General features: G+C 70.8%; 57 protein-coding genes and 1 tRNA gene (2 of these 58 only partly in view). 33 read left to right on the forward strand and 25 right to left on the reverse strand.

Translation table 11 applies throughout. The features are described from left to right. From EDF42_RS04005 to EDF42_RS04025, 5 genes are all read right to left on the reverse strand, one after another. Positions 1-313 carry the beginning of a cell wall metabolism sensor histidine kinase WalK gene (locus tag EDF42_RS04005; RefSeq protein WP_123671511.1) on the reverse strand. Its footprint begins 1,412 nt before the window's first position, so only the first 313 of its 1,725 coding nucleotides appear in the window; the start codon lies at positions 311-313; its stop codon lies off the left edge, out of view. Between the two features lie 65 nt (positions 314-378). Continuing rightward, positions 379-1,074, reverse strand: a complete 696-nt coding sequence (locus EDF42_RS04010) for a response regulator transcription factor (RefSeq protein WP_017888045.1) — start codon at positions 1,072-1,074, stop codon at positions 379-381. Positions 1,075-1,125: 51 nt separating this feature from the next. After that, complete coding sequence (locus EDF42_RS04015) at positions 1,126-2,823, reverse strand: DNA repair helicase XPB (RefSeq protein WP_123671512.1); 1,698 nt, start codon at positions 2,821-2,823, stop codon at positions 1,126-1,128. Between the two features lie 48 nt (positions 2,824-2,871). Beyond that, positions 2,872-4,635, reverse strand: coding sequence for a helicase-associated domain-containing protein (locus EDF42_RS04020; RefSeq protein ID WP_123671513.1), 1,764 nt, complete (start codon positions 4,633-4,635; stop codon positions 2,872-2,874). Positions 4,636-4,663: 28 nt separating this feature from the next. Then, positions 4,664-4,909, reverse strand: a complete 246-nt coding sequence (locus EDF42_RS04025; RefSeq protein WP_148067611.1) for a hypothetical protein — start codon at positions 4,907-4,909, stop codon at positions 4,664-4,666. A 109-nt stretch (positions 4,910-5,018) separates the two neighbouring features. Here EDF42_RS04025 and EDF42_RS04030 point away from each other — a divergent pair, with 109 nt between their 5' ends. Both EDF42_RS04030 and EDF42_RS04035 read left to right on the forward strand, forming a co-directional pair. Continuing rightward, positions 5,019-5,396: a cold-shock protein gene (locus EDF42_RS04030; protein ID WP_123671515.1), complete on the forward strand. Its 378-nt coding sequence runs from the start codon at positions 5,019-5,021 to the stop codon at positions 5,394-5,396. 4 nt (positions 5,397-5,400) lie between these two features. Next, positions 5,401-6,123, forward strand: coding sequence for a DUF3027 domain-containing protein (locus EDF42_RS04035; RefSeq protein WP_123671516.1), 723 nt, complete (start codon positions 5,401-5,403; stop codon positions 6,121-6,123). 96 nt (positions 6,124-6,219) lie between these two features. On the opposite strand, the gene serC is transcribed toward EDF42_RS04035, so the two are convergent. Next, positions 6,220-7,335 (reverse strand): phosphoserine transaminase, encoded by a 1,116-nt coding sequence (serC, locus tag EDF42_RS04040; RefSeq protein WP_123340884.1) that lies wholly within the window; start codon positions 7,333-7,335, stop codon positions 6,220-6,222. Between the two features lie 174 nt (positions 7,336-7,509). Between serC and EDF42_RS04045 the strand changes: the two genes are divergently transcribed. The 3 genes from EDF42_RS04045 (at position 7,510) to EDF42_RS04055 (ending at position 10,286) form a co-directional block, all read left to right on the forward strand. Then, positions 7,510-8,205 (forward strand): metal-dependent transcriptional regulator, encoded by a 696-nt coding sequence (locus tag EDF42_RS04045; protein WP_111085212.1) that lies wholly within the window; start codon positions 7,510-7,512, stop codon positions 8,203-8,205. 177 nt (positions 8,206-8,382) lie between these two features. Next, positions 8,383-9,426, forward strand: coding sequence for a C40 family peptidase (locus tag EDF42_RS19335; protein ID WP_123671517.1), 1,044 nt, complete (start codon positions 8,383-8,385; stop codon positions 9,424-9,426). Positions 9,427-9,791: 365 nt separating this feature from the next. Then, complete coding sequence (locus EDF42_RS04055; protein WP_111085210.1) at positions 9,792-10,286, forward strand: HNH endonuclease; 495 nt, start codon at positions 9,792-9,794, stop codon at positions 10,284-10,286. 137 nt (positions 10,287-10,423) lie between these two features. Here EDF42_RS04055 and EDF42_RS04060 read toward each other — a convergent pair whose 3' ends face one another. After that, positions 10,424-11,257, reverse strand: a complete 834-nt coding sequence (locus EDF42_RS04060) for a CPBP family intramembrane glutamic endopeptidase (RefSeq protein WP_123671518.1) — start codon at positions 11,255-11,257, stop codon at positions 10,424-10,426. A 123-nt stretch (positions 11,258-11,380) separates the two neighbouring features. Between EDF42_RS04060 and EDF42_RS04065 the strand changes: the two genes are divergently transcribed. From EDF42_RS04065 to argG, 5 genes are all read left to right on the forward strand, one after another. Next, a complete protein-coding gene (locus EDF42_RS04065) occupies positions 11,381-11,734 on the forward strand; it encodes a helix-turn-helix transcriptional regulator (RefSeq protein WP_123340881.1) in 354 nt (117 codons plus the stop codon). Beyond that, positions 11,731-12,405: a cation diffusion facilitator family transporter gene (locus tag EDF42_RS04070; RefSeq protein ID WP_123671519.1), complete on the forward strand. Its 675-nt coding sequence runs from the start codon at positions 11,731-11,733 to the stop codon at positions 12,403-12,405. The genes EDF42_RS04065 and EDF42_RS04070 overlap by 4 nt, the downstream gene beginning before the upstream one ends. A 61-nt stretch (positions 12,406-12,466) precedes the next feature. Beyond that, positions 12,467-13,570: an epoxide hydrolase family protein gene (locus EDF42_RS04075; RefSeq protein ID WP_123671588.1), complete on the forward strand. Its 1,104-nt coding sequence runs from the start codon at positions 12,467-12,469 to the stop codon at positions 13,568-13,570. 13 nt (positions 13,571-13,583) lie between these two features. Beyond that, a tRNA-Arg gene (locus EDF42_RS04080) sits at positions 13,584-13,655 on the forward strand. Between the two features lie 73 nt (positions 13,656-13,728). Next, a complete protein-coding gene (gene argG / locus EDF42_RS04085; protein WP_123293324.1) occupies positions 13,729-15,171 on the forward strand; it encodes an argininosuccinate synthase in 1,443 nt (480 codons plus the stop codon). A 123-nt stretch (positions 15,172-15,294) separates the two neighbouring features. Here argG and EDF42_RS04090 read toward each other — a convergent pair whose 3' ends face one another. Continuing rightward, positions 15,295-16,026: an alpha/beta hydrolase gene (locus EDF42_RS04090; RefSeq protein WP_123340840.1), complete on the reverse strand. Its 732-nt coding sequence runs from the start codon at positions 16,024-16,026 to the stop codon at positions 15,295-15,297. A gap of 213 nt (positions 16,027-16,239) precedes the next feature. Here EDF42_RS04090 and EDF42_RS18815 point away from each other — a divergent pair, with 213 nt between their 5' ends. Together EDF42_RS18815 and EDF42_RS04095 are read left to right on the forward strand one after the other, a co-directional pair. Continuing rightward, positions 16,240-16,407: a hypothetical protein gene (locus EDF42_RS18815; protein WP_159570266.1), complete on the forward strand. Its 168-nt coding sequence runs from the start codon at positions 16,240-16,242 to the stop codon at positions 16,405-16,407. Between the two features lie 41 nt (positions 16,408-16,448). Next, complete coding sequence (locus EDF42_RS04095; protein ID WP_123671520.1) at positions 16,449-17,063, forward strand: copper resistance CopC family protein; 615 nt, start codon at positions 16,449-16,451, stop codon at positions 17,061-17,063. Positions 17,064-17,300: 237 nt separating this feature from the next. Here EDF42_RS04095 and EDF42_RS04100 read toward each other — a convergent pair whose 3' ends face one another. Both EDF42_RS04100 and EDF42_RS04105 read right to left on the reverse strand, forming a co-directional pair. Further along, entirely contained in the window at positions 17,301-18,740 is a 1,440-nt protein-coding gene (locus EDF42_RS04100) for an MATE family efflux transporter (protein WP_123671521.1), read from the reverse strand. 149 nt (positions 18,741-18,889) lie between these two features. Further along, entirely contained in the window at positions 18,890-19,327 is a 438-nt protein-coding gene (locus EDF42_RS04105) for a MarR family winged helix-turn-helix transcriptional regulator (protein ID WP_123340836.1), read from the reverse strand. Positions 19,328-19,745: 418 nt separating this feature from the next. On the opposite strand from EDF42_RS04105, the gene EDF42_RS18820 reads away from it, so the two are divergent. Both EDF42_RS18820 and nadE read left to right on the forward strand, forming a co-directional pair. Next, positions 19,746-19,913 carry a hypothetical protein gene (locus EDF42_RS18820; RefSeq protein WP_159570252.1) on the forward strand — a complete coding sequence of 56 codons (168 nt, stop codon included), beginning with the start codon at positions 19,746-19,748 and terminating at the stop codon, positions 19,911-19,913. Positions 19,914-19,953: 40 nt separating this feature from the next. After that, complete coding sequence (nadE, locus tag EDF42_RS04110; RefSeq protein WP_123340999.1) at positions 19,954-20,781, forward strand: ammonia-dependent NAD(+) synthetase; 828 nt, start codon at positions 19,954-19,956, stop codon at positions 20,779-20,781. A gap of 70 nt (positions 20,782-20,851) precedes the next feature. On the opposite strand, the gene EDF42_RS04115 is transcribed toward nadE, so the two are convergent. Then, on the reverse strand, positions 20,852-22,057 hold the full coding sequence (locus tag EDF42_RS04115; protein WP_185040752.1) for a type II toxin-antitoxin system HipA family toxin: 1,206 nt from the start codon (positions 22,055-22,057) through the stop codon (positions 20,852-20,854). A 50-nt stretch (positions 22,058-22,107) separates the two neighbouring features. Continuing rightward, positions 22,108-22,404 carry a helix-turn-helix domain-containing protein gene (locus EDF42_RS04120; RefSeq protein WP_123340833.1) on the reverse strand — a complete coding sequence of 99 codons (297 nt, stop codon included), beginning with the start codon at positions 22,402-22,404 and terminating at the stop codon, positions 22,108-22,110. A gap of 164 nt (positions 22,405-22,568) precedes the next feature. Between EDF42_RS04120 and EDF42_RS04125 the strand changes: the two genes are divergently transcribed. Next, the gene (locus tag EDF42_RS04125; RefSeq protein WP_123340832.1) at positions 22,569-24,026 is read left to right on the forward strand and encodes an SPFH domain-containing protein; all 1,458 of its coding nucleotides are present in this window, start codon (positions 22,569-22,571) and stop codon (positions 24,024-24,026) included. Positions 24,027-24,060: 34 nt separating this feature from the next. Here EDF42_RS04125 and EDF42_RS04130 read toward each other — a convergent pair whose 3' ends face one another. Next, positions 24,061-24,450: a hypothetical protein gene (locus EDF42_RS04130; protein ID WP_123340831.1), complete on the reverse strand. Its 390-nt coding sequence runs from the start codon at positions 24,448-24,450 to the stop codon at positions 24,061-24,063. A 71-nt stretch (positions 24,451-24,521) separates the two neighbouring features. Beyond that, positions 24,522-25,481, reverse strand: a complete 960-nt coding sequence (locus EDF42_RS04135; RefSeq protein WP_123671523.1) for a phosphotransferase — start codon at positions 25,479-25,481, stop codon at positions 24,522-24,524. Positions 25,482-25,669: 188 nt separating this feature from the next. Here EDF42_RS04135 and EDF42_RS04140 point away from each other — a divergent pair, with 188 nt between their 5' ends. The 9 genes from EDF42_RS04140 (at position 25,670) to EDF42_RS04180 (ending at position 35,948) form a co-directional block, all read left to right on the forward strand. Continuing rightward, complete coding sequence (locus tag EDF42_RS04140; protein ID WP_123671524.1) at positions 25,670-27,724, forward strand: MDR family MFS transporter; 2,055 nt, start codon at positions 25,670-25,672, stop codon at positions 27,722-27,724. Between the two features lie 61 nt (positions 27,725-27,785). Then, positions 27,786-28,370 carry a TetR/AcrR family transcriptional regulator gene (locus tag EDF42_RS04145; protein ID WP_123671525.1) on the forward strand — a complete coding sequence of 195 codons (585 nt, stop codon included), beginning with the start codon at positions 27,786-27,788 and terminating at the stop codon, positions 28,368-28,370. Positions 28,371-28,690: 320 nt separating this feature from the next. Continuing rightward, complete coding sequence (locus EDF42_RS04150) at positions 28,691-30,028, forward strand: enolase C-terminal domain-like protein (RefSeq protein WP_123671526.1); 1,338 nt, start codon at positions 28,691-28,693, stop codon at positions 30,026-30,028. Between the two features lie 59 nt (positions 30,029-30,087). Further along, complete coding sequence (locus tag EDF42_RS04155; protein WP_260213517.1) at positions 30,088-31,326, forward strand: sugar ABC transporter substrate-binding protein; 1,239 nt, start codon at positions 30,088-30,090, stop codon at positions 31,324-31,326. 107 nt (positions 31,327-31,433) lie between these two features. Continuing rightward, positions 31,434-32,411: a carbohydrate ABC transporter permease gene (locus tag EDF42_RS04160; RefSeq protein ID WP_123671527.1), complete on the forward strand. Its 978-nt coding sequence runs from the start codon at positions 31,434-31,436 to the stop codon at positions 32,409-32,411. Beyond that, positions 32,404-33,321 (forward strand): carbohydrate ABC transporter permease, encoded by a 918-nt coding sequence (locus tag EDF42_RS04165; protein ID WP_111086328.1) that lies wholly within the window; start codon positions 32,404-32,406, stop codon positions 33,319-33,321. Before EDF42_RS04160 ends, EDF42_RS04165 begins: the two co-directional genes overlap by 8 nt. A gap of 34 nt (positions 33,322-33,355) precedes the next feature. Further along, the gene (locus EDF42_RS04170; protein WP_111086327.1) at positions 33,356-34,681 is read left to right on the forward strand and encodes an alpha-L-fucosidase; all 1,326 of its coding nucleotides are present in this window, start codon (positions 33,356-33,358) and stop codon (positions 34,679-34,681) included. Further along, a complete protein-coding gene (locus tag EDF42_RS04175) occupies positions 34,681-35,001 on the forward strand; it encodes an L-rhamnose mutarotase (protein WP_123671528.1) in 321 nt (106 codons plus the stop codon). The genes EDF42_RS04170 and EDF42_RS04175 overlap by 1 nt, the downstream gene beginning before the upstream one ends. After that, positions 34,998-35,948: an aldo/keto reductase gene (locus EDF42_RS04180; protein WP_123671529.1), complete on the forward strand. Its 951-nt coding sequence runs from the start codon at positions 34,998-35,000 to the stop codon at positions 35,946-35,948. Before EDF42_RS04175 ends, EDF42_RS04180 begins: the two co-directional genes overlap by 4 nt. Positions 35,949-36,039: 91 nt before the next feature. Here EDF42_RS04180 and EDF42_RS04185 read toward each other — a convergent pair whose 3' ends face one another. The 6 genes from EDF42_RS04185 to EDF42_RS04210 form a co-directional block, all read right to left on the reverse strand. Further along, on the reverse strand, positions 36,040-36,318 hold the full coding sequence (locus EDF42_RS04185) for a GlsB/YeaQ/YmgE family stress response membrane protein (protein WP_123312075.1): 279 nt from the start codon (positions 36,316-36,318) through the stop codon (positions 36,040-36,042). A 96-nt stretch (positions 36,319-36,414) separates the two neighbouring features. Then, a complete protein-coding gene (locus tag EDF42_RS04190) occupies positions 36,415-37,092 on the reverse strand; it encodes a FadR/GntR family transcriptional regulator (protein WP_111086323.1) in 678 nt (225 codons plus the stop codon). Between the two features lie 87 nt (positions 37,093-37,179). Further along, positions 37,180-38,004, reverse strand: a complete 825-nt coding sequence (locus tag EDF42_RS04195) for an SDR family NAD(P)-dependent oxidoreductase (protein ID WP_123671530.1) — start codon at positions 38,002-38,004, stop codon at positions 37,180-37,182. Continuing rightward, entirely contained in the window at positions 38,004-38,873 is an 870-nt protein-coding gene (locus EDF42_RS04200; protein ID WP_123671531.1) for a fumarylacetoacetate hydrolase family protein, read from the reverse strand. Before EDF42_RS04200 ends, EDF42_RS04195 begins: the two co-directional genes overlap by 1 nt. 42 nt (positions 38,874-38,915) lie before the next feature. Then, positions 38,916-39,755 carry an amidohydrolase gene (locus EDF42_RS04205; RefSeq protein ID WP_221180495.1) on the reverse strand — a complete coding sequence of 280 codons (840 nt, stop codon included), beginning with the start codon at positions 39,753-39,755 and terminating at the stop codon, positions 38,916-38,918. Positions 39,756-40,180: 425 nt separating this feature from the next. Beyond that, on the reverse strand, positions 40,181-40,456 hold the full coding sequence (locus EDF42_RS04210) for a glutaredoxin domain-containing protein (RefSeq protein WP_123340820.1): 276 nt from the start codon (positions 40,454-40,456) through the stop codon (positions 40,181-40,183). Positions 40,457-40,505: 49 nt separating this feature from the next. On the opposite strand from EDF42_RS04210, the gene EDF42_RS04215 reads away from it, so the two are divergent. The 6 genes from EDF42_RS04215 to EDF42_RS04240 all read left to right on the forward strand — a co-directional run bounded on the left by EDF42_RS04215 (position 40,506) and on the right by EDF42_RS04240 (position 46,690). Beyond that, positions 40,506-42,194: an adenosylhomocysteinase gene (locus tag EDF42_RS04215; RefSeq protein ID WP_185040753.1), complete on the forward strand. Its 1,689-nt coding sequence runs from the start codon at positions 40,506-40,508 to the stop codon at positions 42,192-42,194. Beyond that, on the forward strand, positions 42,191-43,627 hold the full coding sequence (locus tag EDF42_RS04220; RefSeq protein WP_395865080.1) for an amidohydrolase family protein: 1,437 nt from the start codon (positions 42,191-42,193) through the stop codon (positions 43,625-43,627). Before EDF42_RS04215 ends, EDF42_RS04220 begins: the two co-directional genes overlap by 4 nt. After that, the gene (locus tag EDF42_RS04225) at positions 43,624-44,130 is read left to right on the forward strand and encodes a cupin domain-containing protein (protein WP_260213516.1); all 507 of its coding nucleotides are present in this window, start codon (positions 43,624-43,626) and stop codon (positions 44,128-44,130) included. The genes EDF42_RS04220 and EDF42_RS04225 overlap by 4 nt, the downstream gene beginning before the upstream one ends. A gap of 82 nt (positions 44,131-44,212) precedes the next feature. Then, positions 44,213-45,034, forward strand: a complete 822-nt coding sequence (locus tag EDF42_RS04230; RefSeq protein ID WP_123340818.1) for an ABC transporter substrate-binding protein — start codon at positions 44,213-44,215, stop codon at positions 45,032-45,034. A 4-nt stretch (positions 45,035-45,038) separates the two neighbouring features. Beyond that, positions 45,039-45,917 (forward strand): amino acid ABC transporter permease, encoded by an 879-nt coding sequence (locus tag EDF42_RS04235; RefSeq protein ID WP_123340817.1) that lies wholly within the window; start codon positions 45,039-45,041, stop codon positions 45,915-45,917. Then, positions 45,914-46,690, forward strand: a complete 777-nt coding sequence (locus EDF42_RS04240) for an amino acid ABC transporter ATP-binding protein (RefSeq protein WP_123340816.1) — start codon at positions 45,914-45,916, stop codon at positions 46,688-46,690. Before EDF42_RS04235 ends, EDF42_RS04240 begins: the two co-directional genes overlap by 4 nt. Before the next feature lie 156 nt (positions 46,691-46,846). On the opposite strand, the gene EDF42_RS04245 is transcribed toward EDF42_RS04240, so the two are convergent. Next, complete coding sequence (locus EDF42_RS04245) at positions 46,847-47,812, reverse strand: NAD(P)H-quinone oxidoreductase (RefSeq protein ID WP_123671533.1); 966 nt, start codon at positions 47,810-47,812, stop codon at positions 46,847-46,849. 113 nt (positions 47,813-47,925) lie between these two features. Here EDF42_RS04245 and EDF42_RS04250 point away from each other — a divergent pair, with 113 nt between their 5' ends. Continuing rightward, the gene (locus EDF42_RS04250; RefSeq protein WP_123293354.1) at positions 47,926-48,336 is read left to right on the forward strand and encodes a hypothetical protein; all 411 of its coding nucleotides are present in this window, start codon (positions 47,926-47,928) and stop codon (positions 48,334-48,336) included. After that, entirely contained in the window at positions 48,336-48,836 is a 501-nt protein-coding gene (locus EDF42_RS04255) for a hypothetical protein (RefSeq protein WP_123671534.1), read from the forward strand. The genes EDF42_RS04250 and EDF42_RS04255 overlap by 1 nt, the downstream gene beginning before the upstream one ends. Before the next feature lie 73 nt (positions 48,837-48,909). Here the strand turns inward: EDF42_RS04255 and EDF42_RS04260 are convergent, their stop codons facing one another. From EDF42_RS04260 to EDF42_RS04275, 4 genes are all read right to left on the reverse strand, one after another. Next, entirely contained in the window at positions 48,910-49,788 is an 879-nt protein-coding gene (locus EDF42_RS04260; RefSeq protein ID WP_123340813.1) for an aldo/keto reductase, read from the reverse strand. A 145-nt stretch (positions 49,789-49,933) separates the two neighbouring features. Further along, positions 49,934-51,181: an FAD-dependent oxidoreductase gene (locus tag EDF42_RS04265; RefSeq protein WP_123671535.1), complete on the reverse strand. Its 1,248-nt coding sequence runs from the start codon at positions 51,179-51,181 to the stop codon at positions 49,934-49,936. Positions 51,182-51,428: 247 nt separating this feature from the next. Next, entirely contained in the window at positions 51,429-51,896 is a 468-nt protein-coding gene (locus tag EDF42_RS04270) for a DUF6264 family protein (protein WP_111086304.1), read from the reverse strand. Between the two features lie 10 nt (positions 51,897-51,906). Further along, positions 51,907-52,779, reverse strand: a complete 873-nt coding sequence (locus EDF42_RS04275; RefSeq protein ID WP_111086303.1) for a CoA ester lyase — start codon at positions 52,777-52,779, stop codon at positions 51,907-51,909. A 161-nt stretch (positions 52,780-52,940) separates the two neighbouring features. Here EDF42_RS04275 and EDF42_RS04280 point away from each other — a divergent pair, with 161 nt between their 5' ends. Then, on the forward strand, positions 52,941-55,943 hold the 5' portion of the coding sequence (locus tag EDF42_RS04280) for an AAA family ATPase (RefSeq protein ID WP_395865085.1). Its footprint extends 849 nt past the window's final position; only the first 3,003 of its 3,852 coding nucleotides appear in the window; it begins with the start codon at positions 52,941-52,943; the stop codon falls past the right edge of the window.

Below are 55,943 nucleotides of genomic sequence, written 5' to 3' on the forward strand. Positions count from 1 at the left end.
TGTCCGGGCGGCTCGATGCCTTCGTCTGGCAGATCTGGTCGCCGTCGGCGTCGTACGCGGCCACGTAGGCGCTCTGCGACAGCACGACCGACAGCTTGCAGTACTGCTCGCCGTCGCTGATGTTCTGGCCCTCGAGCTGCTCCGTGGTGCCCTTGACGTTGTTGTCGAGCTGCGCCATCAGGTACGTCGACAGGACGGTCATCGTGCCGAGCCCGGCGACGAGCAGGCCGAGCGCCACCAGGAGCACCGTGATCCCGGTGATCTTGGTGCGCAGGGAGATCCCGTCCCACCAGCGGCTCATTCGCGTGTGCATGCTGCCCCAACGATAGACAGCGGCCGCCCGGTGAAACCGGACGACCGCCGTGAAGAACGGAGGTGCTACGAGGCCTTGGACGCCTTGAGCATGTACCCGAAGCCGCGCTTGGTCTGGATGATCGGCTCGGCCGAGTACTGGTCGAGCTTGCGACGCAGGTACGAGATGTAGCTCTCGACGATGCCGGCGTCGCCGTTGAAGTCGTACTCCCAGACGTGGTCGAGGATCTGCGCCTTCGACAGCACGCGGTTCGGGTTGAGCATCAGGTAGCGGAGCAGCTTGAACTCGGTGGGGGAGAGCTCGATCTGCGCGTCGCCGATCGTGACCTCGTGCGTGTCCTGGTCCATGGTGAGCTCGCCGGCGCGGATGATCGCGTCTTCCTCGTCGTTCATGGTGCGACGGAGGATGGCCTTGATGCGGGCGACGATCTCGTCGAGTGAGAACGGCTTGGTGACGTAGTCGTCGCCGCCGACGGTGAGGCCGGTGATCTTGTCCTCGGTGTCGTCCTTCGCGGTGAGGAACAGGATCGGCGAGGTGTACCCGGACGACCGCAGGCGCTTGGTGACGCCGAAGCCGTTCATGTCGGGGAGCATCACGTCGAGGATGATCAGGTCGGGTTCTTCCTCGAGCACGGCCGAGATCGCCTGTGCGCCGTTGCCGACGGCACGGACGGCGAACCCGGCGAAGCGCAACGAGGTCGTCAGGAGGTCGCGGATGTTCGGCTCGTCGTCGACGATCAGGATCTTGGGGCCATCGCTCATGGTCCTATCTTCTGACCGTTCCCTAATGGTTTCCTGAGAGCGGTGCGTACGTCAGCCCACGGGCGCCTGGACCTGGTCGGCATCCAGGATCGTGTAGGAGTACCCCTGCTCCGCGAGGAACCGCTGCCGGTTCTGCGCGAAGTCCTGGTCGACGGTGTCCCGCGCGACGAGCGTGTAGAACGACGCCGGCAGGCCGTCCTTGTTCGGACGGAGCAGTCGACCGAGGCGCTGCGCCTCTTCTTGTCGTGACCCGAACGACCCGGAGACCTGGATCGCGACGGTGGCGTCCGGCAGGTCGATGGAGAAGTTCGCGACCTTCGACACGACGAGCACGTCCACCTCGCCGGCTCGGAACGCGTCGTACAGCCGCTCACGTTCGTCGACCGGGGTCGCACCCGTGATCTCGGCCGCGTCGAGCGACGCCGCCAGTTCGTCGAGCTGGTCGATGTACTGCCCGATCACCAGGATCTGCTCGCCGCGGTGCTTCTCGATGAGCTCGCGGACGACCGGGGTCTTCGCGGGTGACGTGGCGGCGAGCCGGTAGCGCTCGTCGTCGCTCGAGGCCGCGTACTCCAGGCGCTCCTGGTGCGGCAGGTCGATGCGCACCTCGTAGCACTCGGCCGGGGAGATGTAGCCCTGCGCCTCGATCTCCTTCCACGGAGCGTCGTAGCGCTTCGGACCGATGAGCGAGAACACGTCGCCCTCGCGGCCGTCCTCGCGCACGAGCGTCGCGGTCAGGCCCAGGCGCCGGCGGGCTTGCAGGTCGGCGGTCAGCTTGAAGACCGGGGCCGGCAGCAGGTGGACCTCGTCGTAGACGATGAGGCCCCAGTCGAGGGCGTCGAGCAACGAAAGGTGCGTGTACTCGCCCTTCCGACGGGCCGTGAGGATCTGGTAGGTCGCGATCGTGACCGGCCGGATCTCCTTGACGCTGCCCGAGTACTCGCCGATGTCCTCGGCCTTCAGGGTCGTGCGCTTGAGGAGCTCGCTGCGCCACTGCCGTGCGGACACGGTGTTCGTCACGAGGATGAGCGTGGTCGCCTTGACGGTCGCCATCGCCCCGGCACCGACCAGGGTCTTGCCGGCGCCACAGGGCAGCACGACGACACCGGACCCCTGCGCGAAGAAGGTGTCGACGGCCTGCTCCTGGTACGGGCGCATGTGCCACTCGGCCGTGTCGAGGTCGATCGGGTGCGGCTGCCCGGGGGTGTAGCCCGCCAGGTCCTCGGCCGGCCAGCCGAGCTTCACGAGTTCCTGCTTGATCTGCCCGCGTGCCCACGGCTGCAGCTCGACCTCGGAAGGCGTCCGCATGTCGCCGAGCAGTGGCTTGATCCGCTTCGACCGGATGACCTCGGCCAGCACGGACGGGTCCTCGGCGGTCAGGAGCAGGACGGGCACGCGCTCGAGTTCCTCGGCGGGGGAGTTCGCGATGACCGGGGCGTCCTCGCGTTCCTCACGCCGGATGACGAGTCGGCCGTAGCGGGACACCGTGTCGCGGATGTCCACGGTGACGCTCTGCGGGACCGGGAACTTGGCGAAGCGCTCGAGGGTGGCGATCATCGCCTCGGCGTCGTGTCCGGCGGCCCGTGCGTTCCACAGGCCGAGGCGGGTGATGCGGTAGGTGTGCACGTGCTCGGGGGCGCGTTCGAGTTCGGCGAAGGCCGCGAGCTCGTGGCGTGCGTCCTCGGCGTCGGGGTGTGCGACCTCGAGGAGCACGGTGCGGTCGCTCTGCACGATCAGCGGTCCGTTCATGACCTGCCAGCCTAGCCGTCGTCACCTGCGTTCGGGTGACCGTGCACCTCAGGCGTCGCTCTCGACCGCGACGACGAGCGACAGCGGCAGCGTGCGCTCGACGTCGACGCTGGTGTCGCGCCCTCGGACGCGTCCGGCGGCGACGGAGGTCGGGATGATCGAGAACGGCCGTTCGGAGCCGTCCGGCATCCGCACCGTCAGCCGGATCGGTGTGCGACCGCGCACGGCCAGGTCGATCTGCCGCCCGAGCCACTCCTGCTCGGGTTCCGCATCGCCACGCTGGGTGGTCAGGCGGAGCCGTTCCACGAGTGCGTGCGCCGCCTGCTCCGGCGAGCGTCCGGTGGGGCTGCGCCGACCGGGAGGCCCGTGGTGCGTCTCGGGGCGGGCGCCGGTCGCGAGCACGGCCGGGTAGCGCTGGTCCTCGAGCGCGGTGTGCACGACGTGCGCCGGGTAGCGGGTGGTGAGCGTCGTCAGGTCGCTGCGCTCCCACGCCATCTGCCGGAGTTCGGCGTCCACACCGATCAGGTCGAGCTGGTCCGCGGTGCCGCGCACCACGGTGCCGACCCCGCCCTCGCCGCGGTCGACGACGATGCTGCCGTCGCGTCCGGCGACCTGGTCGACCAGGTAGGCGAGGGGCTGCGGGACGCCGGTCGACGACAGACGGGTGAGCAGCGCCAGGACGTCGTCACGGGAGTGCCCGGCACGGAATGCCGTGCGCAGGGTGTCCTCGGAGATGCGGTAGCGCGCGGCCAGACCGGGTGCCTCGAGCACGGCGACCGTGCGCAGGGCGGCGTCGTCGACCGGCGCGAGGGGGCCGGGGGCGATCACCGTCAGGTCGTGCTGCAGGTACACCTGGCCGACGGTGCCGGGCAGGTCGTCCGCTGCGGGCCTGGCGTCACCGTCCAGCAGTGCTCGGCCGGTGCTCGTGACGATGCCGTCGACCGCGAGTCCGAGCGACGCGGCGGTGCCGGCGGCGTCGAGCAGCACGGCGTCGAGCCAGCGGGAGCCCGCCGGGTACGCCCAACGGCCGAGGGCCACGAGGTCGCGCAGGTCGTCGTCGGCGAGTGCGAGGACCTCGTGCACCGCGGGGCCGAGCGTGTCCGCCCAGGCCGACACGAGCGTCGCCCAGCGGTCCGGCCAGTCGGCGACGAGCCAGTCCTGTCCGGCGTCGGTGACCGTCCAGCGGCCGGAGCCCGGGTTGGCGAACCCGACCCGGTCGAGCAGTGCGAGGCGGCCGGGCACGACGTCGGCGTCGGTGCCGATGCGCTCGGCCAGGGTCTTCGCGAGCGGCGTGCCGATGCCGCCCTTGACGAGTTCGCGGACGGTGCCGGCGTCCACCGCACGCAGCAGCTCGGCGAGCACGGTCATGCTCGAGAACGCCTGCTCCGCGCCGGTGGTGCGCGCGCGGTCCTGGCCGGCCACGTCGTCGGCGTGGGCAGCGCGGTCGGGGCGATCCGGGGCTCCCGTCGATCGCAGTGCCACGAGGTCGGGGTGGGCGGCCACGCGTGCGGCGACCGCGTCGTCGACGGCGCCGTCCTCGTCGGCCAGGCCGAGCGTGATCGCCGGACCGAGGCGGTCGGCGTCCCCGCCGTCGCGGAGCGCCAGGATCGTGGCGCGGGGCAGGTGCTCGACGGCGGCGTCGACCGCGTCGTCGGTGCGGAGCGCCTCGGCCAGGTCGAAGAAGTCGGTGATCCGTTGCGGACCGGTCTCGCCGAGGGCGGCCGGGGGCAGGCTCCGCGCAGCGACGAGTCGTTCGAGGGAGTCGTCCGGCAACGCCCGGAGTCGGGCGGCCAGGTCGGCGGTGGTCGTCATCGTCCGGTGCCAGCGTCCGGGGCGGACGTCAGCGAACCGTCCGGTTGGCTCGTGCGCGGCGCGTCCAGGTGATGGCGAGGAGCGTGAAGACCAGGACCATGCCGATCGGGAACCCGACGAGCGGGATCGCCATGATCACCGGCCACGGCATGGAGCCCTGCGCGCTCGGGACCGTCAACCACATGACGATCATCGCCGCCATGCAGAGGAACGCAGCGATGAAGATGCCACCGACCATGAACGCCAGAGCGCGTTCGGTACGATTGAACGTCACCGGGGGTTCTGCGGAATCCTGCGGGTTCCCGGTTGATCGGGTCGGATTGGCCATCGACCCAGGATATCCGACGCACCACGGCCGTACCACGACCTCGAGGAGTCCACGCATGCCGACCGGCAAGGTCAAGTTCTACGACGACGACAAGGGCTTCGGCTTCATCACCGGAGAGGACGGCGACCAGGTGTTCCTGCACGCGTCCTCGCTGCCCGACGGCGTCGTGACCGTGAAGGCGGGATCCCGGCTCGAGTACGGCGTCGTGCAGGGGAAGAAGGGGTCGCAGGCACTGTCCGTGCGGCTCCTCGACCCGCAGCCGTCGTTGTCCCGGATGACCCGTCGCTCCGCAGACGACATGGCCGTGATCGTCGAGGACCTGGTGAAGGAACTCGACCGGATCAGCGGAGACCTCCGCCACGGCCGCTACCCGAAGAACGGCGATCGACTCGCCGCCATCCTGCGGCACGTCGCAGACCAGTTGGAGGCGTGACGCCATGACAGACAGCGACGCAGTACCCGTTGACGCAGTACCCGTTGACTACACAGACCTGGCGCGGACCGCGCTGCTCGAGGTGACCCCCGAGTCGAGCATCGGCGCGCCCGTCGGCACCGTGGACGAGGGCGACGGCGTCGTCTCCGTCCTGTTCGCGAACCGCATGCCGGGCTACCCCGGCTGGCGCTGGACCGTCAGCGTCGCGAAGGTCGGCGACGAGGACCCCACCGTGCTCGAGGTCGAGCTGATGCCCGGCGACGGCTCGCTCGTCGCACCGGAGTGGGTGCCGTGGTCCGAGCGACTGGCCGAGTACCGGGCGGCGCAGGACCACGAATCGGACGAGGAGTCCGACGACGACGAGCACGACGACGACTTCGATGACGAGTCGGATGAGGACGACGACGACGAGGACGCCGACTACGACGACTCGGACGACGACGAAGCCGACGACGAGTCGGATGACGACGAGGACGACGACGACGCCGAGTTCGAAGCGGACGAGGACGACCTCGACGAACCGGACGACGACGACATCGACGGTGTGGACGTCGACGCGCTCGCCGACACCGCCGATGCGGACGACGAGGACGAGGACGTCGACGACGCCCCGCAGCCCCCTCGCCGTCGTCGCGCGCAGCGCGTGCAGCCCGTCGACCCGGACGCCGACCTCGACGGCGCCCAGCTTGATGCCGGTGAGGTCGACCCGGACTTCCACCGCTCCTGACACGCACCCGAAGAACGACGAAGCACCACGGGATCCCGTGGTGCTTCGTCGTTTCCGTGGTGTTCGTCGCCGGCGCTGGCCCGCACGACGGACGGGTCAGCGCAGGGCGTCGACCGTGAAGTCGATCGCCTGCACGAGCTTCGCGACGTCGTCCGGGTCGATCGCGGTGAACGTCGCCACGCGCAGCTGGTTGCGCCCGAGCTTCCGGTACGGCTCGGTGTCGACGATGCCGTTCGCGCGCAGGGTCGCGGCGACGGCCTTGGCGTCGATCGAGTCGTCGAGGTCGATCGTGGCGACGACCTGCGAGCGGGCTGCGGGGTCGGTCACGAACGGCGTCGCGTAGTCGACCGACTCGGCCCAGTCGTACAGCGTCGACGACGAGGTCTTGGTGCGGGTGTCCGCCCAGGCCAGGCCGCCCGACTCGTTGATCCACCGGACCTGGTCGTCGAGCAGCAGCAGCGTCGAGATCGCCGGGGTGTTCAGCGTCTGGTTCAGGCGCGAGTTGTCGACGGCGTTCTTGAGCGACAGGAACTCGGGGATGTACCGACCGCTCGCTGCGATGCGCTCGACGCGCTCGATCGCGGCGGGGGAGAACAGCGCGAGCCACAGGCCGCCGTCGGAGGCGAAGTTCTTCTGCGGGGCGAAGTAGTAGACGTCGGTGGCGTCCACGTCGAACGCGGCACCACCGGCGGCGCTCGTGGCGTCGACGACCGTCAGTGCTCCGGCGTCACCGGCGGCGCGGACGACCGGGGCCATGACGCCGGTCGAGGTCTCGTTGTGCGGGTAGGCGTAGACGTCGACGCCGTCGACGGGCTCGAGCGCGGCGAGCGATCCGCCGGGGGCCTCGACGACGTGCGGTGCCTCGAGCCACGGGGCGCCGGCGGCCTTGGCGAACTTCGACCCGAACTCGCCGAAGGACAGGTTCTCTGCGCGGCGCTCGATGAGGCCGAACGCGGCGGCGTCCCAGAACGCGGTCGAGCCGCCGTTGCCGAGGACGACCTCGTAGCCCTCGGGGACCTGGAACAGATCGGCGAGCCCGGAGCGGACGCTGCCGACCAGGTCCTTCACGGGCTTCTGGCGGTGGGACGTGCCGAGGATCGTGGCCCCGCGCGTCACGAGGGACTCGAGCTGCGCGCCGCGGATCTTGGACGGTCCGCAGCCGAAGCGGCCGTCGGTGGGGAGGAGTTCGGCGGGGATGACGATGTCTGCCATGCACCGATCCTACCGAGCGCGATCCCAGTGCTGGTGCGCCTGTACCGGCCGGACGGGGATGCCTGGAGTGCTGTGGCCACGGCCCTCTTCTTGCCCGGTGCAAGTGTCGGTCGGAGTTCGTCGGTCCGAACAAGTAGGGTGGTGGCCGCTGGGCCCAGACATGAGAGGCGGACCGTGACCGATCTCGTCGACACCACGGAGATGTACCTTCGCACCATCCTCGACTTGGAGGAGGAGGCGATCGTTCCGCTGCGCGCTCGCATCTCGGAGCGCCTCGGCCACTCGGGCCCGACGGTCTCGCAGACCATCGCCCGCATGGAGCGCGACGGCCTGGTCGTCGTCTCCGGCGACCGCCACCTCGAGCTCACCGACGAAGGGCGCTCCCGAGCCACCCACGTCATGCGCAAGCACCGTCTGGCGGAGCGCCTGCTGGCCGACGTCATCGGACTCGACTGGGCGTTCGTCCACGACGAGGCCTGCCGGTGGGAACACGTCATGAGCGAGCAGGTCGAGGTCCGCCTGCTCGAGATGCTCGGCAACCCGACCGAGTCGCCCTACGGCAACCCGATCCCCGGCCTGGCCGAGATCGGCGGCCCCGCGGCCGCCGGGTTCCTCGACGGTGTGCAGAACATCGTCGCCGCGACCGAGGGCACCGACGCCGTCGCGACCGGTGTGATCCGTCGTCTGGGCGAGCCCGTGCAGTTCGAGCCCGAGCTCCTGCACCAGCTCCGCACGGCCGGCGTCATGCCCGGTCGTCTGGCGAGCGTGCAGCGCGCCGGGGCCTACGTCGCCGTCCGCGTCGAGGGCGAGGACTCGGGCATCGAGCTCCCCGTCGAGGTCGCGCAGCACGTCTACATCGAACGGGACTGATTTTGCGGCCCTGATCAGGGCTTCTTTACCGTTTCGTTACAAACGGCCCGTTTCATCTCGACAAGGTAACGACGGCCCCGTACACTCGTCGAGTCCCCGCGCTGCGCCTGAGCCGGAGACCCGTGGCAGGACGTCTCGAACCCGTCTCCTGCCTCGATCGGAAACGATGACGAACGGATGGGGTTGCACGTCGCCGGACACACACGGCAGCGTGATGACGAGACGCCGGAGACCACACCCTTGACGCAGACCGGTTCCGCCGCGGACGACCAGACGCCCGCCAACCCGACGAACACCGAGAACGCCACCGACGCACCGCTCACCCGACGGTCCGTCCGCCAGGCCGACGCGCGCCCGACCCGCAAGGTCGTCCCGGTCCGCTCCGCGCCGCTCCCCGGTGGCCGTCGTGCCGCACAGGCCGCAGCCACCGCGACCGCTGCCAAGGCGAGCTCGTCGTCGCGCAAGCGCAAGTTCCTCGCCCCCATCGTCCTGACGGTCGCCGCCGGCATGTTCGGCACCGTGGCAGTCGCGCCGGCCTTCGCCGCGCAGCCCTCCACCGGCACCGAGGCGGCGAACGCGCAGCGCCAGGTCCGTGCGACGGAGAGCCAGGAGTTCTCGGTGTCCGACGCCGTCGCGCTGGCCGGCACGAGCCGCGACGGCTACGGCGCCACGTCGACCGCGACGCTCGACGCACGCGCAGCGGCCAAGCAGGCTGCAGCCGACCAGGCCGAAGCGACCGAGGCAGCCGCTGAGCAGGCCGAGCAGGCAGCATCGGCCACGCAGGCAGCGCGTGCCCAGACCGCCGAGCAGTACGCCTCGTACACCGGCCCGTCCGCCGCCGACTACGTGGCGAGCTCCAGCGCCGCGGACACCCCGTTCTCGCTGCCGGCCGTGGTCGCCACCGCCAAGCAGTACATCGGCACCCCGTACGTCTTCGGTGGCGCCGACCCGTCCGGCTTCGACTGCTCGGGCTACGTCATGTTCGTCTACGCCCAGTACGGCATCAACCTCGCGCACTCGGTGCCGCTGCAGGACCAGGCCGGCACCACGATCCCCGAGTCCGAGGCGCAGCCCGGCGACGTCGTCATCTTCAACAACGAGGCGCACGACGGCTTCTACATGGGCAACGGCATGATCATGGACGCCCCGAAGCCCGGTGGCTCGGTGTCGATCCGTCCGATCTGGACCAGCGACTACCACATCGTCCGCTTCGGCATCTGAGGCATGAGACCCGACCGCGGGGCATCGAACCCGTGAACATCGCCGAAACCGGCCCGTGCACCCTCGTGCCGGGCCGGTTTCTGACGTAGCCTGGCGCTGCACCGGTCCGCAAGGCCCCGAGCAGGGAGACCCCATGTCGTTGTTCCGCACGACCCGCACCATGGGTCGGCGCGCGCGCATCGACATACGGTCGACCACCGCCTGCGTGCACGAGCACGCCCCTGCATGACCAGAGCACTGCCCTTCCGGGTGGTGCTCTTCGTGGTTCAGGGGACGTGTGCGCGAGCGACGGTCACCTGCGAAGGACCCCGGTCCGACGCACCCGCAGCGCCTGGAAGCCGTCCAGGCACGTCGGAAGGGAACCAATGCGCACTCTCGTCCTCAACGCCGGTTACGAGCCCCTCGCGGTGATCTCGTTCCGACGAGCCCTCGTGCTGGTCATGAACCAGAAGGCCTCCGTCGTCGCCGCCGACCTCGAACACCCGGTGACCGGGTCGACCTCGAGCTTCGATCGGCCGTCCGTCATCATCCTCACCCGGTACGTGCGCATCCCGCACTCGAGACTCGTGCCGGTGTCGCGCCGCGGAGTCCTGCGCCGTGACGCCAACCGGTGCGCGTACTGCGACCGGCACGCGACGACGATCGACCACGTGCAGCCGAAGTCGCGCGGTGGGCAGGACTCGTGGGAGAACCTCGTGGCCTGCTGCCTGGCGTGCAACAACGAGAAGGGTGACCGCACCCCGCAGGAGATGGGGTGGCGGCTGCGTTTCCGTCCGAAGATCCCGCACGGTTCGTCGTGGGTCGTGCGCGGTATCGAGCGTCCGCAGGCGGAGTGGGACGAGTACCTCGTGGCCGCGTAGCGGCTGCGCTGCAGGCGCCGAGTGAGCAGAAGGCGACGGGTCGCGGGTGGCGACCCGTCGCCCTGTGCTCACTCGATGACGGACGGGAGGCACGTGGCGGGCCCGCCACGTGCCTCCAGGCCGTCAGGTGGGTGCGTTCAGAGCGCGCGCTTGCGGCCCGGCAGGAGGAAGACCGCAACGATGCCGAAGGCGATGTAGACGAAGTTGAACAGCGACGCGAAGGTGACCAGCGCGTGCGATCCGCCGGTCACGACGGCGTGCGCATCGTTGAGCCCGCCTGCAGCCATCAGGGTGGTGGGGTCGGTGAGGGCGTGCAGGAGCATCGGGACGATCAGCCACCGGCTCACCCGGAGCGCGAGGAACATCATCGCGCCGAAGCCCATCGCGTAACCGACCGTCGCGAACACGAGCAGCGGGTTGCCGCCGCCGAGCAGGTTCTGCAGGTGGATCAACCCGAAGACGACCGACGACAGCACGTAGACCGCACGCTCGCTGTACCCGTGGTGTTCGAGCATCTCGACCGTGAGACCACGGGTGAGGAGTTCTTCGGCGAACCCGACGCAGAGGCCGAAGAACAGGATCGCGAGGACGAGCGTGGGGGTGAAGCGGGACCAGTCGGTGCCGGCGAGCTTCATCACCGGCGGGACGACGGTGATGACGACCGCGATCCACATCCACCGCGGGGCGTGTGCGGTACGGCGGCGGAACAGGTGCGGCAGCCACCCGAGTGAGCGCGCGAACAGCAGCAGGAGCAGGCCCATCAGGCCGATCGGCAGGATCGAGGCCAAGAGCACGCTCGTGGGGTCGCCGTACAGGTCGTCGAGGTCGATGAACGGCCGCACGAACAGGCCGATCAGCTGACTGATGCCGAGGTACACGAGCAGGTAGACGGCGGCGAGCAGGACCGAACGCCACCACCCGCCGCGTGCCCAGAAGCGTTGCCACGCGTTCGCGGTCGTCTGATCCGTCATGTGGTTCCCCTGTGGTGGTGTGTGGTGCCTGGCAGGTGGCAGACGGTCCCAGCCTGCCGTATTCCGGGTCCGCCTGCCGGGGTGGGGCACTCGATACGTCAGCGTCTGCTGTATGGTCAGCGCATGCTGACCATGGCCCCGCGGCTCGACGTCATGCACCGGCTCGGCCGGGCGATGGCGGATCGGACGCGCTCCCGGATCCTGCTCGAGATGCTCGAAGCGCCGGTCTACCCGGGCCGGCTCGCGGCCGAACTGGGGCTCACCCGCTCGAACGTCTCGAACCACCTCGCCTGCCTGCGCGGATGCGGGATCGTCGTCGCGGTGCCCGAGGGGCGCTCCACCCGCTACGAGATCGCCGACCCGCACCTCGGGGCTGCGATCCGCTCGCTCCTCGAGGTCGTGCTCGCCGTCGACGACGGCGACGCGTGCACCGACGAGGACTGCGACGTCCCGCTCTGCTGCGGACCCGGCGCATGACCGACGCGACCGTCCGGGCGGTTCCTGATCGCCGACGGGTGCTGCGGCGACGGATCCGTTGGATCGTCGCCGCGACGATCACGTACAACGTCATCGAGGCGGTCATCGCGATCGCAGCCGGTTCGGTGGCGTCGTCGACCGCCCTGGTCGGCTTCGGACTCGACTCCGTCGTCGAGGTCCTGTCCGCCGCAGCGGTCGCGTGGCAGTTCGCCGGGCCGGACCCCGAAGCGCGGGAGCGCGTCGCGCTCAAGGTCATCGCGCTGTCGTTCTTCGCACTGGCGCTGTACGTCAGCGTCGACGCGGTGCTGACCCTGACCGGGCTGCGCGAGCCGGAGCACAGCACCGTCGGGATCGTGCTGGCGGCGGTCAGCCTGGCCGTGATGCCGTTCCTCAGCCTGCTCGAACGGCGCACCGGCAAGGAACTCGGTTCGGCGTCGGCGATCGCGGACTCCAAGCAGACCCTGGTGTGCAGCTACCTGTCCGCCGCGGTGCTGGTCGGGTTGCTCCTCAACACGCTGTTCGGCTGGTCGTGGGCTGATCCGGTGGCCGGCCTGGTGGTCGTCGTGTTCGCGGTGCGCGAGGGGCTCGAGGCCTGGCGGGGCGATGCCTGCAAGCAGCCGGTCGCCGCCCTGACCGGCGAGCGCGCGGCCGACGCCTGCGACTGCTGCTGACGCGGGCTCGGTTGCAGTGGCCGCCGTCCACGTGTCGGTCCCGCTGAGTAGCGTCGCGGGCATGGGTGAGACACCGCAGATCGACGACGCGACCATCGAGGACCTCCGCGCGCGACTACGGGCCACGCGCTGGCCGGACGCACCCGCCGGCACCGGATGGTCGCTCGGGGCGGACGTCGACGAGCTCCGGTCACTCATCGAGTACTGGGCCGACGGCTTCGACTTCGACGCGCACCGAGCGGCGCTCGCCGCACTGCCCAGCCGACGGCTGACGATCGACGGCACCCGGATCCACGTGCTGCACGCCCGAGCGGGCACGCCCGACGCGCTGCCGCTCCTGCTCGCGCACGGCTGGCCGGACTCCGGATGGCGGTACCGCAAGGTCCTGCCGATGCTCGTCGAGGCCGGGTTCGACGTGATCGTGCCGGACATGCCCGGCTACGGGTTCTCCGACGCCCCGCCGCAGCCGATCGACGCCCGCGCGGTCGCCGGCATGTGGGCCGAGCTGATGACCGAGCTCGGCTACGAACGGTTCGCGGTCGCCGGCGGGGACATCGGCACCCACGTCGCCCGCTACCTCGCGCTCGACCACGCCGACCGGGTCGCCGCCGTGCACCGCATCGACGGCGGGCTCGCCTGGCCCGGCATCGACCTCGACACGTTGTCGCCGGAGGAACGCGGGTTCGTCGCAGCGACCGCCCGGTGGCGCGACACCGAGGGCGCCTACGCGATGATGCACCGCACCAAGCCGCAGACCGTCGCGGTCGGCCTGAACGACTCACCCGCCGGGCTCGCCGCGTGGATCGTCGAGAAGCTGCGGTCGTGGAGCGACTGCGACGGCGACCTGTGGTCCGTCTACACGCAGGACGAGGTACTCACGCTGCTGACCGAGTACTGGGCGACCGGCACGATCGGCTCGGCGATGCGGATGTACCACGCGAACGCCGCGATCCCGCCGGAGCAGTCGGCCCGGCGGGTCGAAGTGCCGTCCGGCTTCTCGCTGTTCCCCGGCGACCTGGTGGAGCCGCCACGGGCGTGGCTCGAGCGGACGACGAACCTGGTGTCGTACCGGATGATGCCGCGCGGAGGACACTTCGCGCCGTTCGAGCAACCGGCGCTGTACGTCGACGAGCTCACGACCTTCCTGGAGCCGTTCCGCCGCTAGAGTGGACGGGCCAGCCTCTGTAGCTCAACGGAAGAGCAGTTCCGTCCTAAGGAAACGGTTGGGGGTTCGAGTCCCTCCAGGGGCACTTTGTAGGGCAGTTCTCCACAACCGTCGCGCTGGACGGTAGCGACCCCCGGTCTCCCCGTACGATTGACCCCGTGTCCAAGGTCCTGAGCAGTCTCCCCGTCGGCGAACGAGTCGGCATCGCGTTCTCAGGGGGTCTCGACACCTCCTGCGCCGTTGCCTGGATGCGCGAGAAGGGGGCGATCCCCTGCACGTACACGGCCGACATCGGTCAGTACGACGAGCCGGACATCGACGCCGTCCCGAGCCGCGCCCACGAGTACGGTGCCGAGATCGCCCGCCTGGTCGACGCGAAGAGCGCCCTGGTGGAAGAGGGCCTCGTCGCCCTGCAGACCGGCGCGTTCCACATCCGTTCCGGCGGCAAGACGTACTTCAACACGACGCCCCTCGGTCGTGCGGTCACGGGCACGATGCTCGTCCGCGCGATGAAGGAGGACGGCGTCGACATCTGGGGCGACGGCTCCACCTACAAGGGCAACGACATCGAGCGGTTCTACCGCTACGGCCTGATGGCCAACCCGCGTCTGCGCGTCTACAAGCCGTGGCTGGACTCCGAGTTCGTCGAGGAGCTCGGCGGTCGCAAGGAGATGAGCGAGTGGCTCGTCGCCCGCGGCTTCCCGTACCGCGACTCCACCGAGAAGGCGTACTCGACCGACGCCAACATCTGGGGTGCCACGCACGAGGCGAAGAGCCTCGAAGAGCTCTCGAGCGGCCTGGACATCGTCGAACCGATCATGGGCGTCGCCGCCTGGCGTGACGACGTCGAGGTCGCCACCGAGGTCGTCAGCATCCGCTTCGAGGCCGGACGCCCCGTCGCGATCAACGGCGAGGAGTACACGGACGCCGTCGCACTCGTCTACGAGGCGAACGCGATCGGCGGCCGCCACGGCCTCGGCGCGTCCGACCAGATCGAGAACCGCATCATCGAGGCGAAGAGCCGCGGCATCTACGAGGCACCGGGCATGGCCCTGCTGCACATCGCCTACGAGCGTCTGCTCAACGCGATCCACAACGAGGACACCGTCGCGTCGTACCACAACGAGGGCCGCCGACTCGGGCGCCTGATGTACGAGGGCCGCTGGCTCGACCCGCAGTCGCTCATGCTCCGCGAGTCCCTGCAGCGCTGGGTCGCCTCGGCCGTCACCGGCGAGGTCACGCTGCGCCTGCGTCGCGGCGACGACTACACGATCCTCGACACCACGGGTCCGGCGCTGTCGTACCACCCCGACAAGCTGTCGATGGAGCGGGTCGGCGACGCCGCGTTCGGTCCGGACGACCGCATCGGTCAGCTGACGATGCGCAACCTCGACATCGCGGACTCCCGCTCACGGCTCGAGCAGTACGCGGCCGCCGGTCTCATCGGCGGTGCGACGGCCGAGCTCGTCGGTGAGCTCGAGGCGGGCGAGTCCGAGGAGATCCTCGGTGGCGCCGTCATCGCCTCGGACGCCGAGGATGCGCTCGGACGCCGGACAGACCTCGCCTCCGAGGGCGCGGCCTTCGACTCCGGCACCGACTGACGAGCGCAGCGCCACGGGGCCAGTACCACGCGGCCGGTCACGCGCGATGGACGCGCGAAAGGCCTGACGGGAGGCGCGGTGCCAGCTGGCACCGCGCCTCCCGTCCGTCGTCCTGCCGCCGACTCAGGCCGCGGCGCCTCCGAGCAGCAACTCCAGCTGCTCGACGACCAGGTCTGGTCGCGTGATGAACGGGTGGTGCCCGGTCGGCACGTCGACGCTCCGCGTCGCCCGCACCGCGTGCGCACGCTGCAGCCCCACTGTGGTGCTGCGGTCCTCGGTGCAGACGAGGGAGGTCGAGTCGACGCCCTGCCACCCGGCTGCCGTCGTCGGTGTCACGAACGCCCCCGCCGACTGGGCGGTCACCCGGTCCCAGGCGGCCTGCTGGGTGCTCGTGTCGGCGTCCTGCAGGAAGCGGGCACCGAAGGACGCCGCGTCGTACCCGGCGACGGCGAGGACACCTTCACCGGCCGGGCCGATCGACACGGGATCGGGCTCGTCGGCCATGATGCCGGCCTGCGCGGAGCCGACGTCGGGCAGGTACGAGGACACGTACAGCAGGTGAGCGACGGCGTCGTGCCGTCCGGCCTCGGCGATCACGGTGCCGCCGTAGGAGTGTCCGACGACGATCGCCCCGTCGCTGTCGTCGAGGGCGGCGCGCAGGGCGGCTGCGTCCTCGGCGAGCCCACCGTCAGGGTGGCCCGACGGCCCCTCGCCGCAGGACGGCAGCGCGACCGCCCGACTGCGGATGCCGGTGCGGCCGCGGGTTCCGGTGCGACTGTGCAGCAGGTCGGCGGTGGGCTGCCACCACCAGGCACCGTCGCGGACCAGGGCGCCGTGGACGAACAGGATCTCCATGCCCCGACGCTACGGCGATCCGCGCGGCGGCGTGCGATCGGCCGAGAAGCGCACCGCGCTCGACGGCGTCCGGCGCAACCCCTACCGTGGAGGAACTGGATCGGTCATCAGGGACCCGTCGTCACGATGCTCCTCACAGATGTGGGGTCTGGCACAGCGGGTCGATCCGGACGAATCCGAGATGCGCATCATCTCGACGAAGGGCTGGTCGTCATGACCGCCAGGATGCAGCACGATTGGCACCGCCACGGCCTCCGGTCGCCGGAGGACCTCGAAGCCCTCGTGGCCGAGCGCCTCGAAGGAACGGGCCACGCTTCCACCAGTACGGGCGACGCACGGCGCGAGCCGTCCTACGCCGACTTCCTCGGCGAGCAGATCTGACCCGTTCCGGTCCGCTGCTCTACGGCTTGTAGAGTCTGTGCATGCGGACAGGACGAACGACGGCAGCTTCCCTCGCGATCGTCGTCGGAGGGCTCCTGGCGCTCGTCGGGGTCCAGCCGGCTTCGGCGCACTCGGCCCTCACCGGCAGCTCGCCCGCTGACGGCGCGGTCATCACCGAACCGCTCGACCGGGTCGACCTGACCTTCAGCGAGGCGCCGCTCGCCGGTCTCGACGCCGGACTGCGGATCCAGGTCACCGACGCCGACGGCACCGACGTGTCGACGGGCGAGGTGACCGTCTCCGGCATGACGATGGCCAAGGCCGTCGACCTCGAGAACGGCGCGTACACGGTGCTCTGGCGGTACGTGTCGCCGGACGGGCACCCGATCGACGGCACGTACCGGTTCGAGTACCGGGCCGCGGTCGCGGCACCATCCGCGACGACTCCGGCGACGGCGGTGCCGACGGTGCCGACATCGGGCCCCGTGACGCCCACTCCGACGTCGACCGCGACGGCCACCGGGGCCTCCGACGGTGCGCCCGACTCGGCGCCCGGCATCGCCCCGGGGGTCTGGGTCGCGCTCGGCGCCGGCACGGTGCTCGCCGCCGGGGCCGTCGTGGTGCTCCTCCTGCGCCGCACCCGACGCACTTCGTGAGCAGAAATGGTCGGGTGGCCGAGATCCACGCGACCATTGCTGCTCACCATGCGCCGCGCCCGCGACCCGGACACGTGCCGGACGGGAGGCCCGCCACCCGGCCGCCACGGGCCTCCCGTCCGACGCCGGCCGCGTTCACCCCCGCTTCGTGAGCAGAAGAGGTCGGGTCCTGGAACGGGACCCGACCTCTTCTGCTCACCATGCGAGCGCGCCGCGCACCGCGCACCGCGCACCGCGCTACGCGGCGGCGGGTGTCTCCTCGAGCGCGGCGTCCGCCCGCTCCTCGCTGCCGGCGGCCAGGCCGCGCGCGATCTTCCCGCGCGACGCCAGCCACAGCACCACCGCAGCGGCGAACACGATGACCTCGGTGACGGTCAGTGCCCAGATGATCCCGGCGAGTCCGAACCACAGGTTGCCGACGATGACGATCGGGATGAACAGCACGCCCTGCGCCAGCGACAGCACCATCGCGGGGAGCACCATGCCGGTCGCCTGGAACAGCGAGGTGAGCAACCCCGTGAACCCGTTCACGATGGCGGCGACGAGCTGCGCCGTCAGGATCGTCAGGCCGATCGCGAGGACCGAGTGGTCGCCGGAGAAGATCGTGAACACCTGCTCGCGGAAGGTGAAGACCGCGCCGGAGAACACGAGGACGATCGCGCCGACCGTGAAGGCGGCTCCGCGCAGGGCGGCCCGGAGGCGCGCGGCGTCGCCCTTGCCGAACGCGTAGGCGAGCAGGGGCAGTACGCCGATCGTCACGCCCATCACGAGGAACTCCGGCACCTGCGCGATGCGGACCGCGACGCCCATCGCGGCGAGCGGGTCGTCGCCGTAGGCGGCGGCGAGGTTGTTGAGCACGAGCGTCGTGACGATCAGGAAGGCGGACTGCAGCAGTTCGCCGACGCCGATGCCGAAGACGGGCTTCAGGATGTCGGCGCGGAGCGTGAACCACTTCGGCGCGAAGCTGACGTTCTCGCTGTTCCGCTGCAGCCAGGTCACCCAGTAGGCGATCGACACGACGTTCGCGAGTCCGACCGCCAGCGCTGCACCGCCGACCCCCCAGTGCAGCACGAGGATGAACAGCACGTCGAACACCAGGTTCCCGATCGTCGACAGGACCAGGCCGATCATCGCCTGGCGTGCGGCACCCTCGGAGCGGACGATCTGCTCGAGGGCGAACGACGAGGCGAGCACCGGGACGAACGCGAGCATCACGGCGACGTACTCGCTCGTGGCGGGGACGGCTGCTGCGTCGGCACCGAGCACGGCGACCAGGGGGCGGAGGAACACGAGCCCGACGACGGCCAGGACCGCACCGGTGACGACGGCTCCCCACAGCGCGAACGAGGCGACGTGCTTGATGTCCTGCGCCTTGGCAGGGTCGTGCTCCGAGGCGCCGAGCAAGCGGGACATCAGGGCACTGCCGCCGACGCCGAACACACCGCCGACGGCCATCACGATGCCGAGCAGCGGGGTACCGAAGGTGATCGCGGCGAGCAGTGACGTGTCGTGCTGCGAGCCGATGAAGCCGGCGTTGATGACGTTGTACAGGGCGCTGACGACCATCGCAGCGGCCATCGGCACACACAGGTGCACGAGGGCCCGGGCGATCGGTGCGGCGGAGAGGTACCAGCGGTTGGTGGCCGCGGCGGTGTTCTCGGGGGTGGTGGTGGTCATGACTGCCTCCTCGTGGGCAGGGCTGAGGGCGCGACGGGGTGCCGTCGCGTGCGGGGGTGGGGCCGGGAGGCCCGTGGCGCGTCGAGCGCGCCGGTGACGTCGGTGCCGGGGGGCGCTACCGCGTCGGCGGCGTCACCGGGTCCGCGGCGCTACCGCGTCGGCGGTGCGAGCTCCGCGGTCACCTTCTGCAGCAGGTGCCGCAGGGTGGCGCGTTCGTCCGTGTCGAGTGGTGCGAGCAGGGTGTCGTCGAGGGCGACCATCGCGTCGGTGAAGCCGGCGATGAGGTCGATGCCCGCCGGGGTGGCGTGCACCGTCTTCGTCCGACCGTTCGTGGCGTCGGGTCGTCGTTCGACGAGGCCGCGCCGCTCGAGGCCCTGCAGGAGGCTCGAGACGCTGGCCGCGCTGGTCCGGGTGATCTCAGCGATGTCGCGTTGGATCGCTCCGGGATTCTGCTGCAGGTACCCGAGCACGAAGCTCTGCTCGCGGGTGAGGTCCCGATCACGGACCCACTCGTCAGCCGCCTTGCGTTGTGCCCATCCGATCCACCGCATGAGTTCGAGCGGGGTGGTGAGATCCGGTGCCTGCATGATCAGAACTCTAACTGTTTGATCTCTAACTGTCAACGAGGGTCTGGCCCGTGGTCACCCGTGGTTCGGCCCCGGAACGGGGGTATGGCCTCGGGGTGTGCCGCTGGTACCTTGCACAGGAAGACGGCCTCACCAGCCGTCGTCCTCGGTCCGGTGCCGGACCGTTCGGGTCTCCCGTCGCACGGCGGGGGATGGATCAGCAGTGGCGGACCTCCGCCCGGGAAGGGACCCATGACTCGCACTGCGCTCCGAGCGCGACGCCGCCGGCGTCCATGAACTCCGACGCGCGCCGGCGGGTACCGGCGTGCGTCTCCACGGGGCCGCGGCGTTCGGGTCGCCTCGGGCCCTCCGGTGCGGTGGCGGTTCGGACCGCCACCGCACCGGACATCCGCACCACCACGAGTCAGTGAGGACCACCGTGCACGATCACGACACCCACCCGCTCGACCGTCGAGTCGGCCCGCCGCACGTCGAGCGGTTCCGGCTGACGCAGAGCGCCGAGACGCTCGGCGTCGTCTGCACCTGCGCGATCGGCGTCGACCACGACAACACGATCCGGCCGGTGCACGCAGAACCCGTCCGCTGAACGCTGTGCACGCCGGCGGGTGCAGCGGGATACTGGGGTGGTGCGTGAACTCCAAGCCGCCATCGCCGCGGACCTCAACGTCCAGCCGACCATCGAGCCGGAGCAGGAGATCGCCCGCCGTGTCGGGTTCCTCCGTGACTACCTGCTCACGACCGGCGCGAAGGGGTTCCTGCTCGCGATCAGCGGCGGCCAGGACTCCACGCTCGCCGGGCGCCTGACCCAGCTCGCCGTCGAGTCCCTCCGTGCCGAGGGGCACCCCGCCGAGTTCACGACCGTCCGCATGCCGTACCGCGTGCAGGCCGACGAGGACGACGCCCAGCTCGCCCTGCAGTTCATCGCAGCCGACCCGGGCATCACCGTCAACATCGAGCACGGCGTCGACGGCGTCATGCAAGACACCGCTGCCTCGGGCGTCGAGCTGAGCGACTTCGTCAAGGGCAACGTCAAGGCCCGGATGCGCATGGTCGCCCAGTACGCCGTCGCCGGCCAGCGCGGGCTGCTCGTCGTCGGGACCGACCACGCGGCCGAGGCGGTCACCGGGTTCTTCACGAAGTACGGCGACGGCGGCGTCGACCTGACGCCGCTCACCGGCCTGTCGAAGAGCCAGGGACGGCAGCTGCTCGAGCACCTCGGAGCGCCCGCCCGCCTGTACGAGAAGGCCCCCACCGCGGACCTGCTCGACGAGACGCCCGGCCAGACCGACGAAGCGAACCTCGGGCTGTCCTACGCCGAGATCGACGCCTACCTGCAGGGGCACGACGTGCCGCTCGAGGTCGCCGAAGCGATCGAGTCGCGGTACCGCGCGACCGAGCACAAGCGCCAGGTGCCGGCGACGCCGTTCGACGACTGGTGGCGTGCGGGCGCGTAGGCGCTGGCGCGACCACGGACAGGAGGCGCGGTGCAGGTGATCCTGCACCGCGCCTCCTGTCCGTCCTGGTCTAGAGCCCCAGCGCCCAGTCCAGGAGGGGCGAGTCGAAGGCCACGCGCATCGCTTCCCGCTCGTCCCCACCGATCCCGACGCCGGCCGCGACCCGGTCCCACCCCGCCACCGCGCCCGCGACACGCTGGAGCACCTGCTCCGCGTCCGGGCGCCGGAGCCGGAAGGCGTCCGCGATGTCGAGCAGGTTCCGCAGGTCGCGGGACCTGGGGTCGTCCGACGGGGAGATCGCCCGGGAGTCGATCACCCCGCGCTGTCGGCTCGGGTTGACGTCGAAGACGGGCGAGAGCCGCCACCCGGTGGGCGTGTGGAGGAAGGCGTGGTTCCGCCAGTGGTCGTCGACGTTGTTCACGAGGACGGACAACGCGATCCGGCCGAACATCTCGCGGAGGTCCGCTGCGGGAGCCGAACTCCAGTGGTCGATGACGTCGGTGAGGTCCTCGTAGGTCAGTCGTGACCCGTCGTCGTGGGCGCCGAGCTCGAGCGCCGTCCGTGCCGACATGTACCCGAGTCGGTCCCCGGAGCCGTCTCGGTCGAAGCGCTCGGAGAGCAGGACGGCACGTCCGGACTCCGGTCCAACGAGTGACCACGCCGGCGCCCTGAGCCCGGCATCCGTCGCGAGGGTGAGCGCGACTCCTTCCCAGCGCTCGACGTCGAAGCGGCCGTCCTTCGAGTGCGGCAGCTTCGCGATCGCGAGCGTCCCGCGCGGGGTGAGGACGTTCGCCTTCGGCCGAGCGCCGCCGGGAGAGGTCGCGACGTCACCGAGGTACGCGATGTCCTCGTCGGTCGCCTCGTCGTCCTCGTACCGAGCGGCAGCGGCGAGGATCCGGGCGAGGTCGTGGAGGTTCGCGACCCCGGTCTCCGCAGACGACCAGGAGCCACCCACCCGGAACCGGAGCGCTCCGATCCTGGTGTGGTCCGCGACGCCGAGGAGGTAGTCGAACTCGCCGAGCCGAGCGGCCAGTGACGGGTCGCGCTGTCGTCGCGCGGCGTGGTCCGCGCGGATCAGCTTCTGTCCCCACTCGTCCGGAGCCGCGTCGCTGAACGCACCGGGCAGGGTCTGGCTGTCAGCCGTGTACGTCCGACCGGGGCGGAGTGGGAGGTCGGGGGAGACCTGCCAACCGTGTCGGAGGAAGTCGTCGTCGTACTCGAACGACGACGAGGCCAGCGTCCGCAAGCCCTGGAAGGACGGGCGCAAGGTACCCACGCGACGTGGTTCCGCGGACTCGCCGGTCCAGACCTCGACCGATTCGTCCATCACAGGGCGCCGCCGCTGCGGAGGATGTCATCGATCCGAGCACGCGCTGTCTCGCTCCGGAACGGGTCGATCGCCTCGATCGTGGTGTCTGCGATCCCGAGTGCGCCGAGGACGGCGAAGAGGGAATCGATGCGCCCACCGGTGCCGGTCTCGATCGCTCGCAACGTGTCGCGCGTCACCGCAGCCCGTTCGGCCAACTCCGCAGCGGACATGCCGTTGACGGACCGCCATCGGCGGATGTTCTCACCGAATGACACGAGCTGCTGCCGCCGGCGGGGCGACGATCGCTGGACCATGGGACCTCCTGGCAGGAAAGTCTGTCACAACAAGGTCAAACTGACCGGAAAAGCTGCCAAACACGCACCTCCGGCTGCGACGCGTCACCGACCGCTCGTAGGATGGGACCCAACGGAACAACAGATGCGGAATCCAGGCTGCTGCCTGGTCCGGAGGGGGAGTCATGGAAGTCCTGTTCGCGCTCGGAGCCATCCCGCTGATCATCGTGGGGATCATCGTCCTCGCCGTGATCGCGCTGATCTACGCGAAGGTCGTGTACCGCAACGCCGGCGCCGACGAAGCGCTCATCATCACCGGCAAGCGCTCACGCAAGGTCAAGAACGACGACGGCACCGAGACCGTCGAGTCCGGCATCAAGGTCGTGCTCGGCGCCGGCGTCCTCGTCCGACCCTTCTTCGAGAAGGTCGCGAAGCTCTCGCTCAGCTCCCGGGCGATCGACATCAACGTCAACGCGCAGGACTCCCGCGGCGTGACGATCGACGTCGAAGCGGTCGCGCTCGTCAAGGTCGGTGAGACCGACGCCTCGATCCGGGCGGCCGCGCAGCGGTTCCTCGGGCAGGAGAAGAAGATCGACGACTTCGCGCGCGAGGTCCTGTCGGGATCGCTCCGTGCGTCGATCGGTGCGACCGACGTGTCCACGATCATCCGCAACCGCGACCAGCTCACCGTCGCGGTGCTCGACGTCGCGAAAGAAGCCCTGCACAGCCAGGGCCTCGACGTCGACTCCTTCGAGATCAAGGGCATCTCGGACCGCAACGAGTACATCAGCGACCTCGGTCGTGCCGAGCGCGCCCGCGTCCGGCTCGAGGCGGAGAACGCCGAGGCGCAGGCCGACCGCGAAGCGCGAGAAGCCCGTGCCACCGCCGACCAGGCCATCGCCGAAGCCGAGAACACCCTGGCGATCCGCCGCGCCGCACTGCAGCTCGACGCCGACCGGGCATCGGCCGAGGCCGCAGCCGCCGGTCCGCTCGCCCAGGCCCGTGCGGCGCAGGGCGTCGTCGAGCAGGAGCAGATCACCGCGCAGAAGCGTGCCGAGCTGCGCCGTGCCGAGCTGGAGTCCGAGGTCTCCGCCGTCGCCGAGGCGCAGGCGCGCAAGACCCGCGTCGAGGCCGAAGCGGCCGCCGGTGCCCAGGTCGAGACGGCCCGGGCCCAGGCCGAGGCCCGTCGGATCTCCGCCGAGGCGATCGCCGCAGAAGCGAAGGCCGAGTCCGAGGCGCGCAAGCTCGCTGCCGACGCCTCCCGTGCCGAAGGTGAGGCAGCGGCCGACGCGATCCGCGCCAAGGGTCAGGCCGAGGCAGACGCCACGAAGGCCCAGGCGGACGCACTCGCGCAGCACTCCGAGGCCGTCCTGCGGGTCAAGGCCATCGAGACCCTGCCGAGCATCGCCCGCGAGCTCGCGGCGCCGATGGGCAACATCGACAAGCTGACGGTGGTGTCCTCCGACGGCGCCGGCGCCCTGTCGAAGAGCATCGTGAGCCAGTTCAGCGAGGTCGACGCCCTGCTCGGGACGACCGCCGGGTTCACCCTGAGTGACATCGTCAAGAGTTCCACGACGGGGCAGGCTGCCGCTCGGGCCGTCGTGCGCGAGCAGTCCACCGCTGTCGCGGAGCCGATCGAGTAGTTCTCAGCGGCACCCGGGGCGGGCGTAGCGAGGATCAGTCCTCGTCGCGCCCGTTCTCGTCCCGGCGCTCGCGCTGCTGGCCACCGGCGTCCTCGCGCTGGTCGGCGAGCCGCTGCTGCCACACGACGCTGCGGGCCGCGCCCTCGAGGATGTCGTCGACGCTCCGTCCGGTCTGCGCCGCGAGCGCGCCGCTGAGACCGGCGGTGAGGGTCCCGCCGGCGGATGCCAGACGTTCGATCACCTGCTCCTGGCGTGGGGTCAGGGGCTCGTCGACCATCTCGTCGATGGTGTCGCGGATGTTCTGCTCGCTCGCGTCCAGTGCCGCCTCGTCACCGGAGTGCAGCGCTGCTGCCTCTCCGACGACGACGAGACCGAGGCGCGCGGCGTCGTCTTCGGGACGCGGAGTGCGGTGCTCATCAGTCATGCGGGGGACCGTACGCTCCGTGGTGCCGCGCTTGCTGGACAGACGGGGTACCCGACGCCTGTCGTTCGTCGTCAGTGCGGTGTCGTGTCCCACCGGCGGAGCAGCCAGTCCGCCGCGGCCAGGCCTTCGCGCCGTTGGAAGTCACGGATGGTCGGCATGTTCGGCGGTGCCGGCGGCAGCGCGTGCTCGAAGAACAGGCCAGCGAGACCGGCGAGCACGGCGTCGACCGTGGTGGCGGGCACGCCGGCGAACACCGGGTGGGTGGCGAGGTGGTGCTCGACGTCGGTGTCCTCGCCGCGGACGAGTGTGTCGATCAGGTAGGTCAGCGGGTCGAGCCAGTGCGCGCCGATGCTCGCCCACGGCCAGTCCACGACCCAGACGGCCCCGGAGCGGTCGACGAGCAGGTTGTCGGCACGGCAGTCGGCGTGCACGAGGTGCTCGCCGTCGACGAGGGTCGCTGCCCGGGCGGCGGTGCGGGCGAACTCGGGTCCGGCGGCGAGCACGTCCGCCGGAACGACCTCGGCGGCCCGGTCGGACAGGGTGGGGTCGCCGAGCATCCGGTCCCACGCGCCGAACTCGTGGCGCAGGTCGTCGGCGATCTGGGGGAGCGTGCCGAGGTCGCCGGTCGCCGACGGCAGGGTGTCCAGCGCATCGAGCACCGCCGCGGTGTCCCTGCCGTCGAGTGCCGCCCCGGGGTGCTTGCCCTCGATGTCGTCGAGGACCAGGACGACCCACTCGTCGCCGTCCACGGTGGCGTCGAAGGCGTCCAGCAGGGGCGGCGCCTGCACGGTCGACGGCAGCTGCGCCACCACGCGGGCTTCCCGGCGGTGCAGGGCGAAGGCATCGGCGTTCCGCGATCGCGAGACCGTCTTGACGAACGCCCGTCGCCCCGTCGCCGTGACCACACGGTCGGCACTCCCCGGCGACCACCCGGCGGTCTGGGACTCAGCGTTCGTCACCGTTCCGCCGAGGGGCTGTTCCACCCGGTCGCGCAGGACCGCCGGCACGTCCGTCCACGCAGTTCGCCCCATGCCCGACGACGCTACCTGAGAAGCCGTTCACGAACGTGCATAGACGGCAAGTTTGCGTTGGCGGCAAACGTGCTGGTGATGTAAAGTTGCAGCGTCTGCAAGGTTGACCCGCCGTTCGACGGCCCGCCACACACGCTCCGGCGTCCCTTGCCCGCACGACGACCACCACGCACCCCTGAAGGACCCCCATGTCTACTGCCACCGCACCCGCCGAGGTGTCGCGCGGACGACACGACTCCCCGGCCAGCACGCCGGGCAAGCCGATCATGTCGCACCGTCAGATCCTGCTCGTCATCTACGGCCTCATGGCCGGCATGTTCCTGTCGTCGCTCGACCAGACGATCGTCGGCACCGCGATCCGCACCATCGGCGACGACCTGCACGGCCTCGACCAGCAGGCGTGGGTCACGACCGCGTACCTGATCGCGTCGACCATCACGACGCCGATCTACGGCAAGCTCTCCGACGTCTTCGGCCGCCGCCCGCTCTACATCTTCGGCATCGCGGTCTTCATCCTCGGCTCGCTGCTCTCGACGATGTCGACCTCGATGATCATGCTCGCCGCGTTCCGTGCCTTCCAGGGCATCGGTGCCGGTGCGCTGATGTCGCTGCCGCTCGCGATCATGGGCGACATCCTCGCCCCGCGTGAGCGTGCCAAGTACCAGGGCTACTTCCTCGCGGTCTTCGGCATCTCGTCCGTCATCGGCCCGCTCATCGGTGGCCTGTTCGCCGGCGCGAGCACGATCCTCGGTGTCACCGGCTGGCGCTGGGTCTTCCTGATCAACGTGCCGATCGGCGTCGCGGCGCTCCTGATGGTCATCGCCTTCCTGCACCTGCCGAAGTTCGGTGACGCCAAGGCGAAGCCGCGCATCGACTGGTGGGGTGCCACCTCGGTCATCGCGACACTCGTCCCGCTCCTGCTCGTGGCCGAACAGGGCCGCACCTGGGGTTGGGGTTCGGCCGGTGCCATCGCCTGCTACGTGATCGGTGCGCTCGGGCTCGTCGCCTTCCTGGTGATCGAGACCCTGATGAAGGACGACGCGATCATCCCGCTCAAGCTCTTCCGCTCGGGCACGTTCTCGATGGCCACGATCCTCGGGTTCCTGGTCGGCTTCGCGATGTTCGGCGCCATGCTGACCATCCCGCTGTACCTGCAGATCGTCACGGGGCTGACCCCGACCGAGTCCGGCTTCGCGACCCTGCCGATGATCGGTGGTCTGATGATCGCCTCGATCGCCTCGGGGCAGATCGTCGCCCGCACCGGTCGATACCGGATCTTCCCGGTGATCGGCACGGCCCTGGTCTCGGTCGGCTACGTCGTCCTGACGTTCATGACGATCGACAAGCCGCTCTGGTTCCTGATGATCGGCATGTTCCTGATCGGCCTCGGCCTCGGCCAGCTCATGCAGAGCATCACCCTCGCCTCGCAGAACTCCGTCCAGCCGCGGGACATGGGTGTGGCGACGTCCTCCGCCACGTTCTTCCGCCAGATCGGTGGAACGCTCGGGACGGCGGTGCTGCTCAGCATCCTGTTCTCGATCATGCCGGCGAACATCCTGCACGCCACCGCGGACCAGAAGAACCTGTCCGGTGCGCTCGACGCCGCCCTGAACCCGACCGTCGCCACGGCGAAGGCGAACGCGGGCGTCATGGAGCAGATCTGGAACCCGATCGTCACCCCGGTGAAGTCGCAGGTGCAGTCCGGCCTCGACCAGGCCACCGCGCAGGTCGCCGCTGCGACGACCGGCGCCCCGGAGGCCGTGCAGCAGCAGGCCCTCACCGCCGCAGCCGACAAGGCGCACGCCAGCGTGCAGGACGGCAAGCTCGTGGTCGACTGGTCCGACGCCTCGCAGCGCTCGTACTGGGTCGGTGAGCTCGCCCCCGAACTGTCGAAGCAGATCGACAAGGGAGCCGGCGACGGCAGCAGCTCGAGCAGCGAGACGAGCGACACGTCCTACCTCAACGGTGCGACCCCGGCGCTGACCAAGCCGTTCATGACCGGCTTCAACGCGTCGGCCGTGACCGTCTACTGGGTCGGCTTCGCCGTGATCCTGCTGGCGTTCATCCTCAGCTGGTTCTTCAAGGCGCCGCCGCTCCGCAAGAGCTCGGCCCTGCAGGAGCAGGCCGACCAGGCCGGCACCGCCGACGACCTCGAGGTGCAGGCCGTCAAGGCGGCCGACACGATGGGGTCGCCCACGGCGCCCGTCACCGGATCGATCCCCGTGCAGCGGGACCGCGCGTAGGACCGGCCACCGGGGTCTCTCGTCACCAGACGGGAGGCCCCGACCCGCACCAGGAGCAGCAGTGAGCACGATCGAATCGCACCCGGCAGGCGACAGTGGCCTGCGGGAACGCAAGAAGCAGCAGACCCGGCACGCGATCCACCAGGCCGCGCTGGCCCTGGTCTCCGACCGGGGTCTGGCCGGCGTCACGGTCGAGGAGATCTGCGCCGACGCCGGCGTCTCACCCCGCACCTTCTTCAACTACTTCCCGTCGAAGGGTGACGCGGCACTCGGGCTCCCCGAGAGCTCGGTGCCCGAGGCGGCACGGCAGGCGTTCCTGACCGCGGAGGGCTCGCTCGTGTCGGACCTCTGCGACCTCGTCGCCCGCACGGTGACACTGCCAGCGGACCGCCGACGCATGAAGGAACTCGTGCAGGCGCGACCGGAGATGGTGCCCGCGATGCTGCAGTGGATGGCGCGTGCCCGGCTCGCCGTGTTCACGGTCGCCGCCGAGCGCACCGACGTGGACTCCGCACGGACCGCGGTGACGCTCGTCATGGCGGCGCTCATCGAGTCGGCACACCGCTTCGCCGACGGCTCGCGCGACGAGCTGGCGGACCGCCTCCGCGGCGTGGTGGCCGAGATGGGCCGACTCGCCTCCGCCTGAGGCGCGACCACCGACGGGAGGCGCGGCGCGGGTCGGACCCGCACCGCGCCTCCCGTCCGTGGTCCGGTCGCCCCCCGCCGAAGCGACAGATGCGCGTGCACCGCTGTCGACGGTTCCGCGAAAGCGACAGATCTCCGCGAACAGTTGGCGGGGATCTGTCGCTTTCGCGGATCGGCCACGCAAGCGCAAGCCGCGCAGCCATCCGACGACTCGGCCCCGTTCGAGACCAGAACGTGACGAAGAGTTCTCTTGACGCGCGAGACATCCGATGTTTTGATGGCCTCGTTCGGTCGACGGAGACCGGACGGCAGGAGACACGAATGAGCCGCATCACCGGTCTGCACGTGCGCGACATCCGCTTCCCGACCTCTCGGGAGCACGACGGATCCGACGCCATGAACCCCGCGCCCGACTACTCCGCCGCGTACGTCGAGATCACGACCGACGCCCTGGACGGACACGTCGGCACGGGCTTCGTGTTCACGATCGGCCGCGGCAACGAGGTGCAGGAAGCCGCGATCGCCGCCCTGCGCGGGCACGTGGTCGGCGTCGACGCCGAAGCGGTCCTCGCCGACATGGGCGGCACCTGGCGCGCGATGGTCCACGACTCGCAGCTGCGCTGGCTCGGCCCGGAGAAAGGCGTCATGCACATGGCGATCGGCGCCGTGGTGAACGCGCTCTGGGACCTCCGAGCCAAGCGCGCGGGACAGCCGCTGTGGGCGCTGCTGGCGGACCTGAGCCCCGAGGAACTCGTCGAACTGGTGGACTTCCGGTACCTCACCGACGCGATCACCCCGGACGAGGCGCTCGAGCTGTTCCGGGCTGCCGAACCGCACCGCGCGACCCGTCGGGCCCGGCTCGAAGCGCAGGGCTACCCGGCGTACACGACGACCCCGGGCTGGCTCGGCTACGACGACGAGAAGCTCGCCCGACTCTGCCGCGAGGCCGTCGACGAGGGCTTCGAGCAGATCAAGCTCAAGGTCGGCGGCGACCTCGACGAGGACGTCCGCCGGATGGGCATCGCCCGCGCCACGGTCGGCCCGGACATCCGGATCGCGGTCGACGCCAACCAGCGGTGGGACGTCGACGAGGCCGTCACCTGGATCGAGCGGCTCCGCCCGTTCGACCTCGCCTGGGTCGAGGAACCCACGAGCCCCGACGACGTCCTCGGGCACGCCGAGATCGCCCGGCGCATCGCCCCGATCCCGGTCGCGACCGGCGAGCACATGGCCAACCGGGTGATCGCGAAGCAGCTCATCCAGGCCAGGTCGATGAGCGTGCTGCAGATCGATGCCACCCGGGTCGCGGGGGTCAACGAGAACCTCGCGATCCTGCTGCTCGCCGCGAAGCACGGCGTCCGGGTGTGCCCGCACGCCGGCGGGGTCGGCCTGTGCGAGGCGGTGCAGCACCTGTCGATGTTCGACGCCGTCGCGCTGACCGGCGACCTCGACACCCGCTGCATCGAGTTCGTCGACCACCTGCACGAGCACTTCGTGACCCCGGTGGACGTCCACGACGGCCGCTACTGGCCGCCGACCGCTCCGGGAGCCGGTACCGAGATGCTCGCCGACTCCCTCGACGCCTACGCGTTCCCGGACGGCCCGGCCTGGGCCGTCGTCGACGCGGAGACGGTCCCCGACGCGGTCCGCGTCGCCTGATCCAGCAAGCCAGCAATCCACCCCACACACCCCATCACCACGACGAAGTGGAGACTCCGATGCAACGACGACGCATCATCACCGGGCTCGCGGCAGCAGCTGCCGCGGCCCTCGTGCTCACCGGCTGTTCCTCCGGCAGCAGTGCCGGTGGAAGCCAGTCGAAGGACGCCCTGACCTGGTCCATGTGGATCGCCGGGAAGGAGGACAAGGCCGCCTGGCAGAAGGTCGCCGACACCGTGAAGAGCGAGGACGACATCACCCTGACGATCCAGGGCGCGCCGTTCGAGAACTACTTCACGAAGCTCAGCACGCAGTTGAGTGCCGGCGGCGCCCAGTGCGTCGTGAGCATGCAGTCGCTCCGCACCGCGAACTACACGTCGTCGCTGCTGCCGCTCGACGACCTCGCGAAGCAGGACGGCACCGACCTGTCCGCGTTCGACAGCACCGCGCTCGACGGCATGAAGGTCGACGGGAAGCTCTACGGCCTGCCCTACGACACCGGGCCCATCATGATGTTCTACAACAAGGACGTCTTCACGAAGGCCGGCGTGGCTGAGCCGAAGCCGGGATGGACCGTCGACGACTTCGAGGCGGCGGGCGCCGCGCTCAAGGCGAAGGGCGTCACCATGTTCGGTTCGACGGTGGGCGACCTCAACCTCGAGTCCCTGGTCTACGGCTACAACGGTGGCCGGGTGATCACGTCCGACGGCGAGCTCGACGCGTCCAACGCGAAGTTCGCGGACGGCCTCGACTGGCTCTCGACACTGGTGAAGAAGGGCTACGCGACGCAGGCGTCGTCGGACTCGTCGACGCCGGGCAACGACTTCGCCGCCGGCAAGGTCGCGATGTACACCGACGGTCCGTGGTCGCTCATCAGCCAGAAGGCCAAGGTGAAGTTCGACCTCGGGGTCACGACGCTCCCCGCGGGGACGTCCGGTCCGTCGACCTTCGCCGCCGGCTCCGGCTTCGGTGTCTCGAAGCAGTGCAAGTACCCGGAGCAGGCGTTCAAGGCCGTCCAGACGATGACCAGCGAGAAGGTCCTGACCTCGCTCGCCGAAGCGGGACGAGCCTTCCCCGGCCGCACCGCGGCCCAGTCGGCGTGGTACTCCAGCGCCGGCATCGACGGCGCCGAGGCCGCGCTCAAGGCAGGACTCGCGAAGTCCTCGCCGCTGCTCGGGAACAAGCAGAGCGACCAGCTGTCCCAGCTGTTCACGCAGTACGCGCTGCAGGCGGTGAACGGGCAGACCTCCGGCAAGGAGTCGATGTCCTCCATCGCCGGCCAGCTCGGCACGCAGTGACCAGCTGAACCAGTGAGCGGACTGGAGGCCCGTTGCAGCATCGCCACGGGCCTCCCGTCCGATCCATCCCCTGTTCAGGACCGCGCGAACGACGAGGAGGTCGTCGCATGACCACCATCCAGGACCCACCGGCCGAAGCGGCCGTCCCCGCGGTCGCGACCGCGGTCGCGGTCGGAGCCGCCACCCCGCGGCGGAAGGACGGCGAGGACACGAGCGCACTCGGGCGCCGCTCCTGGTGGGGTGCCGCGTTCGCGGCACCGCACTCGATCGGACTCGTCGTCTTCACGGCGTTCCCGATCATCGCCTCACTCGTCGTCAGCTTCATGAACTGGCCCATGCTCGGCGAGCGCAGCTGGGCCGGCATCGAGAACTACACCCGACTCTTCGCCGACCCGGTCTTCCGCACCGTCGCCCTCAACACGGCGCTGTTCGTGGTCCTCTACGTGCCGCTCAACCTGGTCGTGTCGCTCGGGCTCGCCGCCTGGCTGACACCGCGGATCGCCGGCAGGCACGTCTTCCGCGTCCTGTTCTTCATCCCGACCATCACGCCGATCGTCGCGAACGTCGTGGTCTGGCGGATGCTGTACCAGCCCGGGGGAGCGATCGACGCGTCACTGCAGTCCACCGTGGGCGTGCACGCGCCGAACTTCCTCGCCGACGAGCACTGGGCGATGCTCGCCATCGTCGCGATGAGCGTCTGGCAGGGCTTCGGCTACAACATGCTGATCTTCTCGGCGGCGCTCGACGCCGTGCCGGAGAACCAGATCGAGGCGTCGCAGCTCGACGGCGCGAACGCCTGGCAGACCTTCTGGGCCATCAAGTTCCCGCTCATCTCGCCGTCGGTGTTCTTCGCGACGATGATGACGCTGATCACCTCGTTCCAGGTGTTCGTGCAGCCGTTCGTCCTCACCAAGGGCGGGCCGGGCACCGCGACGGAGACCCTCGTGCAGTACATCTACAACACCGGCTTCCAGAACCAGCAGCTCGGTCTGGCCTCGGCCGGTGCCTGGGTGCTGTTCGTCATCATCCTCGGGATCACGGCCGTCCAGTTCCTCGGGCAGAAGCGGTGGGTGCACTATGAGTGAAGCGGTCCGCGGGCACGTCGCTGCCACCACGTCGAACCGGACGGTCAACCCGCGTGCCGTCGCCAGGACGAAGTCCGCGCCACGACCGGGGCGGGTCCGGCACGCGATCGGGTACGCCCTGCTCTGCCTCGTCACGCTCCTGTTCGTCTCGCCGCTCATCTACATGGTCGCGACGAGCCTCAAGCCCGCCGACCAGGTGTTCACCACCCCGCCGACGCTCTGGGGTCGCTCGCTCGAGTGGGACAACTACGTGCAGGCGTTCACCTACCTGCCGTTCGCCCGCTTCATCCTCAACGGCGTGTTCGTCGCGGCGGTCGGGACGGCGATCAACGTCGCCGTGGCCGTGCTCTCCGGGTACGCGTTCTCACGGTTGCGCTGGCGCGGCCGGAACACGGTGTTCCTGCTGTTCCTCGTCACGCTGATGATCCCGCAGGACGTCCTCGTCATCCCGATGTACGTGATGATGCAGGGCTTCGGCTGGGTCGACACGTTCCAGGCACTCATCATCCCGTGGGCGTTCACGGCCCTCGGCGCGTTCCTGGTCCGGCAGTTCTTCCTGACCGTGCCGCAGGAACTCGACGACGCCGCCCGGGTCGACGGGGCTGGCGCGATCCGGACCTTCTTCTCGGTGATGATGCCGCTCGCCCGACCGACCATGGCCGTCCTCGCGGTGTTCTCGTTCATCTCGTACTGGAACTCGTTCCTCTGGCCGCTCGTCATCGTCAACGACGTCGAGGCCCGGGGCACCATCCCGCTCGGCCTGCAGCAGTTCTTCGGCCAGCAGGGCTCCGAGTGGAACCTCGTGATGGCGGCATCGGTGATCTCGATGCTGCCCACCGTGATCCTGCTCGTCCTGCTGCAGAAGCACCTCGTCAAGGGCATCGTCACCAGCGGCCTCGGCGGCCGGTGACACCCCTCCCCCCTCTGAAAGGAACACTGGCCTCATGACCATCACCGCACCTGCAGAGCCGCAGACCGCGACCGACGCGAGCGGCCTGCCCGCCTGGTTCACCCACGACCGGTTCGGCATGTTCATCCACTGGGGGCTGTACGCCCTGCCGGCACGGCACGAGTGGGTGAAGAACCGCGAACGGATCACCGACGCCGACTACCAGAAGTACTTCGACCACTTCGACCCCGACCTGTTCGACGCCGCCGACTGGGCCCGCCGTGCTCGCGAAGCCGGCATGAAGTACGTCGTGCTCACCACGAAGCACCACGAGGGCTTCTGCCTCTGGGACAGCAAGCTCACCGACTACAAGTCCACGAACACCCCGTTCGGCCGCGACATCGTGCGCGAGTTCGTCGACGCCGTCCGGGCCGAGGGACTGCGGGTCGGCTTCTACCACTCGCTCATCGACTGGCACCACCCGGACTTCACCGTCGACGGCGTGCACCCGAGGCGCGACGACTCGCCCGAGGAGATCGAGGCGTTCAACCAGGGCCGCGACATGTCGCGCTACCGGGAGTACCTGCACGGGCAGGTCGAGGAGCTGCTCACCGACTACGGGCAGGTCGACTACCTGTTCTACGACTTCTCGTACCGGGACAACGACCACGAGGACATCTGGGGCGGCAAGGGTCGCGACGACTGGGGATCCTCGGAGCTGCTCGAACTGACCAGGCGGCTCCAGCCCGGCATCATCGTCAACGACCGGCTCGACCTGCCGGGCGACATCGTCACCCCGGAGCAGTACCAGCCGGACAAGCCGATGGAGGTCGACGGCGCCCAGGTGCCGTGGGAGGCCTGCCAGACGCTCAACGGATCGTGGGGCTACGACCGCGACAACGTGAACCTCAAGCCCGTCGACCTGCTCGTCCGCATGCTCGTCGACGGCGTCTCGAACAACGGGAACATGCTGCTCAACATCGGCCCCACCGGCCGTGGCGAGTTCGACGGGGTCTCCCGCCAGACCCTCGACGGGATCGGGACGTGGATGCACCAGCACGCCCGGTCCGTCTACGGCGCCGGACCGTCGTCGTTCGTCGCGCCGCGCAACACCGTCTACACGCAGAACGGCAACCGCCTGTACCTGCACCTGTTCGCGTGGCCGTTCGAGCACGTGCACCTGCCCGACCTGGCCGGCCGAGTCGCCTACGCCCAGCTGCTCAACGACGCGTCGGAGCTGCACTTCCGCGAGATCCCGCCGGGGACCCGCGCGCAGAACACCGGGCTCGGCGGGCAGCCGGCGGGGACGCTGACGCTCACGCTGCCGATCGTGCGACCCGACGTCGCCGTGCCGGTGGTCGAACTGTTCCTGCGCGACTGATGCAGCGCATCCTGTCGAGGACCCGACTGCGGGCGGGGAACGAGGCCGCGTACGAGCGCGTGCACGCCGCCGTCCCGCCCGCGCTCGTCGACCGACTCCGGGCAGCCGGGGTGTCGAACTGGAGCATCTGGCGCGACGGCCAGGACCTGGTCCACCTCATCGAGGTGTCCGACTACCGGGCGATGCGACGCTCACTGGCGGACGACCCGGTCAACGCCGAGTGGCAGGAGACCATCAACCCGCTGCTCGAAGCCGACGACGACTACTCGGGGAACGACGACGGGATCCCGCTCGTCTGGACCCTGGAAGGACAGGGATGACCGACCTCGACCGCGGTCCGTTCTGGTTCGGCGGTGCCGGCATCGGCAACCTGCTACGCCCGGTGTCCGACGACGACGCCCGTGCCACGGTCGACGCGGCGTGGGATGCCGGCGTGCGCGGGTTCGACACCGCGCCGCACTACGGCCTCGGGCTGTCGGAGCGGCGGCTCGGGGTGGCGCTCGCCGACCGTCCCCGCGACTCGTTCCTGGTGTCGACGAAGGTCGGGCGCGTGCTCGTCCCCGGGCGTGGCGACGGGGACGACCTGGCCTCCGGCGGGTTCGCGGTGCCGAACGACACCGTGCGGCAGTGGGACCCCTCACCGTCGGGTGTTCGGAGGTCGTTGGACGAGTCGCTCGGGCGGCTCGGACTCGACCACGTCGACGTCGCGTACCTGCACGACCCCGACGTGTACTCGCTCGAGGACGGCCTGACGCAGGCGTTGCCGACGCTCGCCGAGCTGCGGGACGAGGGCGTGGTCCGTGCCGTCGGCGTCGGGTCGAACTCGGTCGAGGCCCTCGACGCAGCGGTGTCCACCGGGCTGTGCGACGTGGTCATGCTCGCGGGGCGGTACACGCTCCTGGAGCAGCCGGCGGCGGAGCTCGTCGCCCGGTGCGCCTCGCTCGGCGTCGCGGTCGTCGCGGTCGGGGTCTACAACTCGGGACTGCTCGGGCGGGACCGGCCGGACGCCACGGCGACGTACGACTACGCCACGGCACCGGCGGCACTCGTCGCGCGGGCGAACGCGATCGCCGACGTCTGCGAGCGGCACGGGGTCACGCTGCCCGAGGCGGCGCTGGCGTTCCCGCGGCGTGCGGCTGCGGTGGCCGCGATCGCCCTCGGCGCGCAGTCCGCCGAGCAGGTGCGCTCGAACGTCGAGCGGGCGGCGGCCGTGGTGCCGGAGGCTCTGTGGGACGACCTCCGCGCCGCGGGCCTGCTCACCGCCTGAGCCCCGCACAACCAAGATCACCCCGAACCGCACGGATGCGCGGTTCGGGGTGACTTTGGTTGTGCAGCGAGTCGTGCTCGCCGAGACCTGCCTAGCGGGTCTTGGCGCTGCGACCCGAGAAGCGGATGTAGATGATCAGCACGATGATGGCGCCGATGATCGAACCGATGATGCCGGCCGGCTGGAAGAAGCCGTCCATCGGGTCGTGCTGGAAGATCAGGAACCCGAGGAACCCGCCCACGAACGAGCCGATGATGCCCAGCAGGATGGTCATGGGGATCGAGATGTTCTGCTTGCCGGGGACGACGAGCCGGGCGATGGCGCCGGCGATGAGTCCGACGATGATCAAGCTGATGATGAGACCGAGCACGGTTTCCTCCTCGTGGGTGCGGTTGCCGCGGCATGGTTGCCGGAGTCAGGGCCGACGACCGACACAACACCCACCCGGCTGCACGCGTTCTCGGTTTCAGTCGAGGGAACGCCGCAACCAGCGCTCGACGCCCTCGACGTGCGACACCACGAGCGCCTGCACGAGCTGCGGATCCCGGCGTCGGATGGCGTCCACGATGGCAGCGTGCTCGTCGAGGGTGCGCTGCACCGAGCCGTTCTGCGTCAGCCCTCGCCAGACCCGCACCCGCACGGTCTTGCTCGACAGGGCGTCGAGCAGCCCGGACAGGTACTGGTTGCCGCCGATGCCCGCGATCGTCGAGTGGAACAGCAGGTCGTGCGCGACGAGGTCCTCGACACCGGTGTCCTCGCCGACGGACTGCATCAGCGTGGCGAGCTCGTCGATCTGCTGCTCCGAGGCCCGCGCGGTCGCCAGGACGGCGGACGCGGGCTCGAGGATGCGGCGGACCTCGAGCAGGTCGACGAGGGACCGGTCGTGGTGCATGTCGACGACGAACGACACGGCCTCGAGCAGGACGCCCGGTTCCAGCGACGTCACGTAGGTGCCGTCGCCACGACGGACGTCGAGCACGCGGATGAGCTCGAGGGCCTTCACCGCCTCGCGCAGGCTGTTCCGGGACAGGCCGAGCGACTCGCTCAGTTCCTTCTCGGGCGGGAGGCGCTGCCCGGGTTGGAGCTCACCGCTCACGATCATCTGCTGGATGCGTGCGATCGCATCGTCGGTCAGTGACGCCACGTCACCACCTCCTGATCCCGGCCCGCTCGCGGACGCGAGCCGACAGGTCGACGATAGCCGGGCCTCCCGGTCGTCACGGCCGGACCATCAGGCGGGCCGCAGCCGGAGGGCCTGCATCCCGCCGTCGACGGCCAGGTCGACGCCCGTCGTGGACCGGGCGAGCGGGCTCGTCAGGTAGGCGACCGCCTCGGCGACCTCCTCCGCCTGCACGAGCCGACCGTGCGGCTGCCGGGCCTCGAGGGCAGCGCGCTCGGCGGCCGGGTCGCCCGCGGTGGACAGCAACCGCGCGACCCACGGGGTGTCCGCCGTGCCGGGGTTGACGGCGTTGACGCGGATGCCCTCGCGGATGTGGTCGGCGGCCATCGCGCGGGTGAGGGCGGCGATCGCACCCTTGGTCGCCGAGTAGAGCGCCCGCTGGGGCAGCCCGGCGGTGGCGGCGATCGAGCAGGTGTTCACGATGCTCGCGTTGCCCGATGCCCGCAGGTGGGGGAGCGCAGCGCGCGACAGCCGGACGGCGCCGAGGACGTTGACCTCGTACACGCGGCGCCATTCGTCGTCGTCGTTGTCCTCGACCGTGCCCTGTGCGCCGATGCCGGCGTTGTTGACCAGGACGTCGAGGCCGCCGAGCTGCTCGACGGCGGTGGCGACGGCGGCGCGGACCGAGTCGTCGTCGCTGACGTCGCACGTGACCGAGAGGAACCCATCGACGGTCGACGGCTGCAGGTCGAGCACGGCGACCGTGGCGCCGCGATCCTGCAGGGCGGCGGCGATCGCCGCGCCGATGCCGGACGCGCCCCCGGTGACGATGGCCCGGACGCCGTCGTGGCTGCCGGCGCTGCCGGTGCGGCCGGTGCCGGTGCCGCCGGTGCCGCTGCTGCCGGTGCCGCCGGTGCCGCCGGTTGCGTCCGCCATCAGGCTGCTCCGACCGTCTGGCGCTGTGAGCCGAGCCCGTCGGCGGTGAGCTCGACGACGTCGCCGGGCTGCAGGTAGGGCGCGTGTCCGGCCAGCGCGACGCCCGCCGGTGTCCCCGTGCTGATGACGTCGCCGGGGTACAGCACCATGAACTGCGACAGGTACCGGACGATCTCCACAGGACGGAAGATCATGTCGGCGGTGGTGCCGTCCTGCCGGACCTCGCCGTTGACGGTCAGTCGGAGCGCGAGTGCCGCGGGGTCGAGGCCGGCGGCGGCGAGCGACCCGGGTGTCACCAGCCACGGCCCGAGCGGGTTGAAGGTCTCGCAGGACTTCCCCTTGTCCCACTGCCCGCCGCGCTCGAGTTGGAACTCGCGCTCGGACACGTCGTTCGCGATCGCGTAGCCGGCGATGGAGGCCTCGGCGTCCGCGTCGGTCTCGCAGTACCGAGCCGTGCGGCCGATGACGATCGCGAGCTCGATCTCCCAGTCGGTCTTCGTGCTGTTCCGGGGGATCAGGACCTCGTCGTCGGGGCCGATCACCGTCATCGGGTCCTTCATGAACACGATCGGTTCGGTGGGGATGTCGGCGCCGGTCTCGGCGGCGTGGTCGCGGTAGTTCAGGCCGATGCAGACGACCTTGCCCGGGCGTGCGATCGGCGCTCCGCGCCGCATGCCGTCGGCCCGGTCCCGGCCGATGATCGTCAGGTCGCCGGCGCTGCGCGCGTGGTCGACGCGACCGACCGGGTCCGAGGCGAGGAAGGCCCCGCTGATGTCACTGGTGATCGAGCGGAGGTCGAAGACCTCGCCGTCGGTGTCGATGGCCACGGGGATCTCGCTCCCCGCCGGGCCGAGTCGTGCGAACTGCATCGTTCCTCGCTCTCCGGCTGCGCCAGTGCAGCCAGAAACATCCTATGTCTGCGTGGTCCTCGGGACAAGGTAGATGCGCTCCGCGGTACCGCCGAAGACGGCGTCGCGCTCGGTCGTCGACAGGTCGGCGAGTGCGTCCGCCGTCCGCCGCACGACCTCGGCGTACCCGGTCGCCAGGGTCGACACCGGCCAGTCCGAGCCGAACAGCGACCGCTCGGGACCGAACTGCTCCACGACCTCGCGGACGTACCGGTCGACCGGGCGGTCGCGCCAGTCGGGGCCGGCCTCGGTGAACAGGCCGGAGACCTTGCACGTGACGTTCGGGCGTGCAGCGAAGTCGGCCATCCGTCCGAGCCAGGCCGGGTCACCCGTGTCGATCGAAGGTTTGCCGGCGTGGTCCAGCACGAACGATGCGTCGGGGACGGCGTCGACCAGGGCCAGCCCGGCCGAGTGCTCTCGGGCGCGGACGAGCAAGTCGAACACCAGGCCGGCACCGGCGAGGGCTCGCACCCCGCGGGCGACGTCGGGGCGGCCGAGCCAGCCGGGGTCCGGTTCATCCTGTGCCAGGTGCCGGATGCCGACCAGGCGATCACCGCCGGGGAGCGCACGGACGGCGGTAATCCGGTCAGCCACGTCCGGCGCGGTCAGGTCCACCCAACCGACGACGCCGGCGACGGGGGCGGGCTGCTCGAGGAGCCAGACGGTCTCGCCCGGATCGTGCACGGCCTGCACCACGATGGTCCGTGTCACGCCGGTGTCCTGCGTCGCTGCGCGGAGGTCGTCCACGTCGAACCGGCGGCGGATCGGGGCGACGGAGTCGTCCATCCAGGGGTACGGCCGGTCGGCGGGGTCCCAGAGGTGGTGGTGAGCGTCGATGATCACGCCCTCATGATGCCCGATTCATCCGATGTCCGCCCGGGTGCGTCGTGGTGCTTGGTGCTTGGTGCGTGGTGCTTGGTGCTTGGTGCTTGGTGCGAAAGCGACAGAAGTTGCAGTCATCTGCCGGTCCGGTCCGCCAGTGCGACAGTCTGCCGCCGATGTTCGGCGGCACACTGTCGCTTTCGCGAAAGCGTCACCCTCGCTCGACCACGACAGGTGGGCTCTGGACACGACCACGGCCGGGAGGCGCGTTGCGGGTCGGGCGTGCACCGCGCCTCCCGGCCGGGTTGGTCCCAGAGCATCCCGCGAAGGCGACAGATCTCGTCCCGTCGCACGGTCGGTGCCGCCAGCGCGACAGTGTGCCGCCGATGTTCGGCGGCACACTGTCGCTTTCGCGGAAGCGGCCGGCCGGCCGAGCCGGCCGCGGCTCAGACGGCGCCGGAGGCCTCGAGCTCGGCGCGCAGCTCGGCGTCGGACGGCTCGACGAAGTGCTTGCCGTTCGGCAGCACCACGACGGGGATGTTCTTCCGGCCGCTGATCGCCTCGGCCCGGTCGGCCGCCGACAGGTCCTGCTCGACGTCGACGTACTCGTAGTCGACGCCGAGGGTGTCGAGCAGCGCCTTGGACCGGCGGCAGTCGCGGCACCAGTCCGCACCGAACATCGTCACCTTGTCGAACACTTCGGTCGTGGATGCATCGCTCATGCCCAGAGAGTACGTCGGCGGACCCCCGCGCATTCCCTACGATTGGGGCATGCCGCCAGGACCCGACCCAGAGACGCGATCCTGGGCGTCGGCAGCAGTCCGACGCTTCGCCGCGGTCACGAACCTGCTCGTCGCAGCCCGCCGGTTCCGCATCGTCGGTGGCGACCCCCGCGACGCCGCGGCACTGCACGGCCTGCTCACCGGACTCGGTGCTCGTCCGGCCGCGGAACACGAGCCGATCGACCAGCTCTGGTGCCTCGGTTCCCCCGACGACTCCACCCCCGTCATCGAGCGCGAGGCGGACCGCCCCCGCGGCGCCACGCTCATCGTGATCGACGCCGGCCGGCACCTGCCCGCGGTCGACGAGGACGCCTTCGGCCCCGTCGTCACCGCCCGCCCCGGCGTGCTCGGCGTCCCGATGCTCTCCGACGACGTCTTCCTCGTCTCCACCGGCCGCGACCCCGAGGACGACCCGGCCGCCGACGCCCGCCTGCGCTGGGCGCGACGCTCGATGCCCGTCTCGCGCGCGGTGGCCGCCGAACTCCGCGACGGCGGACTGCTCCGCGGCACCCGCATCGGCGTCGCGATGTTCCTCGAGCCGAAGACGGCGGTGCTGAGCCTGCTCCTCCGCGACGCTGGTGCCGAGGTCGTCGTCTACGCGCACGCCGACGAGACCGACGACGCCGTGGCCGCGTCGCTCCGGGCAGCGGGGCTCACGGTGCACGCGAGCAGCACGGCCTCGCTGCCGGAGCAGAAGGTGCTCGCCCTCGCGATGCTCGACACCCGGCCGCACATCCTGCTCGACGACGGTTCCCACGTCATCCGGCTCGCCCACCAGGAGCGTCCGGACCTGCTGCCGACGATGCTCGGCGCGGCCGAGGAGACCACGAGCGGCCTCCGGCCCCTGCGCGTGATGGCGTCGCGGGGCGAGCTCGGCATCCCGGTGGTCGCCGTCAACGACGCCCGCACGAAGACGTTCTTCGACAACCGGTACGGCACCGGGCAGTCGACGGTGTTCGCCGTGCTCGACCTGGTCGACGGGCTCCCGTCCGGTACGCACCGAGCGATCTCGGGAGGCGCGGCGGTCGTCGCCGGGTTCGGGCACGTCGGCGAGGGGGTCGCGTTGGTGCTCGCCGCCCTCGGTTTCCGGGTCACGGTCGCCGAGACCGACCCGGTGCGCGCCCTGCAGGCGCTGTTCGCCGGCCACGCCGTCGCGCCGCTCGCCGAGGCCGTGCAGGACGCCGACCTCGTGGTGAGCGCCACCGGGGTCGCCGACACCATCGACCTGCGGGTGCTTCGCTCGTGCGCGGACGGGGCCGTCGTCGCCGTCGCGGGTGGGGTCGACCACGAGGTCGCGCTCGACGACGCCCGCGCCGCCGGAGCCGGACTGCGGCCAGTGGGTCCGAAGGCCGAGCGCCTCGTGTTCCCCGACGCCGAGGGCGGACCGATCGTGCTCGACCGCGGCGGCTGCATCAACATCACGGCGGCCGAGGGCAACCCGATCGAGATCATGGACCTGTCCTTCGCCGCGCAGCTCGGGGCCGTCCGCATGCTGCTGGAGCGCGGCGACGAACTGGAGCGAGCCGTCGTGCCCATCGATCCCGCGGTCGACGACGCAACCGCCCGCGCGGCGCTCGCCGCGTTCGGAGCGCGCCCCGTTCCTCCCGTCCGCCATGCCGAACACCCGGCGGACCGCGAGCCGGACGTCCGGACTCGCCGTTTCGGAGACCCCGCATGAGCGAGTCGCGCCCGAGTACCGCGCGCCCGACCGCCGCGCACCCGCGTGCCGACCACTCCGTCGTCGTGCACTCGGCGCGCGTCGTCGTGCCGATGACCGCGCCCCCGATCGCCGACGGCGCCGTCGCCGTGCAGGACGGCCGCATCCTGCACGTCGGCGACCGGTCCTGGGTCGTCGACCAGCTCGCCAGCTCGGGTGCGACGTTCACCGAACGGCAGTGGCGCGGAGCTCTCCTGCCGGGCCTCGTCAACGCGCACTCGCACCTGCAGTACACCGGCATGGCCAGTGTCGGCCGAGGCCAGTACGACGGTTTCGAGGACTGGGCGTCCGCGTTCAACCAGGACTACGCCGAACCGCACGACTGGCGGGCCGAAGCAGCCGCTGGTGCCGCCGCCTCGATCCGCGCGGGCGTGACGAGCATCGCGGACATCGTCACCGACATCGAGGCGTCCACCGCGCTCGAGGATGCCGGGCTCGGCGGCATCGCCTACTGGGAGGTCATGGACTGGGAGAACGACGCCTGGCAGTCGCACGGCCGCGACCAGGTGCTCGACGAACTCGCCCGGATCCCGACCACCCCCGGAGCCGGCCTCTCGCCGCACGCGCCCTACTCGCTCGAGGTCGCGCCCCTCCTCGAACTCCCCGACATCGTCCGGCAGCGGGGGCTCCGGCTGCACCTGCACCTCGGCGAGGCCGCCTTCGAAGGTGAGCGCATCGCCCTCGGACCGGTCCCCGGACTCGACGGCGTCGACGGCGTCGGCCACGGCAACGACTGGCACCTGGCGAACGTGCCCTCGTTCCGGGCGCTCCGGGCACTCGGGTTCGGGGCGAGCGCCACCGCGTTCGTCGACCGGCTCGGGGTGCTCGGCCCGGACTGCCACATCGCGCACGGCGTCTACATGACCGCTGCCGACCGGGCGCTCCTGCGTGCTCGCGGCACCGCAGTCGCACTGTGCCCGCGGTCGAACGCCGTCATCGGACTCGATCCGCCACCGGTCGCCGACTACCTGCGCGAGGGCAGCCCGATCGCCATCGGCACCGACTCGCTGTCGTCGTCACCGTCCCTCGACCTGATGGCCGACGTCACGGCGTTGCACCGGATCGCCCGTGCCCAGGGGTACGGCCACCGCGACCTGCACGAGCGGCTCCTGTCGGCGGCGACCCTCGGTGGTGCGCACGCCATGGGACTCGCCGTCGGCCCGGACCGCATCGGCCACCTCGCCGTGGGCGCCCGCGCCGACCTGGCCGTCTTCGACGTCGACGCCCGGACCGTGCCCGACGCACTCGCCGAGCTCGTCGAGGACGGTGCCGGGCGTGCGTCCGCCACCGTCATCCGCGGGGTCGTCCGCGCCGTCGACGGAACACTGACCGGCGTGCCCACGTCGTCGCCCGACCGCCCCGCTCGCCCTGTCATCCCTGTGGAGGAACCATGACCGAGACCGCACCCCGCCCCGGCATGGCCGCCCGTCGCACCGTCGACGGCGAACTGATCGAGTGGCTCGACGTGCCGAAGCGTGCCATCGCCCTCGGCATGGAACCGCACCCCGAGGGCGGTTGGTACGTCCGCACCTGGACCTCGCCGGCCACGGTGACGACGCCCGCGGGGGACCGCCCCGCCGCGACCCTGATCCACTTCCTGCTGCCCCCGGGCGAGGCCTCGGCCTGGCACCGGGTGACGAGCGACGAGATCTGGATGTGGCACGGTCCGGACACCGTCGAGCTCGAACTCGGCGGCTCCGGTGATGTTCCCGAGCCCGGCGCGCGGATCACCCTCGGGCCCGACGCCGGTCGCGACCGGGTGAACGACGCGCAGGCGTTCGTGCGCGGTGGCGTGTGGCAGCGGACGATCCCGAACGACGGTGAGGTGCTGCTGAGCTGCCTGGTGTCGCCGGGCTTCTCGTTCGAGGACTTCACGATGGCCGACGAGGCCGAGTAGTACCGCGACACCGTTTCGCGTTGGTATCCCACCGCGAAGTACACTTCGACCTGCCCCCACCCCCTCGCACGAAGGCCCGACCGTGACCCGATCCCTCCGCCTCACCCTCGCCGTCGCAACAGCCGCGGTCGCCGCCCTCGCCCTGACGTCGTGCGCCGCCGGCAGCGGCAGCAACGAAGACGGCACCGTCACCGACGGCAAGCTGACGATCGCCACCGGCGAGCCGGCGTACTCGCCGTGGATCGAGGACAACAAGCCGGAGTCCGGCAAGGGCTTCGAGTCCGCCGTGGCCTACGCGGTCGCGAAGGAGATGGGCTACGCCGAGTCCGACGTCGTGTGGAAGCGCAGCACCTTCGACAGCGCGATCGCACCGGGCCCGAAGGACTGGGACCTCAACGTCCAGCAGTTCTCGATCGACGCGAAGCGCAAGAAGGCCGTCGACATGTCGAGCGCGTACTACACGACCACGCAGGCCGTGGTGACGACCAGCACCTCGAAGGCCGTCGACGACACGAGCATCGCCACGCTCAAGAAGGACGCGATCGGCGTCGCCACCGGGTCCACGTCGATCGCCAGCGTGAAGAGCGTGCTGGGGATCACCCCGCAGGTCTTCAACTCGAACGACGACGCCGTGCTCGCGCTGAAGTCGGGCCAGATCGACGCGATCGTCACCGACCTGCCGACGGCGTTCTACATGGCCGCAGCGCAGCTCGACGACGGCACGGTGTCGGCGCAGTTCCCGTCCGACGGCACGGGCGACCAGTTCGGCTTCGTCCTGCCGAAGGGCTCGGAGCTCACGAGCAAGGTGGACAAGGCACTCAAGTCGCTGACGGACGACGGCACGCTCGAGGACCTGCAGACCAAGTGGCTCTCCTCGGAGACCAACACCCCGGTCCTGAAGTGACCGCATGACCGTGCCAGCAGGCGCCGGCACCCCGGTGGCCGCAGCAGCGCCGAGCCAGGTCGAGCTCGAACGTCGGCTCTACCGCCGGCAGCGTGGACGCCGGTCGATCGTGGTGTCGGTGGTGTCGACGCTCGTGGTGATCGCGATCGCCTACTTCGGCGTCGTGAACACTCCCGGCTGGGCAGCGGTCCAGCAGTCGTTCTTCGACCCGCAGACCGCGATCGACACGTTCCCGGACATCCTGCTGGGCCTCTGGCTGAACGTCCGGATCCTGTTCTTCAGCGCCATCGGCGTCGCCGTGTTCGGCACGCTGCTCGCAGTGGTGCGGGGGCTGCGGAACCCGGTCTTCTTCCCGCTGCGGATGCTCGCGACCGGGTACACGGACCTGTTCCGCGGCCTGCCGCTCATCATCGTGCTGTACCTGGTCGGCTACGGGATCCCGGGCCTCGGGGTGTTCCCGCGGTTGCCCGCCGAGGTCTGGGGCACCCTCGCGATCGTCCTGACGTACTCGTCGTACATCGCCGAGGTCCTGCGTGCCGGCATGGAGGCCGTGCACCCCTCGCAACGTCTGGCCGCCCGGTCGCTCGGGCTCTCGCACGCCAAGACCCTGCGGCTCGTGGTGCTGCCGCAGGCGATCCGCAAGGTCACGCCGGCACTGATGAACGACTTCGTCTCGATGCAGAAGGACGTCGGCCTGGTGTCGATCCTCGGCGCCGTCGACGCGGTCCGTTCGGCGCAGATCGCGCAGGCGGAGACCTACAACTTCACGCCGTACTTCGTCGCGGGGCTGCTGTTCGTGGTGATCAGCCTGCCGCTGATCCGCGTCACGGACGCGATCGCGCGCCGCCAGCAGCGGCGCGAGCAGATCGGAGGGACCGTATGAGCGAGGTCGGCCAGGAGGCCCGTGGCGCGTCGGGTGCGGACGCTGCGGTCCTCGAGCTACGCGGGTTGCGCAAGGCCTTCGGCGAGCACGAGGTCCTGCGCGGCATCGACCTGACGCTGCACCGCCACGAGGTCATCTGCGTCATCGGGGCGTCCGGCTCGGGCAAGTCGACCCTGCTCAAGACGGTGAACCTGCTCGAGGGCATCGACGACGGCGAGATCCTGCTGCAGGGGACCGACATCGCCGATCCCCGCATCGCCGTCGACGGCGTCCGGGCGCGGATCGGCGTGGTCTTCCAGCAGTTCAACCTGTTCCCGCACATGCGCGTGCTCGACAACGTGACGCTCGCCTCACGGCAGGTGCACGGCGTCGGCCGGGCCGAGGCCGAGGCGACCGCGCGTCGGCTGCTCGAACGGATCGGGCTCGCGGAGTTCGCCGACGCCTACCCGGACCGGCTCTCGGGCGGGCAGCAGCAGCGCGTCGCGATCGTCCGTGCGATCGCGTCCGACCCCGAGCTCCTGCTGCTCGACGAGGTCACGAGCGCGCTCGACCCCCAGCTCGTCGGTGAGGTGCTCGACCTGGTCACCGAGCTGAAGCGGCAGGGGTCGACGATCCTGATGACCACGCACGAGATGCACTTCGCACGGAACGTGGCCGACCGGATCGTGTTCCTGCACCGTGGCGAGGTCGTCGAGCAGGGCGTCCCCGCCGAGGTCCTCGACGCCCCGCAGCACCCGGCGCTGGTCGAGTTCCTCTCCCGCGTCCACGCCTGACCGTTCCGGCGGAGCCGTGGCAGCCGTGGCAGCCGAGCACCGCGCCCCGCGCCCCGCGCCGGCCATCGCGCCCCGGTGTGCGGGGGCGCAGTGTCCGCAGCGGGGCGCGACGTCGACCGGCCAGCTCCGCGACCCGGGCGCAGCCCGCCCACGCGCCTAGAGCGTCAGCAGCACCTTCCCGACGACCTCGCCGTCGCGGACCTTCCGGTGCGCCTCCTCGACCTCGGCGAGCGGCAGGACGGTGTCGATCACCGGTCGGACGCTGCCGTCGGCGACGAACGGCCAGACGTGCTCACGGACGGCGGCGACGATCGCGGCCTTCTCAGCGAGCGGCCGGGCGCGCAGGGTCGTCCCGCTGATCGACGCCCGCTTCCGCATCAGCGCGCCGAGGTCGAGCTCGGCGGTGCTGCCGCTGCCCGAGGCGATGACGGCGATGTGCCCGTTGGGTGCGAGCGCCTGCAGGTTCCGCGCCAGGTACGACGGTCCGACGACGTCGAGCACCACGTCGACCCCGACGCCGTCCGTGAACGCGAGGACGCGCTCCACGAAGTCCTCGGTGCGGTGGTCGACCACCAGATCGGCACCCAGGTCACGCGACGCCTGGACCTTTCGGTCACCGCCGCTCGTCGCGATCACCGTGGCACCGAGGGCCTTCGCCCACAGGACGGCGTGCGAGCCCATGCCGCCGGTGCCACCGTGCACGAGCAGGGTCTGCCCGGGGCGGAGTCCGGCGAGCATGCCGATGTTCGAGTACACGGTGCAGGCCGCTTCGGGCAGGCCGGCAGCCTCGACCAGGTCGACCGAGTCGGGGACCGGCAGCACCTGCGTCGCGGGAGCGACGACGAGCGAGGCGTAGCCGCCGCCCGACAGCAGGGCGCACACGCGGTCGCCGACGGCCACCGAGGTCATCCCGTCGCCGAGGGCCCGGACGGTGCCGGAGACCTCGAGCCCGAGGACCTCCGAGGCCCCGGGCGGCGGCGGGTAGTTCCCCGCACGCTGCTGCAGGTCGGCGTTGTTCACCCCGGCGGCGGCGACCTCGATGAGCACCTCGCCCGCGGCGGGCACCGGGTCGGGCAGGTCGGTCACGGACATGGTGGTGTCGTCGAACGTGATGGCGCGCATGCCTCGACGGTACGCCGGGCGGCCGGTCATCCTGTGAGTGCCCCATGTACGCTCGATGACGGATCTGCACCTCATCCGGGGGAGTGCGGACCGATCGAGGGGGACTCTCCACCATGCCGAAGAACAAGCTCATCGCGCTCGCCACCGCCGGCCTCGCGCTCACCCTGCTCGCCGGTTGCTCGACCGGGCCGTCGAAGGCCGACCAGTGCACCCAGTTCGAGAAGACGGTCAAGTCCGCCGCCGAGGGCGTGCAGTCCGAAGCCGCGAACCTGCAGTCCGACCCGGACGCCGCCGTCACGAAGCTCAAGGAGCTCGACGAGAAGATCTCCGACGGCGTCGACGACCTGTCCGACGACGCCCTGCAGGACAAGGGCGAGGCCTTCGAGGACGCCTACGGCGACCTCGTCGACCAGATCGAGGACATCGCGAAGGACCCGCAGTCGGCCGACGTCTCGGCGCTCACGAAGTCCAGCACCAAGGTGCAGGACGCCGGCAACGCCTTCCAGAAGGAGTGCAACTCCTGATGCGCCGCACCCTCGCCTCGGTGACCACGGCGCTCGTCGCCGTGGCGATGCTGGCGGGCTGCTCCGGCGGCTCGTCCAGCGACGGCGGCTCGTCCAGCGACGGCGGCTCGTCCGACGGCGGCGCCTCGACGGAGACGTCCAAGACGTCTGCCCCGTCGAGGACGTCGACCGCCGCCGCGCAGACGAAGACCGAGGCGTGTGCCCTGGTCGAGAACGAGCTCAAGTCGTTCATCGCCGAGCAGACGTCGTCCTCAGCACCGGCGGACCCCGCAGCACGGGCGAAGCTCGTCGGCGAGTTCACCGACCGTCTCGACGCGGCACTGCCGAAGGTCACCAACGACGACGTCCACGACGCCTTCGAGGACTTCACCGAGGACGCGAAGGAGTACGCCTCGGCGCTCACCTCCAGCGGCTCGAGCGACTCCGCCGAGGCGAAGGGCGCCCAGACCGACGTGCAGTCCTCGCTGAACGAGGTCTCGGCGGTCTGCCCGAGCAACTAGCCGGACACCAGGTCCCGACACCACGACGCCCCGCAGCTCCGACCGGAACTGCGGGGCGTCGTCGTGGGACTGCTCAGACGGCCGCCGGCTGCGACGCGTCCAGGCGGGCGACGTCCTCCGGCCGCAGCTTCACGGTCGGTGCGGTGAGCGAGTTGAGGATCGACTGCGGCCGCGAGGCCCCGGGGATCGGGACGACCACGTCGCTCTTCTGCAGCTCCCACGCGAGCGCGATGACCTGCGGGGTCACGCCACGGTCGCGTGCGATGTACGCGAAGTCCTCGTAGGCGGTGCCGAGGTCGGCGGCGTTCGCGATGCCACCGAGCGGGCTCCACGGCAGGAACGCGATCCCGAGCTCGTCGCAGAGCTGGAGTTCCGGCTCGCTCGACCGGAACTTCGGCGAGAACTGGTTCTGCACCGAGGCGAGTCGTCCGTCGAGGACCTCGTTCGCCGTCCGGATCTGGTCGGGGTCCGCGTTCGAGATGCCGGCCATCCGGATGACGCCCTCGTCGAGCAGCTCGCCGAGCGCGCCGACCGACTCGGCGTACGGGACGGCGGGGTCCGGACGGTGGAACTGGTACAGGCCGATCGCCTCGACGCCGAGGCGCTTCGCCGATGCCTTCGCCGCCTGCTTCAGGTACTCGGGGTGGCCGTTCTGCGCCCAGGCGCCGGCCTCCGGTCGCAGGTGTCCGCCCTTCGTGGCGATGAGGATCGACTCGGTGTCGCCGTGGAACTCGCGGACCGCCCGGGCGATGAGCTCCTCGTTGTGCCCCACCTCGTCGTGGGCGGCCAGGTGGTACGCATCCGCGGTGTCGATGAGCGTGACACCGTTCTCGAGCGCGGCGTGGATGGTCGCGATGGACTGTCGTTCGTCGGGTCGGCCCTCGATCGACATGGGCATCCCGCCCAGACCGATGGCGCTGACCGACACGTCTCCGATGACTCGTTGCTTCATGGCCCCAGCATGCGCCGGGGGTGCGCGGTCGCGCACAGGGTGCGTCGCGCAGTGGTGGTGACCGCCCGCCGACCGGGAGGCCCGTGGCGGCTCCGCTCCGCGCCTCCCGTCCGCCGTCCGGCCCCGTCCACCGCGCCCGCTCCGTTCAGCGGCGCGCCCAGCTGGGCGCGTGCTCCGGCAGCGGCCCGAACGCGATGCCCCGGGCGTAGAGGCCCCGCGACGGCGGCACGTACCGGGCGAGCAGCACGGGCAGCAGCGGTGGCCCGTCCTGCAGCCGTCCGGCGAAGGCCCGCTCGAACACGACGCGGTGCAGCACAGCCTGCGCCGACTGGACGACCACTGCGGGCGGCCTCCGACGACGCTGCACCGCGGCCAGCGCACCGTCCAGCCCCGCACCACCGAGCCCCTGCCGCAACGACGGAACCAGGATCGCGGCCGTCGCCACGGCGTCCTGCACCGCCAGGTTGATCCCCACCCCACCCGCGGGCGACATCGCGTGGGCCGCGTCGCCGATGCACAGCAGCCCCGGCCGCCACCACCGCCGCAACCGGTCCATCCGGACGTCGAGCACGTGCACGTCGTCCATCGACCCGATCGTGTCGACCCGGTCGGCGAAGTCCGGACGGAGCCGGGTCACCCGCTCCCGGAAGGCAACGACGCCCTCGGCCCGCAGCGCGGCGTCCGAGCCCTTCGGGGCGAAGTACGCGACCTGGTGGTAGTCGGGCCGCGGGAAGCTCAGCAGCACGTCCTTCCCCGAGAACGCGGGGGTCAGGGCGCTCGCCGCGTCGCCCGACCGCCGGGGGAGCCGGAACCACCAGGTGTCGAACGGCACCGGGAACGCCCGCGGCACGAGCCCCGCTGCCCGGCGCAGGACCGAGTTCCGTCCGTCGCACGCGATCACGACGTCGGCGCGGAGCTCCTCGGGTTCGCCACTGCCGTCGCGCGTGCGGAGGTGGACCCCGGTGACGGTGCCGTTCTCCTCGATGAGCCCGGTCGCCGCGCGGCCCATCGCGATGTCGAACGACGGTTCCTGCCGGGCAGCGGTCACGAGCAGGTCGAGCAGATCCCACTGCGGCACCATCGCCACGTGGTCGTACGGGGGATCGAGCCGTGAGAAGTCGCCGAGCAGCAGTCGTGACCCGTCGGGCATCGGCAGGGAGAAGTCGTCGAGCCGTGACTGCGGCAGGGCCCGGAAGCGCTCGCCGAGGCCGAGCTCGTCGAGCAGCCGGATCGTCGAGGCGTGCACGGTGTCGCCGCGGAAGTCCCGGTTGAAGTCGTCGTGCTGCTCGACGACGCGCACGGCGATGCCGGCCCGGGCGAGCAGCAGCCCGAGGACGACCCCGGCGGGGCCACCACCGACCACCGCGACCGTCGTCCGCGACACCGTCACCATGCCGTGGACGCTACGCCGTGTCGGACGGGAGGCCCGTGGCCGTGTCCGCCACGAGCCTCCCGTCCGTCGCCGCGTCGCCTCTGCCCACGCGACGCGGTGCGACATCGTTGACGTCGTACGACGTCGACGATGTCGCCGCTGCGCGCGCGCAAGTGGCGGCGGTCGCAACGAACGACGAACTCGTTGTCGTACGACGTCGATGGTGTCGTTCGGAGTCGGTCCGGCGAGGCGCGGGTGCGCGACGGGGCTAGGCGCTCGCGGACACCGAGGACGACGCGGTCTCGTCGTCGGCGGCGTTCGCGAAGACGACCCCGCCCCACGTGATGACGGCGATCGCGAGCACGAAGCCGACCGCGGCGATCCACCACGACGACTTCCGACGGATCCACGCGCCGATCGCCAGCACGATCGTGGCGACGCCGATCACGAACGCGCCGCCGACGGCGATGGCCGTGCCGCCGATGTACCCGCCGGGCGAGCACCCGGCCGAGGCATCGCAGGTCGCGGTCGCCGAGATGACCGCGATGATGCCGACGACGGCGGTGACGATCGTCATCACGGCACCGAAGGCCAGCAGCAGCACGGTGGAGATCCGGTCGGCGAGCTTCGCCGGCGGGAACAACGTGGTGCCGCTGCGCTCCCAGGCCGCGCGCTGCGGGTCCTGGGGGCCGGGCGAGGACTGCGGCGGACCGCCGGGGACGTTGGACCAGGTCATGGGAGCAGTCCTACCGCGCTTCGACGCCGAACGCCTGTGCGAGCCGCTGGATCTTCTGCGCCCGACCCAGGCGGGGCAGGTCGGAACCGTCGCGGATGACCTTGCCGCGGGCCTCGAAGTCGTCGAGGAAGTCCTGCGCCCAGGCGACGTCGGTCGGGGTGGGGGAGATGACCTCGTTGATGACGGGCAGCTGCTCGGTGTCCAGGCAGAGCTTGCCGGTCAGGCCGAGCGACACCGCGACCTGGGACTGCTCGCGCAGGATCGGGTGCGACGACCCCACCGTCGGGCCGTCGATCGGGCCGGGCAGGTCGCCGACGCGCGAGGCGACGACGAGCTTCGACCGCGGGTACGCCATCGCCAGGGTGTCGGCGCTCGTGCCGGTGTCGCGGCGGTAGTCGCCGGAGCCGAACGCCAGCCGGAACGCGCCCTGGGCCCGCGCGATCGAGACGGACTCCTCGATGCCGAGCGCCGACTCGACCAGCGCGATCACCGGGGTCTGGCCGCCGAGCCGGTGCCACGTGTCGGTGACCTGGGCCGGGGACTCGGTCTTCGCGAGCATCACGCCCTGCAGCCCGGGCAGGCCGCGGAGCTCCTCGACGTCGTCGGCCCAGAAGTCGGTCGTGACGTCGTTGATCCGGACCCAGGCCTCGCCGCCTCCGGCCAGCCACGCGGCGACGCCCTGCCGTGCCGAGGGCTTGGCGGCGGGGTCGACGGCGTCCTCGATGTCCAGGATGATCTGGTCGGCGCGGGACCGCTGGGACTTCTCGAACCGGTCGGTCGCGGTGCCGGAGACGAGCAGCCACGAGCGGGAGATCTCGGCGGGGACCGATCGACGCCGGTTCGGCGTGGGGGCGGACGGGGTGGTGCGGTCGTCGATGGCCATGCCCCGTTGGTACCACATCGGGCGGCTCGGGCGCGGACCGGAGTGCTTCACCGTGCACCGGAAACCCCGAAACCTCGGTTCATTGCCAGAGAGGGCGCTCGTTCCCGCCTACAGTGTCGGATGTGTGGCGAGCGGACAGGGTGACCGACGGTGAGGACGACGTGAACGACGACGTCCGCGTCGAGGGTGCCCACGAGCGCCCGGATGACGAGCGAGACGACCGCGGCCAGCGCGACCACCGCGACGAGCGAGACGACCGAGACGAGCAGCAGGACGTGGACGAGGACCGGACCGACGACGAACCGGACCGCACGCTCCGCCCGGAACTGCAGCTGACCAGCCCGCAGGCGATCAGCCTCGGCGATCCCCGGCTGCAGGCGGGCAACGCGGCCGAACCGACGTGGGACGGCTGGCGCGGCCAGCTCACCGGCGTCGGCGGCACGAGCCCGCTCACCCACTTCAGCGACCACCCCCGCGCGCGCATCGAACTGTCGACGACGCACCCGGGCGGCCTCGCGCAGTTCATCACCGGCAAGACCACCCTGCTGTCCAGCCTGATCCGCGACGAGGTGGCGCTCCGTGCCGCTCGTGTCGCCGCCGGCCAGGTCGAGGCGAAGGGCACCGAGCTCGCCACCGTGCGCGGGATCGACGCCGTGAAGCTCGGGATCGGCATGGCCGACTGGAAGCACGGCGACGAGCAGTTCCGCGGCCCGGTGCTCCTGCGCCCGCTGGCGATCCGCCGCCACGGCCGTGACTTCGAGGTCCGGCTCCTCGGCGAACCGGTGCTCAACCCGGGTCTCGCCGATGCCCTGCACGAGCAGTTCGGCGTCATCCTCGACGCGCAGTCCTTCGTGGCGCTCGCGCAGCAGGACGGCTCGTTCACCCCGAACCCCGTCATCGACCGCCTGCGTGGCCTGACCGCGCACATCCCCGGCTTCTCCGTGCACGCCCGGCTCGTGGTCTCCACGTTCGCCGAGGTCGCGACCGGCCTGGTCGAGGACACCGGCGACCTGTCCCACCCCGTGCTCGACGCCCTGGCCGGCAACCCGAGCGCCAAGTGGCAGGTCGAGCAGTCGTACCACCCGGTCGAGCAGACCCCGTCGGACGAGCGCAGCCCGGAGACCGACACCCTGCTGCTCGACGCAGACGACGAGCAGGAGAACGTGATCGCGCAGATCGCGGCCGGCAACTCCATCGTCGTCAAGACCCTGCCCGGAACCGGCGGCACCCAGACGATCGTGAACGCCCTGGGCGGCCTGGTCGCCGCGAACAAGCGCGTCCTCGTGGTGAGCCCGCGCCGTGCGACCCTGCGGGGCATCGCCGCGCGCTTCGGCGAGGTCCAGCTGCCCGGCGTCGCGGTCACGCCCTCGACGCTGCGCCGCGACGTCGTCCGTGCCATCGCCCGGAACGAGAAGGCGGCCCGTCCGAACCTGCGCGAGGTCGACGACGCCCTCGTCCGGCTCCGCAAGGTCCTGAAGGACTACCGCGGTTCGCTCACCCGAAAGGACGCCGACTTCGGCGTCTCGGTGCTCGACTGCCTGGTCGAGCTCTCGCGGCTGTCGCTCCTGCCGGTCCCGCCGTCGACGACCGCGCGGCTGTCGAAGCGGTCCGTGGCGTCCATGGTCGAGGGGCGCTCGCGCGTCGCCGAGACGATGGTCAGCGCGGCCAACCTCGGTGAGTTCCGCTACGGCCCCGACGACTCGCCCTGGTACGGCGCGAAGTTCTCCACCAGCGACGGCGCCCAGCGCGCCCACCGCATCGCGAAGGACCTCGACTCCGACGGGCTGCCGACGCTGCTCCGCCGCGCGCACGACCTCGTGAGCTCGACGCACATGCGCCAGTTCACGACGATCAACGAGCTCGGCATCTACCTGCGCCTGCTCACCGAGATCCGTGACACCCTCGACCGCTTCCTGCCGGTGGTCTTCGACCGCTCGGTGTCGGAGCTCGTCGCCGCCACCGCCCCACGTGGCGAGGGCGCTCCGATGTCGTCGACGAACCGCCGTCGCCTGAAGAAGCTCGCTCGTGAGTACGTCCGCCCCGGCGTGCACGTCTCCGACCTGCACGAGGCCCTGACCCGGGTGCAGCAGCAGCGCGTGCTGTGGCAGCGCTACGTCGCGGCCGGCGTGAACCCCGAGGTGCCCACGGGGATCGCGGACGTGCAGGTGCTGTTCTCGAACGTCGCCGAGGACCTCGCGCGGCTCGACGAGCCGCTCGGCCGGACCGAGCGCGACCGTCAGCTCGCGAACACCCCGGTCGACCAGCTCGTCCCCACCATCGCCGAGCTCGCGGCCGAGTCCGACGTCCTGCACAACCTGCAGGAGCGCACCGAGCTCATGCAGACCCTGCGCGACCTGCAGCTCGAGCCGCTCATCACCGACCTGGCGAACCGCCACGTGCCGGACCTGCAGGTACCGGCCGAGCTCGAGCTCGCCTGGTGGCAGTCCGCCCTCGAGACGATGCTCGAGTCCGACCGGGCGCTGCTCGGCGCGAACACCGACATGCTCGACCGGGTCGAGGCCGACTTCCGCCTCGTTGACGACGCCCACGCGGCCGGGGTCTCCCAGGGCCTGGCGTGGCAGCTCGCCGAGAACTGGAAGGTCGGACTGGTCGACTGGCCGGAAGAGGCCACGGCGCTGAAGACCCAGCTGCGCGAGGGTGCGATCACCTCGCGCCTGCTGCAGGACTCCGCACCCCACCTGTCCCGGTCGATAGCGCCCGTGTGGCTCGCGAGCCCGTACGAGGTGTCGCAGATCGCCGACACGATGCCGTTCGACACCGTGATCCTGGTCGACGCCGGCGCCGTGACCATCGCCGAGACCGTCGGAGCCGTCCGTCGTGCCCGCCAGACCGTCGTCTTCGGTGACCCCGTCACGCAGACGCCGTCGCCGTTCCGCATCGCGGTCGACCCCGAGCACCGTGCGCTGCAGGTCGACGAGGGCACGCTCGACGCCTTCCACGCCGACTCCGCCCTGGCGAAGCTCTCCACGCTGCTGCCGACCCTGTCGCTCTCGCGGTCGTACCGCGCCGGCGGCGAGGACCTGGCCGAGCTCGTGAACCGTCGCTTCTACGGCGGCAAGATCGAGTCGCTGCCGTGGGCCGGCTCGTTCCTCGGGCACGGCTCGATCGCGCTCGACTACGTCAGCGACGGCAAGGCCGTGCCG

Origin of the sequence: Curtobacterium sp. PhB172, assembly GCF_003752545.1 — a bacterium.
GTDB lineage: Bacteria > Actinomycetota > Actinomycetes > Actinomycetales > Microbacteriaceae > Curtobacterium.

Bases quoted from the DNA above. Each gene is read 5' to 3' on its own strand.
- EDF42_RS04200 (WP_123671531.1), bottom strand. From the start codon at position 38,873: ATGCAGTTCGCACGACTCGGCCCGGCGGGGAGCGAGATCCCCGTGGCC.
- EDF42_RS04140 (WP_123671524.1), top strand. From the start codon at position 25,670: ATGTCTACTGCCACCGCACCCGCCGAGGTGTCGCGCGGACGACACGAC.
- EDF42_RS04060 (WP_123671518.1), bottom strand. From the start codon at position 11,257: ATGACGGATCAGACGACCGCGAACGCGTGGCAACGCTTCTGGGCACGC.
- EDF42_RS04015 (WP_123671512.1), bottom strand. From the start codon at position 2,823: ATGAACGGACCGCTGATCGTGCAGAGCGACCGCACCGTGCTCCTCGAG.
- EDF42_RS04075 (WP_123671588.1), top strand. From the start codon at position 12,467: ATGGGTGAGACACCGCAGATCGACGACGCGACCATCGAGGACCTCCGC.
- serC (WP_123340884.1), bottom strand. From the start codon at position 7,335: ATGGCAGACATCGTCATCCCCGCCGAACTCCTCCCCACCGACGGCCGC.
- EDF42_RS04055 (WP_111085210.1), top strand. From the start codon at position 9,792: ATGCGCACTCTCGTCCTCAACGCCGGTTACGAGCCCCTCGCGGTGATC.
- EDF42_RS04225 (WP_260213516.1), top strand. From the start codon at position 43,624: ATGACCGAGACCGCACCCCGCCCCGGCATGGCCGCCCGTCGCACCGTC.
- EDF42_RS04165 (WP_111086328.1), top strand. From the start codon at position 32,404: ATGAGTGAAGCGGTCCGCGGGCACGTCGCTGCCACCACGTCGAACCGG.
- EDF42_RS04235 (WP_123340817.1), top strand. From the start codon at position 45,039: ATGACCGTGCCAGCAGGCGCCGGCACCCCGGTGGCCGCAGCAGCGCCG.
- EDF42_RS04105 (WP_123340836.1), bottom strand. From the start codon at position 19,327: ATGCAGGCACCGGATCTCACCACCCCGCTCGAACTCATGCGGTGGATC.
- EDF42_RS04035 (WP_123671516.1), top strand. From the start codon at position 5,401: ATGACAGACAGCGACGCAGTACCCGTTGACGCAGTACCCGTTGACTAC.
- EDF42_RS04180 (WP_123671529.1), top strand. From the start codon at position 34,998: ATGACCGACCTCGACCGCGGTCCGTTCTGGTTCGGCGGTGCCGGCATC.
- EDF42_RS04090 (WP_123340840.1), bottom strand. From the start codon at position 16,026: ATGGAGATCCTGTTCGTCCACGGCGCCCTGGTCCGCGACGGTGCCTGG.
- EDF42_RS04255 (WP_123671534.1), top strand. From the start codon at position 48,336: ATGCGCCGCACCCTCGCCTCGGTGACCACGGCGCTCGTCGCCGTGGCG.
- EDF42_RS04150 (WP_123671526.1), top strand. From the start codon at position 28,691: ATGAGCCGCATCACCGGTCTGCACGTGCGCGACATCCGCTTCCCGACC.
- EDF42_RS04010 (WP_017888045.1), bottom strand. From the start codon at position 1,074: ATGAGCGATGGCCCCAAGATCCTGATCGTCGACGACGAGCCGAACATC.
- EDF42_RS04215 (WP_185040753.1), top strand. From the start codon at position 40,506: ATGCCGCCAGGACCCGACCCAGAGACGCGATCCTGGGCGTCGGCAGCA.
- EDF42_RS04130 (WP_123340831.1), bottom strand. From the start codon at position 24,450: ATGACTGATGAGCACCGCACTCCGCGTCCCGAAGACGACGCCGCGCGC.
- EDF42_RS19335 (WP_123671517.1), top strand. From the start codon at position 8,383: ATGGGGTTGCACGTCGCCGGACACACACGGCAGCGTGATGACGAGACG.
- EDF42_RS04275 (WP_111086303.1), bottom strand. From the start codon at position 52,779: ATGGCCATCGACGACCGCACCACCCCGTCCGCCCCCACGCCGAACCGG.
- EDF42_RS18815 (WP_159570266.1), top strand. From the start codon at position 16,240: ATGACCGCCAGGATGCAGCACGATTGGCACCGCCACGGCCTCCGGTCG.
- EDF42_RS04155 (WP_260213517.1), top strand. From the start codon at position 30,088: ATGCAACGACGACGCATCATCACCGGGCTCGCGGCAGCAGCTGCCGCG.
- EDF42_RS04120 (WP_123340833.1), bottom strand. From the start codon at position 22,404: ATGGTCCAGCGATCGTCGCCCCGCCGGCGGCAGCAGCTCGTGTCATTC.
- EDF42_RS04135 (WP_123671523.1), bottom strand. From the start codon at position 25,481: ATGGGGCGAACTGCGTGGACGGACGTGCCGGCGGTCCTGCGCGACCGG.
- EDF42_RS04095 (WP_123671520.1), top strand. From the start codon at position 16,449: ATGCGGACAGGACGAACGACGGCAGCTTCCCTCGCGATCGTCGTCGGA.
- EDF42_RS04270 (WP_111086304.1), bottom strand. From the start codon at position 51,896: ATGACCTGGTCCAACGTCCCCGGCGGTCCGCCGCAGTCCTCGCCCGGC.
- EDF42_RS04210 (WP_123340820.1), bottom strand. From the start codon at position 40,456: ATGAGCGATGCATCCACGACCGAAGTGTTCGACAAGGTGACGATGTTC.
- EDF42_RS04220 (WP_395865080.1), top strand. From the start codon at position 42,191: ATGAGCGAGTCGCGCCCGAGTACCGCGCGCCCGACCGCCGCGCACCCG.
- EDF42_RS04240 (WP_123340816.1), top strand. From the start codon at position 45,914: ATGAGCGAGGTCGGCCAGGAGGCCCGTGGCGCGTCGGGTGCGGACGCT.
- EDF42_RS04195 (WP_123671530.1), bottom strand. From the start codon at position 38,004: ATGGCGGACGCAACCGGCGGCACCGGCGGCACCGGCAGCAGCGGCACC.
- EDF42_RS04020 (WP_123671513.1), bottom strand. From the start codon at position 4,635: ATGACGACCACCGCCGACCTGGCCGCCCGACTCCGGGCGTTGCCGGAC.
- EDF42_RS04160 (WP_123671527.1), top strand. From the start codon at position 31,434: ATGACCACCATCCAGGACCCACCGGCCGAAGCGGCCGTCCCCGCGGTC.
- EDF42_RS04250 (WP_123293354.1), top strand. From the start codon at position 47,926: ATGCCGAAGAACAAGCTCATCGCGCTCGCCACCGCCGGCCTCGCGCTC.
- EDF42_RS04125 (WP_123340832.1), top strand. From the start codon at position 22,569: ATGGAAGTCCTGTTCGCGCTCGGAGCCATCCCGCTGATCATCGTGGGG.
- EDF42_RS04170 (WP_111086327.1), top strand. From the start codon at position 33,356: ATGACCATCACCGCACCTGCAGAGCCGCAGACCGCGACCGACGCGAGC.
- EDF42_RS04260 (WP_123340813.1), bottom strand. From the start codon at position 49,788: ATGAAGCAACGAGTCATCGGAGACGTGTCGGTCAGCGCCATCGGTCTG.
- EDF42_RS04065 (WP_123340881.1), top strand. From the start codon at position 11,381: ATGCTGACCATGGCCCCGCGGCTCGACGTCATGCACCGGCTCGGCCGG.
- EDF42_RS04175 (WP_123671528.1), top strand. From the start codon at position 34,681: ATGCAGCGCATCCTGTCGAGGACCCGACTGCGGGCGGGGAACGAGGCC.
- EDF42_RS04265 (WP_123671535.1), bottom strand. From the start codon at position 51,181: ATGGTGACGGTGTCGCGGACGACGGTCGCGGTGGTCGGTGGTGGCCCC.
- EDF42_RS04100 (WP_123671521.1), bottom strand. From the start codon at position 18,740: ATGACCACCACCACCCCCGAGAACACCGCCGCGGCCACCAACCGCTGG.
- EDF42_RS04070 (WP_123671519.1), top strand. From the start codon at position 11,731: ATGACCGACGCGACCGTCCGGGCGGTTCCTGATCGCCGACGGGTGCTG.
- EDF42_RS04245 (WP_123671533.1), bottom strand. From the start codon at position 47,812: ATGCGCGCCATCACGTTCGACGACACCACCATGTCCGTGACCGACCTG.
- EDF42_RS04030 (WP_123671515.1), top strand. From the start codon at position 5,019: ATGCCGACCGGCAAGGTCAAGTTCTACGACGACGACAAGGGCTTCGGC.